General features: G+C 43.1%; 42 protein-coding genes (1 of these 42 running past the window's edge). 13 read left to right on the top strand and 29 right to left on the bottom strand.

The features are described from left to right. Positions 1-1,354: the 5' portion of a methyl-accepting chemotaxis protein gene (locus H5202_RS00210; protein WP_220493722.1), read on the bottom strand. 683 nt of this gene lie to the left of the window's left edge; 1,354 of the gene's 2,037 nt are visible here — the first part of the coding sequence; it begins with the start codon at positions 1,352-1,354; the stop codon falls past the left edge of the window. A gap of 373 nt (positions 1,355-1,727) precedes the next feature. Between H5202_RS00210 and H5202_RS00205 the strand changes: the two genes are divergently transcribed. Beyond that, positions 1,728-2,420, top strand: coding sequence for a fumarylacetoacetate hydrolase family protein (locus tag H5202_RS00205; RefSeq protein WP_182769961.1), 693 nt, complete (start codon positions 1,728-1,730; stop codon positions 2,418-2,420). Between the two features lie 97 nt (positions 2,421-2,517). Here H5202_RS00205 and H5202_RS00200 read toward each other — a convergent pair whose 3' ends face one another. The 6 genes from H5202_RS00200 to H5202_RS00175 all read right to left on the bottom strand — a co-directional run bounded on the left by H5202_RS00200 (position 2,518) and on the right by H5202_RS00175 (position 21,250). After that, entirely contained in the window at positions 2,518-2,775 is a 258-nt protein-coding gene (locus H5202_RS00200) for a hypothetical protein (protein WP_011636691.1), read from the bottom strand. 63 nt (positions 2,776-2,838) lie between these two features. Continuing rightward, positions 2,839-4,467, bottom strand: coding sequence for an eicosapentaenoate synthase subunit PfaD (gene pfaD / locus H5202_RS00195; protein ID WP_182769960.1), 1,629 nt, complete (start codon positions 4,465-4,467; stop codon positions 2,839-2,841). A 20-nt stretch (positions 4,468-4,487) separates the two neighbouring features. Next, the gene (locus H5202_RS00190) at positions 4,488-10,394 is read right to left on the bottom strand and encodes a hotdog fold thioesterase (protein ID WP_182769959.1); all 5,907 of its coding nucleotides are present in this window, start codon (positions 10,392-10,394) and stop codon (positions 4,488-4,490) included. Beyond that, the gene (locus H5202_RS00185; RefSeq protein ID WP_182769958.1) at positions 10,391-12,484 is read right to left on the bottom strand and encodes a PfaB family protein; all 2,094 of its coding nucleotides are present in this window, start codon (positions 12,482-12,484) and stop codon (positions 10,391-10,393) included. Before H5202_RS00185 ends, H5202_RS00190 begins: the two co-directional genes overlap by 4 nt. Continuing rightward, the gene (locus tag H5202_RS00180) at positions 12,481-20,385 is read right to left on the bottom strand and encodes a type I polyketide synthase (protein ID WP_182769957.1); all 7,905 of its coding nucleotides are present in this window, start codon (positions 20,383-20,385) and stop codon (positions 12,481-12,483) included. The genes H5202_RS00185 and H5202_RS00180 overlap by 4 nt, the downstream gene beginning before the upstream one ends. After that, positions 20,369-21,250: a helix-turn-helix domain-containing protein gene (locus tag H5202_RS00175; protein ID WP_182751392.1), complete on the bottom strand. Its 882-nt coding sequence runs from the start codon at positions 21,248-21,250 to the stop codon at positions 20,369-20,371. Before H5202_RS00175 ends, H5202_RS00180 begins: the two co-directional genes overlap by 17 nt. 398 nt (positions 21,251-21,648) lie before the next feature. On the opposite strand from H5202_RS00175, the gene H5202_RS00170 reads away from it, so the two are divergent. Further along, on the top strand, positions 21,649-22,665 hold the full coding sequence (locus H5202_RS00170) for a YHYH protein (RefSeq protein ID WP_182769956.1): 1,017 nt from the start codon (positions 21,649-21,651) through the stop codon (positions 22,663-22,665). Positions 22,666-22,835: 170 nt separating this feature from the next. Further along, positions 22,836-22,976 carry a hypothetical protein gene (locus H5202_RS00165; RefSeq protein WP_182769955.1) on the top strand — a complete coding sequence of 47 codons (141 nt, stop codon included), beginning with the start codon at positions 22,836-22,838 and terminating at the stop codon, positions 22,974-22,976. A 101-nt stretch (positions 22,977-23,077) separates the two neighbouring features. On the opposite strand, the gene H5202_RS00160 is transcribed toward H5202_RS00165, so the two are convergent. From H5202_RS00160 to H5202_RS00090, 15 genes are all read right to left on the bottom strand, one after another. After that, positions 23,078-24,082: an AgmX/PglI C-terminal domain-containing protein gene (locus tag H5202_RS00160; RefSeq protein ID WP_182769954.1), complete on the bottom strand. Its 1,005-nt coding sequence runs from the start codon at positions 24,080-24,082 to the stop codon at positions 23,078-23,080. Between the two features lies 1 nt (position 24,083). Further along, positions 24,084-24,617 (bottom strand): ExbD/TolR family protein, encoded by a 534-nt coding sequence (locus tag H5202_RS00155; protein ID WP_182769953.1) that lies wholly within the window; start codon positions 24,615-24,617, stop codon positions 24,084-24,086. Next, positions 24,614-25,186: a biopolymer transporter ExbD gene (locus tag H5202_RS00150; protein ID WP_259397139.1), complete on the bottom strand. Its 573-nt coding sequence runs from the start codon at positions 25,184-25,186 to the stop codon at positions 24,614-24,616. The genes H5202_RS00155 and H5202_RS00150 overlap by 4 nt, the downstream gene beginning before the upstream one ends. Further along, positions 25,186-25,839 carry a MotA/TolQ/ExbB proton channel family protein gene (locus H5202_RS00145; protein WP_182769952.1) on the bottom strand — a complete coding sequence of 218 codons (654 nt, stop codon included), beginning with the start codon at positions 25,837-25,839 and terminating at the stop codon, positions 25,186-25,188. Before H5202_RS00145 ends, H5202_RS00150 begins: the two co-directional genes overlap by 1 nt. 141 nt (positions 25,840-25,980) lie before the next feature. Beyond that, the gene (locus H5202_RS00140; RefSeq protein WP_182769951.1) at positions 25,981-26,334 is read right to left on the bottom strand and encodes a hypothetical protein; all 354 of its coding nucleotides are present in this window, start codon (positions 26,332-26,334) and stop codon (positions 25,981-25,983) included. A gap of 1 nt (position 26,335) precedes the next feature. Beyond that, complete coding sequence (locus tag H5202_RS00135) at positions 26,336-27,127, bottom strand: tetratricopeptide repeat protein (protein ID WP_182769950.1); 792 nt, start codon at positions 27,125-27,127, stop codon at positions 26,336-26,338. Further along, complete coding sequence (locus H5202_RS00130; RefSeq protein WP_182769949.1) at positions 27,114-30,197, bottom strand: tetratricopeptide repeat protein; 3,084 nt, start codon at positions 30,195-30,197, stop codon at positions 27,114-27,116. Before H5202_RS00130 ends, H5202_RS00135 begins: the two co-directional genes overlap by 14 nt. Beyond that, positions 30,197-32,446, bottom strand: a complete 2,250-nt coding sequence (locus H5202_RS00125; RefSeq protein ID WP_182769948.1) for a tetratricopeptide repeat protein — start codon at positions 32,444-32,446, stop codon at positions 30,197-30,199. The genes H5202_RS00130 and H5202_RS00125 overlap by 1 nt, the downstream gene beginning before the upstream one ends. 6 nt (positions 32,447-32,452) lie before the next feature. Further along, on the bottom strand, positions 32,453-33,013 hold the full coding sequence (locus tag H5202_RS00120) for an AraC family transcriptional regulator (RefSeq protein WP_182769947.1): 561 nt from the start codon (positions 33,011-33,013) through the stop codon (positions 32,453-32,455). A gap of 54 nt (positions 33,014-33,067) precedes the next feature. Then, the gene (locus tag H5202_RS00115) at positions 33,068-34,222 is read right to left on the bottom strand and encodes a DUF3570 domain-containing protein (RefSeq protein ID WP_336244768.1); all 1,155 of its coding nucleotides are present in this window, start codon (positions 34,220-34,222) and stop codon (positions 33,068-33,070) included. Then, on the bottom strand, positions 34,209-34,469 hold the full coding sequence (locus tag H5202_RS00110; protein WP_182769945.1) for a DUF4266 domain-containing protein: 261 nt from the start codon (positions 34,467-34,469) through the stop codon (positions 34,209-34,211). Before H5202_RS00110 ends, H5202_RS00115 begins: the two co-directional genes overlap by 14 nt. A 4-nt stretch (positions 34,470-34,473) precedes the next feature. Continuing rightward, positions 34,474-34,977 (bottom strand): TlpA family protein disulfide reductase, encoded by a 504-nt coding sequence (locus H5202_RS00105; RefSeq protein ID WP_182769944.1) that lies wholly within the window; start codon positions 34,975-34,977, stop codon positions 34,474-34,476. A 77-nt stretch (positions 34,978-35,054) separates the two neighbouring features. Further along, positions 35,055-35,714 carry an outer membrane beta-barrel domain-containing protein gene (locus H5202_RS00100; protein WP_259397138.1) on the bottom strand — a complete coding sequence of 220 codons (660 nt, stop codon included), beginning with the start codon at positions 35,712-35,714 and terminating at the stop codon, positions 35,055-35,057. Next, the gene (locus H5202_RS00095; RefSeq protein ID WP_182769943.1) at positions 35,684-36,424 is read right to left on the bottom strand and encodes an outer membrane beta-barrel protein; all 741 of its coding nucleotides are present in this window, start codon (positions 36,422-36,424) and stop codon (positions 35,684-35,686) included. Before H5202_RS00095 ends, H5202_RS00100 begins: the two co-directional genes overlap by 31 nt. 57 nt (positions 36,425-36,481) lie before the next feature. Continuing rightward, complete coding sequence (locus tag H5202_RS00090) at positions 36,482-39,139, bottom strand: PD40 domain-containing protein (protein WP_182769942.1); 2,658 nt, start codon at positions 39,137-39,139, stop codon at positions 36,482-36,484. 383 nt (positions 39,140-39,522) lie between these two features. Here H5202_RS00090 and H5202_RS00085 point away from each other — a divergent pair, with 383 nt between their 5' ends. The 3 genes from H5202_RS00085 to H5202_RS00075 all read left to right on the top strand — a co-directional run bounded on the left by H5202_RS00085 (position 39,523) and on the right by H5202_RS00075 (position 44,954). Next, the gene (locus H5202_RS00085) at positions 39,523-40,791 is read left to right on the top strand and encodes a hypothetical protein (RefSeq protein ID WP_182769941.1); all 1,269 of its coding nucleotides are present in this window, start codon (positions 39,523-39,525) and stop codon (positions 40,789-40,791) included. Between the two features lie 2 nt (positions 40,792-40,793). Beyond that, complete coding sequence (locus tag H5202_RS00080) at positions 40,794-43,232, top strand: LamG domain-containing protein (protein ID WP_336244767.1); 2,439 nt, start codon at positions 40,794-40,796, stop codon at positions 43,230-43,232. Positions 43,233-43,376: 144 nt separating this feature from the next. Next, on the top strand, positions 43,377-44,954 hold the full coding sequence (locus H5202_RS00075; RefSeq protein WP_182769940.1) for a general secretion pathway protein GspF: 1,578 nt from the start codon (positions 43,377-43,379) through the stop codon (positions 44,952-44,954). A 59-nt stretch (positions 44,955-45,013) separates the two neighbouring features. Here the strand turns inward: H5202_RS00075 and H5202_RS00070 are convergent, their stop codons facing one another. After that, on the bottom strand, positions 45,014-45,799 hold the full coding sequence (locus tag H5202_RS00070) for a hypothetical protein (RefSeq protein ID WP_182769939.1): 786 nt from the start codon (positions 45,797-45,799) through the stop codon (positions 45,014-45,016). Positions 45,800-45,895: 96 nt separating this feature from the next. Next, positions 45,896-46,879: an FAD:protein FMN transferase gene (locus tag H5202_RS00065; RefSeq protein WP_259397137.1), complete on the bottom strand. Its 984-nt coding sequence runs from the start codon at positions 46,877-46,879 to the stop codon at positions 45,896-45,898. 215 nt (positions 46,880-47,094) lie between these two features. Here H5202_RS00065 and H5202_RS00060 point away from each other — a divergent pair, with 215 nt between their 5' ends. Further along, the gene (locus H5202_RS00060; RefSeq protein WP_259397136.1) at positions 47,095-48,036 is read left to right on the top strand and encodes a 4'-phosphopantetheinyl transferase family protein; all 942 of its coding nucleotides are present in this window, start codon (positions 47,095-47,097) and stop codon (positions 48,034-48,036) included. Between the two features lie 121 nt (positions 48,037-48,157). Here the strand turns inward: H5202_RS00060 and H5202_RS00055 are convergent, their stop codons facing one another. Continuing rightward, on the bottom strand, positions 48,158-50,149 hold the full coding sequence (locus tag H5202_RS00055) for an alkyl/aryl-sulfatase (RefSeq protein WP_182769937.1): 1,992 nt from the start codon (positions 50,147-50,149) through the stop codon (positions 48,158-48,160). A gap of 139 nt (positions 50,150-50,288) precedes the next feature. Between H5202_RS00055 and H5202_RS00050 the strand changes: the two genes are divergently transcribed. Further along, positions 50,289-51,227 (top strand): LysR family transcriptional regulator, encoded by a 939-nt coding sequence (locus H5202_RS00050; RefSeq protein WP_182769936.1) that lies wholly within the window; start codon positions 50,289-50,291, stop codon positions 51,225-51,227. Positions 51,228-51,366: 139 nt separating this feature from the next. Here H5202_RS00050 and queF read toward each other — a convergent pair whose 3' ends face one another. Beyond that, complete coding sequence (gene queF, locus H5202_RS00045) at positions 51,367-52,224, bottom strand: NADPH-dependent 7-cyano-7-deazaguanine reductase QueF (RefSeq protein ID WP_182769935.1); 858 nt, start codon at positions 52,222-52,224, stop codon at positions 51,367-51,369. A gap of 54 nt (positions 52,225-52,278) precedes the next feature. Here queF and syd point away from each other — a divergent pair, with 54 nt between their 5' ends. Next, the gene (syd, locus tag H5202_RS00040; RefSeq protein ID WP_182769934.1) at positions 52,279-52,929 is read left to right on the top strand and encodes a SecY-interacting protein; all 651 of its coding nucleotides are present in this window, start codon (positions 52,279-52,281) and stop codon (positions 52,927-52,929) included. Positions 52,930-52,994: 65 nt separating this feature from the next. On the opposite strand, the gene H5202_RS00035 is transcribed toward syd, so the two are convergent. Then, the gene (locus tag H5202_RS00035) at positions 52,995-53,768 is read right to left on the bottom strand and encodes a Zn-ribbon-containing protein (RefSeq protein ID WP_182769933.1); all 774 of its coding nucleotides are present in this window, start codon (positions 53,766-53,768) and stop codon (positions 52,995-52,997) included. Further along, the gene (locus H5202_RS00030; protein WP_182769932.1) at positions 53,769-54,134 is read right to left on the bottom strand and encodes a hypothetical protein; all 366 of its coding nucleotides are present in this window, start codon (positions 54,132-54,134) and stop codon (positions 53,769-53,771) included. A gap of 159 nt (positions 54,135-54,293) precedes the next feature. Here H5202_RS00030 and H5202_RS00025 point away from each other — a divergent pair, with 159 nt between their 5' ends. Further along, the gene (locus H5202_RS00025; protein ID WP_182769931.1) at positions 54,294-54,677 is read left to right on the top strand and encodes a DUF3192 domain-containing protein; all 384 of its coding nucleotides are present in this window, start codon (positions 54,294-54,296) and stop codon (positions 54,675-54,677) included. Positions 54,678-54,725: 48 nt separating this feature from the next. On the opposite strand, the gene H5202_RS00020 is transcribed toward H5202_RS00025, so the two are convergent. After that, complete coding sequence (locus tag H5202_RS00020; protein WP_182769930.1) at positions 54,726-54,962, bottom strand: DUF2789 domain-containing protein; 237 nt, start codon at positions 54,960-54,962, stop codon at positions 54,726-54,728. Positions 54,963-55,134: 172 nt separating this feature from the next. Here H5202_RS00020 and H5202_RS00015 point away from each other — a divergent pair, with 172 nt between their 5' ends. From H5202_RS00015 to H5202_RS00005, 3 genes are all read left to right on the top strand, one after another. After that, positions 55,135-55,764 (top strand): GNAT family N-acetyltransferase, encoded by a 630-nt coding sequence (locus H5202_RS00015; RefSeq protein WP_182769929.1) that lies wholly within the window; start codon positions 55,135-55,137, stop codon positions 55,762-55,764. 99 nt (positions 55,765-55,863) lie between these two features. After that, positions 55,864-56,172, top strand: a complete 309-nt coding sequence (locus tag H5202_RS00010) for a DUF962 domain-containing protein (protein ID WP_182769928.1) — start codon at positions 55,864-55,866, stop codon at positions 56,170-56,172. Between the two features lie 1,196 nt (positions 56,173-57,368). Further along, on the top strand, positions 57,369-57,671 hold a 303-nt coding region (locus H5202_RS00005; RefSeq protein WP_182769927.1), incomplete at its 3' end, for a secondary thiamine-phosphate synthase enzyme YjbQ.

The following is a 57,671-nucleotide window of genomic DNA, read 5'->3' as shown; positions in this document are numbered from 1 at the left end:
CCTGATTTGAGCTTTGATGTATCTGCTCTGCAAGCTGTTTAGCTTGGCTAATGTTGTTGATTTGTGCGGAAGCTGAACGGGATATTGTCTCGCTTTGTGCTTGCGATCTAATCGCTGATTCATCAAGTAAGTGTGCATCACGACTAATGGCTTGCAATAAATTAGTTAGGTCGTCAGACAGTTTGTTGATGTTATCCATCAACTCGCCAAATTCATCATTATTTCGTTTGGTCAATCGTCGAGATAAATCGCCACTGGCAATACGTGATAATGCCCGATTAATAGCTTGCAGAGGGCCTAACATGGCTTTTGATGTGAAGTAATAGATAAAGATAGCCATTAACACAAACACCAACGCCATTGCGATAGCGAATGTTTGTGCGGTACTCACTTCATCTATTGCCACCATTTGTAACTGGTGGAATCTTTCATTGGCAAGTTTGACCAATTGATCTAACTGAGTGTTGGTGGCATCAAAAAAGGTGTTAGCTTGCTGGTTACTATTTTCAGCTAAGCGCTGCTGATTGACGACATTTTGTTGCGCGAGATACAAGCTACCGGGGTTATCGGTGAAGTTTTTAATTGCTTGCAAGTTGGTGTCAAAATCTACAAATAGCGCAGTTGCACCCAAAGGCTCTGCTTGTTGGGTTAAGTAGTTGCCATTAACCGTAATATTACCTAATAACATGGCCACATCTTGTTTATGAATATTAACGGCATCAACAGAGATTAATCGGCCAAGTTCTGTCATGGTATTGCCCAGAGTAAACAGCATGTCGTCGATGCGTACTCCGCCGCCAATGACTTCGTTTAACAACTGCTGCTCGCCTGAAGGGGCTTCTATCAGTTCTACATCAATCATATTATTACTGGCATTAATTCGAACATCATCAAATTGTTTTTTTAATGCAGTGAAGTTGTCGCGGTTTTGTCCAATTTCAAGTTTAGCGCCGAACATGATGTGCGATTGCTGTTCGTACTGCTGGTATGATTTTTGAGCTTGAGTTAATGACTGTAGCATTGTGGGCTGATCAGCTACTTTTTTTGATAATGTCGTCAATACCTCTCTGAACTCTAGTTGTAACTGCTTGAACTGCTTATAGCTGAGGTCAATATTGTTATTATCGATTTGTGAATAGGCTAAACTGCCGGTTTTAGCCATTTTTAATAAAGTAATTTGCAAGGCATTTGACTGATTTTGTACAGGTACTGCTAGCGTTTCTATATTAACATTGGCTGTTTGAATTTTACTCAAGGAATGATAGAAAAAGCTACTTCCAGCAAGCAGTAATAAGCCAATTGAGGCAAATCCTAATGCTATTTTTTGTTTGATTGTCAATTCGAATATTGTCATTTAGTCTCTCATATTGTTATTTTTCTGACGTCATTCTTACTGTATTAATACTTAATCAAGCATGATTTTTGTCCAATAGTGACAAACTCTAGAGTAGTTGGTTGTTAAAATAATGTAAATGGAATTGTGTGAAAATAGAAATATACCTTTGTTTTTAAAGTTATATTTTTCTTTTTTAATCTAAATAAGTATCGAGAATATATGCTGGTTGGATAAGACTAGTCGGCAATATCGTTCAGCTATTAACAATTTAATAGGCAAGCGATAATGCTTTGGCTATTATTTAAAAAGAGCAGTTGTTCTATTTTGACATATTTAGCTTTATCGTTAGAAGAGTTACGCTTATCACTGCTTTCAATTATTCGAGGTTAATGTGGGTCTACAATCAGTATCACTAACGCAGTCAGATGGCCAAGTAAGTAGCATAATCCCATCAAAAATTATTTGTATTGGACGTAATTATGCTGAGCATATTAACGAACTTGGTAATGAGATACCTGACGAGATGGTGGTATTTCTTAAGCCTAATTCAGCCATATCCATCACTTTACGTAGTCAGTTAGGTGAACCTTTGCATTATGAAGCAGAGTTGTGCTTCATGGTGAGTGATGGTCAGTTCAGTGCCGTTGGCGTTGGACTTGATATGACTAAGCGTGAGTTACAGACTAAGCTAAAAAAACAAGGTTTACCGTGGGAGCGTTCTAAAGCATTTGATGGGTCGGCTCTTTTCAGTGAATTTATTGCAATAACACCAGACATCAAAGATTGGTGCTTTCAATTAAGCATTGATAATGTCGTGACACAATTAGGTCATCAGCAATTAATGATGTACCAGCCACACGCTATTTTTAATGCTGTTAGTGAGTTTATGACCTTAAATGATGGTGACATTGTGATGACAGGCACACCCAAAGGCGTAGGCACAGTGTCAGCTAATACCCAATTTGAGCTTAGCTTATGGGCTAATGTGCCATTTACTGTATTTGAAGCTGCGTTGTTGGGAGATAAACCGATTGAACAGCTTTGTGGTAACCCAGAAATAGTTAAGCAATGGCAGGCAAAATAACGTTAGGCCGAGAAATAAAGAACACTCGAAAAAATGACCCTCTTATTAAAGAGGGTCATTTTTTATGAGGACATCAAATTTGCACGCTTAATTAATGCTATTTCATCAACGCAACGGCTTCCATGTCTAGCTCGATATCAGTGCAACCTTTAGCGCAATAAATCCCTGGGGCTTTAGCGCTTTTTGCTGCCTTTGGAGTGTTGGGAGGCAATTGCAGTGTCAACGGTTTATTGCAGTCATTGCAAGTGGCGCTATTGCCCTTTAGCATGCGTTTAATCAGATTCTTTTGCTGATTAAACGATGCCAATGTTGGGTCGTTAACTGCCGAAAAATCGAGTTTCTGTGTATCGCTCATGTCGGTTCCTATCTTTCTCGCTGATCTCGCAATAAAGCGAGATCAATCTATTCACTTGGTCGATCACTTTACTTGATCAACTGGGCGCCAGCGTTGTAATGCTACCGGAAGGCTAACACCTTGTGCTGTTAATAAATTAACTCGGGCCAAATAAGCTGCGCCATGCATTAAGTGTTTGGCTAAGTCTACTGCATGACGTTGGGTGTAGTCATCTAAATAACTGCCTTTGGCCCACGCATTAAACGCGCCCAGTGCCGGACCTGCCCAGATTTGATAATCCATTTCACGTCCAGTTTCGCCAGTGTTTGACCAACGGCTAGACAGACCTAAGTACCAACGAAAAATCAGCGCCATTTTACGTTTAGGATTATCTTTAGCGCGCTCTATTTGCTTTGGGTCGCGCTCATTAAAATGCGCTACCGTGCCAGCCCAAATATCATCAAGGCTTGAGCGGAATACTTGTTTTTCAAGCTTCTCGCGCTCGTCGCTTGGAATGGCTTCAATCGAATCATAACGGGTATAAATTTCGTATAACTTGTTGGCCCGCATTGGGAATAAAGTACCGCGCTTTACCACTTGCAGCTTAACACCCATTTCGAACATATCGGCGGCTGGCGCCATGGTCACATCGGCCATTTCTGTAGTGGCGAGCAATTTACGTGTATGCACGCTGGCTCCAGCTTCTACACAGGCTTGGTTAATTGAACCAGTAACAATGTAGGCTGCACCCATATGAAATGTCGCCAGTGCCGCGTCGGGCGTGCCAACACCGCCACCGGCACCAACCCGAATAGGGATTTTATAGTTGTATTGTGCTTGCACTTCATCTTTTAACGCTAAAATGGTCGGCAGTAAAGTGACTAATGGGCGATTGTCTGTGTGACCGCCTGAATCTGCTTCAGCGGTAATATCATCAGCCATGGGCACTAATTGAGCCAGCTCCATTTGTTCTGCGCTAATAAGTCCTTCATCAAACAACTGTTGCAGTATTTTAACTGGCGCGGGTTGCATAAACTTAATGGCGACTTCAGTACGGCTGATTTTTGCAATCACTTTATTGTCGATTTGAATTTCACCGTGTGCGTCACGGCTTAATCCCGCTGCGCGGTAATAGACAATTTGTGGTGTTAAGCCTAAAAAAGCAGAGGCCTCAACAGTGCGCACTTTGTGCTTTAAAAACAGCTCGACACTGCCACGCTCTAGCGCTGGTTCACTTGGGCTGTGGATTAAATTAAACGCATAAGGACCATTTGGCAGCGCGGCCTGAATGCGGTTTATCGCTTGTTCAACCCGTGACGGAATTAATCCTGCTGCGCCAAACGAGCATAAAATACCCGCCTGACCTAATGCAATAACCAGTTCTTCAGAAGAAATACCATTGGCCATCGCGCCAGCATAATAAGCAAATTTAACCCCGTGCACGCGGCGGAAATTACTGTCGCCTAAGCTTTGGGTGCCAAGGGCAGGTGCAAATGCGCTGACCGGCAGAGCATTTGCTGCTGTAATAGCATCGGTCACCACTTGAGCTTGCTGAGCAACCCCTAAGCCTTGTTGGGTGTCGTTAACCACATAACACGCTTGCGACAAATCTTTGAGCTTGTTGTTCATCCCTGCAGGGTCAAAACTGACATGTTGCTGGCTAACTTGCCATGGCCAAGGAGAAAGCTTTTCGTTATGCACTTGTGTTGTCATTATTATTATTCCTTTTTGACCTAAGCTTCTTCAATACAGATGGCGATATCTTTGACTTCGTAAATTCGCAGGCCATCTTTACTTAAATTAGCATCACCAATTATGATGCGTTTACCGTCTTCATCTTTTACTGCACTGATATGTACATCAAGTGACATTTGTTTGTTCAGTGGGTTAATTTGACCGCGATATTTCCATTTAATATCCGACAATATTTGGCCGAATTTTGGATTAGTGAAACCTTTACCTAAGTCTGTACTGATGGCGTAAGTTTGCATCAACTCGATCACGGCTTCAACACCTAATGAACCTGGCATAACTGGATCTTGATGGAAGTGGAATTGGAAGAACCAATCACTTGGATCAATAGTGCGTGACGCAGCAAGGTAACCCTTACCGTATTTTCCACCCGTTTCAACAATTTCTGCTTTGTCGATAAAGTTAAGCTGACCGCCCGCTAAACAATAATGCGGTTGACTCGTTGGCGGAGTAAACACCCGTGACTGCTTATCCAGTAAATTAACGCTAATGTCAGCCGCAACGTTATTATCAACATGCCATGGTTGAGTGATTTTACCGTTATCGATGCCGAGCTGATTTTTAAGCGCATCACCTTTAAAGTAACCAAATACTGCGCTACCCGTGTAAAACGGCTCATTATCGACACTTAACTCAAAAGTGAAGCTTTGAATAATGTTACTACCGGCGATTACGGTTGATAATAATTTTGAATCATTGACGATAGTTTTACCGCGTAAATCCACATGACGTAATAATTTACCGCCACCGTCTAAGTTACGGAAAAATAGCTCTTGCCCCGGGAAGCCTAAGGTGGTGCCCATGTAGCCAGAAATAAAGCCATTGGGTTGTAATGAAATTTCCATTAACACCGAATAAGGCATTACCGCTTGATGGCTATTTTTAGCAAAGTACCAAGCATCTGCCGGCACTTCGTATTCTGCGATACACGATGATGGTTTTTTCAGTTCGCCGCGCTTACCGTTAATTTCAACCACGCGAGTGGTTAACTGTAAGTCGCCACAAGGTGTGCGCGGTGGGATAAGTCCGCGGTAAATACTAAAGTCAGGCCCAAAGCATTTTTCGATATCGCCAGTAGCAAACTCAAACATATGGTATGGGGTAAATGGCACGGTATCAGGCACGCGATTAGCGTACTTTGAATCGGCGCTTACAATGGGCGCTTCAACGTGTTTTAGTGGAATAACGCCTTTGTTAGTCGGGGCGTTTAAATCTGGAATTTGCGCCATTAATGGCGCTTTGTTAGCAATCACTTTACTGCTAGCGTTTGAATCAACTGCAGGGCTAGCGTCTAACGAGATAAGCGGATAACGAGTACATTCGGCATCTTCTTTAATCATCACACCCAAGTTTTGGAAATCGACCACGACTTTACCATTGAGTAAAATATCAATATTGGCTTTAGCGTATGGGCGAGGGTGAATACCGATTTCAGTCACTTCCATGCGATAAGTCAGCTCAGCCGTTTGCGGTAATACTTGGCCACGACAGCGAACTTTTTGCGAAGCATTTTCCAATGGTTGGAATCGACCATTTTCTACTAGAGTATGCATGCCGATGTGGATCATGAAGAACTGTAATAGTTGGCCACAACCTTCAGCCATTAACGAGCCAGCCATCACTTGGTCGCCTTGGAAATGACAAGGGAAATACCAATGGTCAGGCGCAATGTGTTTATGACCTTCGAGTAAGCCTAAGCCCCACGCGCCACCTTGTGTTTGTAATTGACTCACACGTTCAATCATTAAGAATTTTTCTGAGGCAAAACAAAGCGATTTTTGCATCCCAGTTTGTAACTGGTGCGCGACATGTTCGCCACCAAAACAGCTGCCAATATCACCAGTCAGTAAATGATGAATCTGGCCATAATCAAAGGCAGTTTGACTGCAGTGTAGTAATGGGGTGAATGTCGGCTTATTTGGATTATTGATCACTTGTTGACGACGTTTAATTTCATCTTCAGTTTGAATAACCCCTTTACCATCGGCCAGTTCTTTGTCAGTAAAGAAGCCTGCACAACCGCCATCCATTTTTAGGATCATCTTGTCGCCTACGAAACATTCGTAAGAGAAAAAGAATAATAACGTGTCGCCATTGCTGGCAAAGTTATTGATTTTAATGTCGTAACGTAGAGTGTTGCCGCCACGAGGTAAATCTTCTAAGAAGGTCAATGTGCAATCTAATAAGCGATAAACCCGCTCGCCCTTGTTTTCAAAATCAATGCCTAAATAACTGATCAACATTAAGTCACATTGACCTGACTCTACTGCTACAGCCCAAGGAATTTGACCATCCACTAAATACGGCGCATCGACGGGGATGTCGTATTCTGTGGTCATTGAACAAGGTTTGTATTGATTCATGGTGGCATCGAGTTTAGTGACGCGTGATACCAATAAATAATCAGTAGTCGGTAGGCGAACTCGGCGCGAGTAACTGTCGATAATGGCGTAATCTGGGCCAAATACCTTGGCGATATCGCCTTCTGCATACTCAACTAAATCAGCATAATTCCAAATACACGGTTTATCCGCTGGAATAGGCGCAGTGTAGGCCGGCACACAAGCATGATTAGGTTGAATGAATGTTGCAGGGCTAATTGTTGCAGTATTCACTCCAGTATTAACCGCAGTCTGCATAGCAGTATTAACTGCATAAGGATTAGCGGCTGATGACGTGACTTGAGTCGCTGTTGGCTGATGGATCAAACCGGCTAATTGGGACCGTAATAAACTGTCTGCCACTTTCAAGCCTGCATCTCGGCTGGCTAAATAAGCTAAATGCGCTTGTTGTGCTAACCACTGATTTTGCTGAAAAGCAGTTAAATGTGCTGGTGGAATCGTATGGTTTGTCATACTGGCAACCATTGGCTGCTTTGGCGTTGTGTTTTCAGGTATATTTTCTGACATAAGAGGCTCGGCGATATTCTCGCTATTATTGACGCTAAGAAGGCTATTATCTCGAATAGTTTGCGGCTTACTATCAATGGTGTTGACCACCGTAGGGGCGATATCAGCACATTGATTAATAATACTGTCGAGCGCATCAAGGGGGCTGTCGATAATGTGTTGGTAGATATCGCGACCACCTAAACTGACTTGTTTAATTAAACTTAACTTACTGCCCGTAGCCAATTGTTGAGTTAAATTATGACCAAGTCGAGTGTGTAATGCGTGTTGTTGCGCCGCAGAAACAGATACGTCGACTTGTGAGTATTGATTATCGCTGCTGGTGAATACCCGGGCATTGATAGACGGTTTGTCGATGTGACGAGTTTGCACTAAACCGTGCAGCAAACTGGCCATCCCAGAAGCGGCAAATGTATGGCCGAGAATATCATGGGCTTTACTCAATAATGGTGCTGAACTGGCGGCTGTTGTTGCATTCGCTAATCCTTGGGCAAACTGCTTGCCTTGAGTCGATAATATACATTCTGGTGATTGGTTTAACTCAATAATATCAGCCGATAGTGTCGTTGGTAATTGTGTTGGTAATTGTGACAATGGCTTAAATTTGACACTGTCGATACTGGCGTAGCTGTGAAGCTGAGTGTGTGTAGCATTGGTTTGTTGTAATACTAGTGCGCCAGCCCCTTCACCCACTAACCAATCTGTGGAACGCAAGCCCTTGGCGTTAAGCTTTGCGGTATTAAGCTGCATATTTTCAATGCTGCCAGACAGGTCTACAGCGGCAATAATAATTGCATCTAATGGCTCTTGTAACGAGCCTAACGCAAATAAGTTTTGCGCAACATCAATACAGCGGTTAACTGACTGTTCGCCCGCAGAAATGGTAAATGCCGGGCCGTTGAAATCCCATAATGAGGCTATGCGCGACGCCATAATATTACCAATAAAGCTGGTGTACTGGTTAAGTTTAGCGGCGTCGAGCACACTGTCCATCGCAATGGTTTCAAGACTGTCATATTCCGCTGTAGATAATTGAATACCTTGAGCGTTAAGGCTTTGAGCTATTTGACTGTGTAAGTTAACTCGACCACGGAATTGATGAAGTTCAAGTTCGGTTTCCATGGCGACTAACACGGCGACTTTACTACCTGGTGTTAGCTTGGCATCGGCGATAGCTTCATCGGCGACTTTAATCAACAGTAGTTGTTGCGATATTAAGCGATCATCTTCATTGGGTGGCACTTTAAAGCGCAAGAAATCAAAATCGAACTGATCGATATACGCGCCTTGTGGTACTTCTGTGATGCCATATTGGGCTAATAGTTCAGGATGTTTGTCTAAACCTCTCCAGCGCTTACGGGGTAGCGGGCTAAAGATGGCTTGTTTGGCGATGATTTTACTCGCCAGTGCATCAATACTACTGCATTGACCAAAATGCGCAGCCATGCCGGTAATGTGCATCGGCGTTTCTGCATCAACTAACGTTGACTGACGAGTTCTAGTGCTATTATTCAGAGTGCTGTCAGTGACAGCTTTAGCTTGATATGACTCAATCAATAAATGAGCGTTACACCCGCCAAAACCAAATACTGATACGCCAGCATGGCGGGCTTTATTGCCGACTTTATCGGGCCACGGCAGCACATCATTTGGCAAAGTCGCTTGGCCAAATAAGCCGTTGGGCGAGGTAATAGGAGTACTAATATTAATACTCGGTGGCAACACGCCTTGGCGCATAGCAAAAATCATTTTCATGATCCCTGGCATGCCTGCAGCGGTGAGTAAATGGCCTAAATTGGATTTTGCTGAACCAATTAATGGTGTAGCGCTTCCTTGAAGTTTGTCTTCAAAAAAACGCTCCATCGAGGTTAATTCAACTTTGTCGCCTAATGGTGTCCCCGTAGCATGACATTCAATCACTTCAATGCTGGCTGGGGTGATACTTGGATCGATTGCTGCTGCATCGCGATAAGCGCGCTCGAATGCTTGCACTTGGCCTTTGCTGTTTGGGCTTAACACAAACTGGCCTTTACCATCGTTCGACAAGCCGATGCCACTGACTAAAGCGTAAATATGGTCGCCATCCCGCTCGGCATCTTCAAGGCGTTTGAGCACTAATACCCCAGCACCTTCACCAGCGAACAAACCTTTACTGTTACTATCAAATGGGGCGGAAATACCGTGGTCGGGATAGGCATGAAATATCGAAAAGCCCATATTGATAAAAAACGGATCGGCTCCCGACACTGCGCCAGCCAGCATCATGTCTGCTTTGCCGGTATGCAAGTAGTCGCAGGCCAATTTTAATGCGTAAACCGAACTTGCACAGGCGGCATCTAAACTCAGTTGCGTACCACCTAAACCTAATGCATCGGCAACGATTTTTGAGGCGTTATGGGCAATGGCACCATTTCGTAGGTTAACCGTTTTAGGCGCTACATTGTTATTGTCATTGGCAATAGTATTATTTTTCGACGTTTGATTAAACGATTGCAGATTAAAGTTTGGCTGTTGGAGTTTGGTCTGTAAGGCTTTTTCAACCGCGCGGTGATAAAGCGGTACAAATAGCTCGTTAGACTTGGCCGTTGGGAACGATAAAGTGCCCATGACAATACCAGTGCGTTGCAGCACGTTATTGTTAAGGTCTATACCCGCGTCAGTTAATGCATTTCTCGCGGTGTCGGTTGCCCATAAGAAACTGTCATCCAAACCATTAAATTCGTCGGGCTCAATTCGATAACCCTGAGGGTTAAATTGAAAGTCCTGAATATAGCCGCCTTTATCACAATAAAAACGGTCCGACTCACCTTGTACACCTAAGTAGTCGTTCGGTGAAGCATTGAGCTTACTGGCACTGATTTGGCTGCGCGAATCTTTTTTGTCTAATAAGTTTTGCCAAAATTTAGCGGGAGTATTCGCGTCGGGATATTGATTGGCTAAACCGACAATGGCAATTTTGGGGGTAGCTTGAGAACTCAATGAGGTTCTCCTTCTAGTAATGTTTCACTGGAATGAGCCAGTGGTGAGCCGCCGGCTATTGCCGTCTGCTGAGATAATAAATTAATCGCATCATCAAGGCTGCGAAAAAAGGGCGTTAATGACATCGGCACACGATGAGCCATTAATTGTCCCAGACACTTGAGTAAACTGCTGACATCGTCGCCGCCCTTGGCGTTAACTGCAATCGCCATTGCTGGGGATGTATTACTACTCTGAGCATTAATTTTGTCAATTAAGGTGGTTGCTTGTCTATCGGCTCCGACCTCAACAAATAATCGACAGCCTTGCTCTCGAGCATTGTGGATTAACTGAGTAAAATCCAACTGATGACAAAAAGTATCAGCAATCGATTTTGCTATAGCGTTTGAGTCTAGTGTGACAGGCGCTATTTGTGCAGCCGAGATAAACTGCAATTGCTTGGGCAAATTTTCCAGCAGCGGTTGCTGATAAAACTGACTTACCTGATCGATAATATTTAGCGCCGCTGGCGTATGCATTGCCGTAATTCGATTGGCTGCAATACCGCGTTTACCTGCTTGTTTTAACATCGCTTTACAACTGGATTCACAACCTGCGATAACACAGGTGTCGCCTTGAATGATGGCAACATAAGCGCGCGGGTAATCCGCTAAGTGAGGCGTGAGTTCGTCAATGCTGGCTCGAGTAACAAAGCTATTCCACACAATGGTTTCGTTATCGGCTAATTGCCATTGTTGACGAACGCAGCGAAGCTCACCTGAAATATCTTGGGTAAAGATACTGCTGTTTTGGGTTGCTTCAATCATAGTGTGCGGCGCTTGCCATACATCTAAACTCGCCCACATGGCAGCTTCACCCATGGAATAACCCAAGGCAAATTTAGGTTCAATAGCAAATTCTTGCTGCAACAGCTTGGTTAACACATAGCTGGCGCCAACACCGGCAATGGCTAATTGGCTCAAGCTCATCTGTGCGGCACGGTTTTTATCCGCCGCATAAATAAACTCTGTTTGTAACATCGATGGCATGTCACCTTGGCTTTCGAGTTCGGCGTACACACTGGGGAACACCAAGCCCATTTGACTGAGCATGTTTGGATACACAGTACCTACGCCGGGATAGACAAAACTCAAGCCATTATCACCCAGCGGAGCAGAATAGAAGCAACTGCCAGCAGGGGTTTTATATTCTATCGGCGGCTTATCGTTAACGTCTGGCTGAAGGTGAGTCGACATCATTGCCAACATCGCACTAACTTCTACGATTAATCCGCTACGATCCTGCGCCATCAACACTAAAGCTAGGGGCGAATCAGTTTGATAATCGGCCAATGTACTTTTGATAAGTGTAAGTAAGCTTAAATCGTCTGTCGCTGAATTTACCTGTGCAGAAAAAGCCATTAGCTTAGTGTGCAATTGTGCCAATGAAGTCGCTGAAAGTGGCAGCCATAAACGTTGGGGATTAACCAATTGCTTTGAGGCGACTAATGCACGTCCTTGGGTCAAGATCATTGCCTGAACATCGTCGCCAGTTTGGTAACATAAGGCTGCAACCCGACTTTGGTGAAGTGGGCTAAACCAATACTGACTGTTGACCTTATCTTGTGCTGGTATGTTACGACTGGCGATAGACTCTACTAGGGTAACCATTGCTGCTAATGCGGTTTGTGCATTGTTAGCCGTATTGTTTTTTGCATTGCTATCTAGCGCGACAATCTCTGGTTGAGTATGTAAACGTTTTGCATGGCTCAGCGCGAGTGTTATTGCTTCAGCCTGATTGCTACCAAGTGCAATACCATTGAGATAAGCATGCGCATGAACGCCATGTTTCGCGGCAAGTAACCCAGGCATTATCCACAACTGATCGGCAATATTGACCATTTCATCAAAAGTGGCTGATAGTCGCTCTATGCTGTGTAATAACGCCAGTTCAAAACCGTCGCTATGCTGAGTATCAATCGCAACCCTGTGCTCATTAACCGAGCCTATATTGGGTTTGCTGAGCAACAAAGCCAAGCGCATTGGCTTGGTTTGTTGCTGCAAAATACGCTCACTAATGGGTTTTAGCATCATGTTATCTGAGGCTGTCACACGGTGTCCTTGCTGTGGTGAGAAAGTTCAGCACAAGCTTGATGTGGAATAAATGCCCCATTCAAACTTTTACTAATGGTCACTTTAGCATTGAGCATTTGGCAACTCAGGCGGCCGTCTTGATGATATAAACTCACGTTAGCCACCAGCATTCTGCCGCTGTGCTTAACTACATCAAGTTGAATATAACCTTTATCACCATTTGCAAATGGCCAAGCAGTAACACACTCACCGGTTGTTGACGGTAAACTTGCAGCATCGTATTTCAGTCTTGCCCATACCAGCATGGCTTGTAGTAGCAAATCTTCAGCGAAAATTTGGCTACCACCTAATACCGACGACGGTATAAAACCTTGGCAGTCTGCGACATTAATCTGCGGCAATTGCACTCGGCACAGTAGCTGAGCATCATCAAATGCCAACACTTGAGCAATGCCTTGCAAACGTGGGCCATGAAATAAGGTTCCGTTTTGGTACAGTTCAGCGCCTGAATACAATGGCGTCATGTTGGCCCATTGAGCCAAACTGTTGTCGCCAATAATCGGTTTAGCAACTTCAGCTGCCAATATCGCCTTATTGATCTCCAATTGAGCTTGGTATTGCGGTTTCATGGTGGCGCTTGGATCGTTTAACAAACGAGAGGAGATCAGCGCGCTCATCCCTGCGTCAGTTTGCGTTAGTGCCAGTTGCAACAAATGTGGCTCATTGGTGTCAAAAATAACCCCTTTAAGCAATTTGTATTCAGCAATACTGACAGGCACATGACATAACGTTTCTGCCGCATCACGCATCCATTGCATGGCGCATACCGTCGGTAATACCGGATTACCAGCAATGCAATGGTCGCTAACAAAAGGCATTTCAGTCGGGGTTAATACTCGAGTCACCGTCTGACTGATATTATCAGTAGCCGATGTCTTAGTCGTAACTGCCTCAGTCGTAACTGCGTTAGCCGTAAATGCTTTAGTCACAAGTGTATTAGTAGCAAATGTCAGCGAACCCTTGGCCATAAGCAAAGCGTCCGCATTAAGCTTTTTTGCAGCATTATCCTGTTCTGATGAACCTTGCATATCAGAGCCAATGAGCAGTTGCGCCCCTTGTTGGCTTAATAAACTGTGAGCAAATAGCTCGGCACCCGCTTGTAGCGGAATAACGTAAACGCCACGTTCAACAAACATTTTCTTTAATGCTGAGCTGACCATTCCGCCATCCCAGGGGCCCCAATTAAAACTCATCACTTTAGCTTGCGGTAAAGTGTGCGCTAGTTTCAGTGCAGTTTTGTTGAGGATTTCATTCGACATAGCGTAATCACTCTGTCCGGTATTACCGTAAAAACCGGCTGCCGATGAAAACAGTGCAATCACCTTAATCTGCTGTGGGTCTAGTGCATTAATAATGCTAGCAAGGCCAGTCACTTTGGTGTGGTATACGCGGTTAAGTTCATCCAAGGTTTTATCTTGAATGTGCTTATCGGCTAACACGCCTGCACCGTGAATAACCCCATTAATGGTTAATGAGCCACCCTTGGCATTAGTCAGATTTTTAAGACTGGCAGCTACTGCTTGGGCGTCGCTGACATCCATCGAGACATACTGAGCACTGGCACCAACTTTACTGAAAGCGCTTAACGCAGCATCGATTTCTAGGCTACTGCTTATTGGCCACACTAGAGCATCAATCTGTTTTGGCGTTGGTTTATTGCCTTGAGATTGAATATAAGCGATGGCTGCGGCTTTTAATTCTGAAGCTTGTTTGCCTTGCGCCCAAACCGGTAAGTCGCTACCAAAATGTTGGCTACGACCTGCTAACACAAAATGTGATTGGCATTGTTTGGCTAAGGTGAGGGCGCATTCAAACGTTACGCCTTTTGCACCGCCGGTGACCAAAATAGTGTCATTTTTGTTTAGGCTTGCTGGTGCAAACTGTTCGCTAGCGTTGCCGGCAACTAAGGTTACTCGACCTTGGTTACTGATCCCCACTTCATTAATGCGATCTGCGCTAGCATTGGCACCATCGATATCAAATAACTCAGCAACGATGGCATCGGCAAAGCTTGTAGTATCAATATTGTTGGCAATGTCTAATGCGCGGCAAAACACCTGTGGCCATTCATGGCTTAGGGTTTTGCTCAGGCCAGATAAGGCTGCTTGATTAAGCTCTGCTGTTGCTAGCTGAGTATTATCAAGATAACCAAATCCGCCGTCTAAACGGCTCACGGTAAAGTAGCATAAGCGTGAATCTTGAGTCGGTTTAGCAAATTCAGCGTGAAGATGCTTAGCCCATAAAAATGCGTTGTCGACAGCGGCTTTTGCTGCAACAGTGCACGACATTAATTCGCTGCTGTTAGCGGTAGCTTGAGGCTGTAAATGAATAAAGCCTGCAATGGCATGTTCAGCGCCCAAATCGGCTTTAATATCGGCAATGACTTGTGCAATTTGGGCATCATCAATGCTGCTCAAGGTGTAGCTTTTAATATCACTGCTTAAGGGTGAATGTGCCACGCTAATGGTTTGTGGGTTACGAATAACGGCGACGGTTAATCCCTTTGCATTTAGCTTTTCAGCCAGTAAACCTGCATTGTGGCCATCGTCTGTGATGACAATACAAGAGTCTGTTGAAAAGCAATCTACGAGTTTATCCGCCGCTGGTAACTTTTTTAGCGCTACCTCGCTGTGTGGAGGTAATGCCGCGGTGTTAACGTCAACCTTGTTTGCAGTTGATGTTGGTGCGACCGCCGCAATAGTGGTTGCTGCAGGCAATTTGGTTTGCATGTAACTAACGATTTCACCTAGGGTGCGACATTCGGCTAAATCTTCTGGGTTCAGCTCAGGTAAGCCTGGAAGCTCATCTTGCACTGTACCTAAAATCTCTACGCGTTTGATTGAGTCGATACCAAGGTCTGCTTCCATGTCCATGCTCAGTTCAAGCATTTCAGCAGGGTAACCGGTTTTGTCGGCTACCACTGACATCATGGTGCTTAAAACTGTATCAGCACTTAAGCCCGTTGTTGCAGGTGCAGATGAAGATACAATTGATGCTGGAGCCACTGTGCTGGCCGCAGGTAATTTGGTTTGCATGTAGCTGACGATTTCGCCCAAGGTACGACACTCGGCTAAATCTTCTGGGTTCAGCTCAGGTAAACCGGGTAGTTCGTCTTGCACTGTGCCTAGAATTTCAACGCGTTTGATTGAGTCGATACCAAGGTCTGCTTCCATGTCCATGCTCAGTTCAAGCATTTCTGCAGGGTAACCGGTTTTGTCGGCTACTACTGACATCATGGTGCTTAATACTGTATCAGCACTCAAGCCCGTTGTTGGCGCTGCAGTTGCTACTGGAGCCGCAGTGCTGACTGCAGGCAGTTTAGTCTGCATGTAGCTGACGATTTCGCCCAAGGTACGACACTCGGCTAAATCTTCTGGATTGAGTTCAGGTAAACCTGGTAGCTCGTCTTGCACTGTACCTAAAATTTCGACGCGTTTGATTGAATCAATACCAAGGTCTGCTTCCATGTCCATGCCAAGTTCAAGCATTTCAGTTGGGTAACCGGTTTTGTCGGCAACTACAGCTAACATGGTGCGTTGGACGTTTTCAGCGGTTAAGCCCGTTGCTGCCGGTGCAGCAGCATTTGCCGATGTTGATCCCGTTGACGCTAAAGCAACCGAGTTGGCCGCTGGTAATTTGGTTTGCATGTAGCTAACGATTTCACCCAGGGTGCGACACTCAGCTAAATCTTCTGGGCTCAGTTCAGGTAAACCTGGAAGCTCATCTTGCACTGTGCCTAAAATCTCAACGCGCTTGATTGAATCGATACCTAAATCAGCTTCCATGTCCATGCCAAGTTCAAGCATTTCAGTTGGGTAACCGGTTTTGTCGGCAACCACAGCTAACATGGTGCGCTGAACATTTTCAGCGGTTAAGCCCGTTGAGGCTGGTGCTGCAGTAACTACCGATGTTGATCCTGTTGACGCTACAGTAGCCGTGTTTGCCGCAGGCAGTTTAGTTTGCATGTAGCTAACGATTTCACCCAGTGTGCGACACTCGGCTAAATCTTCTGGGCTCAGTTCAGGTAAGCCTGGAAGCTCATCTTGTACTGTGCCGAGAATTTCTACACGCTTGATTGAATCGATACCTAAATCGGCTTCCATGTCCATGCCAAGTTCAAGCATTTCTGTTGGGTAACCGGTTTTGTCTGCAACCACATTGAGCATAGTGTCTAACACTTGTTGCTGTGTTAGTCCGGCTGTTGGTGCAGAAACCACGGCAGAGCTAACTTGCTGAGCCACAGGAGCTTGAACAGGTTTACTGGCTGTCGGTTGAGACTGAACCGCTTGAGCCGTTTGAGGCATTTGAACTGGAGCCAGAGCCGGAGCAACAGGAGCGACGACAGGCGAAGCTATCATTGGGGCTTGAGCAACTTGGCTTTGCGGCACAAATGCAGGCTGTGCCGCAGCAGATACTGTTGCAGGCATTGGAGTTTGCCCTTGCAACATGGCTAATGCAGCATGACTTGTTTGTGCTTGCAGTGTTAAAAATTGCGTATGGCTTTGCAATGTTTGTGCTTGATGCTGGTGGAACAGCTCCATAGAACGTTGCAAGCTATCTGGAATGGCTAATCCCGATGACGCCATTTGTGCTTGGGCTGTCATCAAGTGAGCAAACGTATCGCCATATTGTTGTGGTATGGCTAAAAATTGCTGATGTAATTCAGCGGTTTGTTGCTGCGCAGCAAAAAATGCACCGATACTATCGGTCGACGCCGGTACATTTGAGCGAACTTGCTTAGCAACAGCTACAGGAGCTATTGCCGCTAAAGGTGTAACTGCTGCAGAGGCTGGTGCCTGAGCTGATGTTGCAGGCACTTCAATGTATTCAGTTTTAATCACTTCTTTTTCCACAATTCTTTCCACAACTTTCTCGACAGGCACTTCCACTGTTAGGCTGGTAACGGTGCCGGTTTGCAATGACTTTTGCATTTTGGCTTTAGTGGCCGGACTAATATAATTACTTGCGGTTAACTTGACGTTCATCGGTGATACTTTGGCAAGTTCAGCGATAGGCGCTTGATAAGGATCAACCTCGGTCAATGCCACCCCTAATACCGCAAGTTGACAGGCCGCTTGGCGTAGTTGAGTGTCACTATTGCCTTTAGGATTTGGGTTCAAGCTCACTACACTGACTGATTCGGCTTTATTGCCTAAGGTCGCTTCAACCAACTTGTGGAGGATATTCTTAGGACCAAACTCAACAAATACGCGAGCCCCAGCATCATACATGGCGTTTAACTGTTCGCTGAAACGAACCGATTGCAACATATGCTCACTAAATGCAGCTTGGATTGCTTTAGCATCATTAGGATGTGCTTTACCTGTGCCATTGGCATAAAGGCTTAGCTTCGGTTTAGCAAATTTAATCTTATTGATTGCCGCAGCAAACGGTTTCTGAGCATGCGCCACTAATGGAGTGTGGAACGCGCCAGAAACCGGCAGAGCGATTGCCTTAAAGCCAAGTTCAGTGGTAATTGCTTGTGCCGCTAAGGTACATGACGCTGTTGGGCCTGCAATAACCAGTTGGGTTGGTGCATTGTAATTAGCAACCTTGACGCCCTCAAATGCACTAATGCACTGTTCAAGCTTTTCAACACCGTGTTCAACAGATTGAGCGGGGACAATAATGGCGTACATTACACCAGCGTCTTGATCTTTAGGCGTAGCTGCCATTGCTTGGCCGCGAGCAAAGGCCAATTGGTAATAATCAGCTTGGCTAATGACCCCTGCCGCACATAATGCTGACAGTTCACCAAAACTATGGCCGGCAACCATATCGGCTTTAAAACCTGCTTGAGTCAATAATGCATATTGGCCCATGCTCACCGCTCCAATAGCGCTCTGGGCATTGGCGGTATTGGTTAATGCTGCCTGTTGCGCGGCAATCTCTTCGGCTTCAAAAGCAGGGTTTGGGTACATAATTTGCGACAATGGTGTTTGTTTATGTTGCGCAAACACCTTATCAGCTTGCATCAGTTGCTGACGCATTTCTGGATACAAACAGGCTAAATCGGCGCCCATGTTCAGATATTGTGCCCCTTGCCCAGCAAATAGTGCTGCCACTTTATGGCTTGCAGCTTCAGGATGAATCAATGCTGCTGCGCGATAACTGGTACCAGAAGGCAATTGCCAGCAGTCGGCAGTATTTGAGCTTAACTGCGCCAGCGCCTGAGTCAGCTGAATGGTTAAATCTGCTAATGAAGCAACTACTAAGCCTATACGTGCCGCATTAGGGGCGATGGTATTCAAGGCAAAACGTTTACCAAAATCGGCTAATACAATTTCTTGGCGATTTTGCTGTGTGGTATCAACAGCATTAATTTCAGTTTGCAGTGCGGTTAATTGAGCCTGTAATGCGGCTTTGTTTTCAGCATGGATCAATAGGCTTTGTGGCACTGAACGTTGACGATACTTATCGCCACGAACATGTTCTTGACGGTACTCCTCCAACACAATGTGGAAGTTAGTGCCACCAAAACCAAAGGCACTAATACCCGCTCGGCGTGGCGTATTGTCTGCTCTTGGCAACCATGGACGGGTTTCAGTGTTCAAGTAAAATGGCGAGTCTTGAATGTTTAATTTTGGATTTGGTTTACTGACGTTAATGGTCGGCGGCAACACTTTATGATGCAAAGCCAGCGCCGCTTTAATTACTCCAGCGGTTCCTGCGGTTGATTTAGTGTGACCAACTTGCGATTTAACTGACCCAAGGGCAATGTGCTGTTGAGTGTCATTACCGTCGGCAAACACCGATTTAAGGCCATTGAACTCCGCGACATCACCTGCTGCAGTACCAGTACCATGGGCCTCAATTAAGCCAACAGTGTGCGGTTCAAAACCAGCATCATCATAAGCGCGTCTTAATGCTTTAGCTTGGCCTTCTGGGCGTGGAGCATAAATACTTTTAAACTTACCATCAGATGATGAGCCAATACCTTTGATAACAGCATAAATTCGGTCACCATCACGCTCGGCATCATCAAGACGTTTAAGCGCCATCATGCCAATACCTTCACCAATCATCATGCCTTTAGAATCAATGTCAAAAGGTTGAATGGTGTCGTTGGTAGTAAATGCGGGGGTTTTTGAAAAGCTCATGTACATCGAAGGCGAGTTATCGGTACATACACCACCCGTGATCATCATGTCACTGCGGCCTTCAACTAATTCTGTAATCGCCATGCGCATTGCAGCTAAAGAACCTGCACAAGCCGCGTCAACCACGCAATTCATGCCGCCTAAATCAAAGCGGTTAGCAATACGCCCAGCGATAACATTGCCAAGCGAGCCTGGAAATGAGTTTTCTTCCCAGTGAATATATTGATCCTGAAACTTCTTGATCAACATCTCAGTGTCTGCATCACTTAGACCACTATTTTTAAATACTTTTTTGAGTATTGGGTACTGTAAGCGACCGCTAAGACTGTGATTGATTTTTTGACCACCGCCGACGCCTAATGTAATACCGATGCGATCGGTATCGTACTGTGCATCAATACCTGCATCGGCCAACACTTCTTTGGCAACCACTAACGATAAAAGTTGCGAGGTGTCTGTTAGTTCGAGGATATTAGGTGGCAAGCCAAATTCCATTGGATTGAAATCGACTTCAGGTAAAAAACCACCGCGTTTACAGTAAGTTTTATCGGCCATTGATTTATCAGAATTGTAGTAATCTTCAGTATTCCAATGGGTTTCTGGGACGTCGATAATCGCATCAATTTTTTCGCTAATTAAATCCCAAAATTTGTTTAGGTAACGTGAGTTAGCAAAAATACTCGCCATACCGACGATCGCGACAGGCATGTCTTTCAAGCGTTTGTTTAAACGCTTGTCTTTATTACTGGATTGGCTCATTTGAGTCTCCGTTTGATAACTGAGGTTCAGTTATCTGGTGTTGGGATCCAGCTGCATCAATGGTGCTGGTGGATACTGCGGCTGGTTGACTTACTCCAGGAAAACGAGCAAGAAAAGTGTGATAGTTTCGAACCAATAACTTTCGTAAATGAAATGGTCCTTGTTTTAAGACATGCGTTATATAGCGATTACTCGCTTGCGTATGGCTGTCTTGATAAATATCTAGGTAAACCCAGTCAGACTTAAAATCGACTCCAAGCAAAACAGAATAGGCTTGCTGTTTTGTTAATTGAGGCGGAATACTTAACGACACGACTTGCACTACGTTGTCCGGATCTGGACTTGGTAGGGCCAAGGTATCGGCTAAGGTCTGTGGGTTAACGGTATAGGTTTGAATATCTGCTCCCTGAGTAATAGGCAGCTGATTGAAGAATTTTTCTGGCACAAAAGGGCTGTCAAATTCGTCTAGTTTAGATACCCCAAAACGCTTTAAGCAGCGGGCAAGACCGGAGCGAGAAACATTAGGATTGATAAATTCCTGGGTGACTTTTAGCAGCCTATCTAAAGGCATTTTTAATTGATAACGCAAGCCGAGCATCACGTACTCTTCCATTGGGGATAGTGTCGTGTTGAGTTTGTGCGGGGTATTTGGGGTGTTATCGATTGAGTCACGTTTACGCCACTTACGTACTGTGGCTTCGCTGATATTGAGGATTTTAGATAATTGACTGACGCTGTAATCGGATTGCTGAATAAATTGACGCATTTCAGGCGTCGTAGTCGCATTACGGTGATGGACCGTTTTTTGGCGAGGTTTACCCTTGAATAGACCAGATTCTAAATGTGTAATTATCTTTTTTGTCATCTAGACAGGAATTCCAAATAATCTATTGGGACTTTAGCTCACTCAAACTCACTTAAGCTCGTTCAAATATCCATTTATACGTATTAAGAATAAGCAGATTACCTGAGGTTTCACTTCGATACAATCACCCGAGACTAAAAAGCGTGAGCAGTGTAATTAAAGAGGGTTATAACGCGATGTTGCTATGTGTGATTATGTGACGTTTTTTATGTTAGTTACGTTAATGTGAATAATTTAAATAGAGAATAAAGCATAACAAGGAATGTTAAAAAAGTAATTTAATTCAATGGTATGTTGAGGTTTCGTTAAAAATGCTTATTTTCTACACTGTTAGTGCACAGTTGTTTAGTAGAGTTATAACCAGTATTTATAAACATAAAAAATTGGGGTGTAGCACAATGCAAATAAAGTCAATTATCGGCTTAATGGTCTCTTGTTCATTGTTTTTAGCAGGTTGTGGTGGCAGTGATGACAGCACAGACAGTATAGCTGACGCGGTTATTGATACGGTAGAAACTGAAGTTGAAGATGTTATAGATAATATTGTTGCTGTCGACCCTTCTCTGTTTGCTCTAAATTCCCTTGAATCTATTGAAATGGTTGATTGTACTTTGTCTAATGGTGATGCAAGTATATGTTACTCGGTTACCGTAAATGGATTTCCAGCAGATCGAAATGAACTAGGTCCTTTTTGTCCAGAAAGCACAGAAACAACCGCAGAAGATGCTGGTAAATGGTTTGATGGTGGCGTGTTATATGATTTAACGGGCTCGTTCGTGTCAAACCTGAGTGTGTTTTACGGTGACAGCAAATGGCAGTTATACGACAAAGATACCGGTTTGGTTAATATTACTGACACCCAACTTGCTTGTGAGGCAGCAGCAAGACCTGATGTAGCTGCTGAATACAATAACTTTTGTGTGCAATGTGATATCAGCTATTACAACGAGGCTGCAGGTGAGGGCGTTTCTAGCACTTACTTAATTCCGGTAACGCCGGTGCTTCGAGATACCCCTGCAGATATTGAACATACCGATGTTGGGGTAGCATTTAACGGTGTCAATCTAGCCGCCGCTGCGCCAACACAAGCTATTTTAAGTGCATACACTATCGCTGCATTTGACGACTGCATTGGCCATGTTAATCCAGTTGCTGGTTATCATTATCATGGTGCCAATCATGGTGATGGTACTTGCCCTGCGATTGATTATGAAAACGATGGTCATGGCGGTGCTTTTGCTTATGCAATGGACGGTTTTGCAATTCATAGCATGCTTAACCAAAGTGGCGAAGAAGAAACTGATTTAGATGAATGCCGTGGGCATAGTGATGATAATCGTGGTTATCACTACCATGCAGCAGGTGCAGGCGAAAATACCTTTATTGGCTGCTTTGCCGGTGAGGTTGCAAGATGATAAAAGCTCACTTGAAATTACTCAATACGATAGCCGTGTTAGTAACATTGTGCTTAACTTGCTTGCCCGTATGAGCACATGAAGAACATGTTTTCAAAGCGCCTTGGGATGCCTGCGCTGATGCGGTTAAAACGCAACAATGTTCATACACCAATGTTAATGGTGATTTGTTGAAAGGTACTTGCAGAGTGTTTAACGAGGCATTGATGTGTGTGAGAAATCAACCCATCATTGCCGCTGAAAATGTAACACCTAAAGATGTTGCAGAAATAACGGTATCAGCAAGTCTCGATAAGCATGGCGGTCATTAGTCAGTTTATACACTTATGTCCGCAGAATAGATAAAAAGCAGGTAATGAGTTTTCTCATTACCTGCTTTTTTGATCTTTCTTCATTTAACTTGCAAAGTAAATCAACTCGGGAAGAAGTCGATAGCCCAGATAGTGGTCATTACCGCGACTTTCTCTGCTGGGAAGTTGATAGAGCGTAATACCAAGGTTAATTGACGCTCTAACTTGGCGTTATTTAGCTCGCTTGATTTAATCGTTACTTTGCTGATATTGCCATTGGGTTGAATGACAATTTCAAACATCACTTTGCCTTTTAAAAACGGATCTTTTCGAAGTGCACGATTGTACAACGAATAAAGCCGAGACTTATTGGCCTCCAATGTGCGCCTAAGTGCCGCTTCAGAACGCTGTCCACCTTTACTCGCTTGACTGGCTTTTTCTGCAGAGGCGCCCTGGCTGGCTAACACTTCTTCTTTTGCTAAACGTATTTGTTGAGTTTGGTTGCCACTTAACGATTCTGCTGCAACGGTTTGGCTTATGGTCGATTTGGCCAAACTGTCGGTTTGCTTATTCGCGGCGCCAGCCAACAAGTCGCGTTTAACTTTGACTTCTTGTGCAGTCGTTTGGTCAAGTTTTCGTTGTGCGGCAGGTTTAACATCAAATGCTTCACGCATCGAAAAAAGCTCATCTTTCATGGCGGCTAAGCCTGATGTGCTGGCTTTCTCTTTTGCTGAGTCACGTGTTATCGGCTGAACAACTTTGGGTTTTACAGCTTGTTCAACGGGCTTTTCTGGAGCCTTTTCTTCTGGTGGTACAGGCTCAGGCTTTGGCAGCGGTTCTGGCTCAGGCGGTTTCACCTCTGGCCTCTCTTCTGCTTTGGCCGGTGGCGGTAATTGCTTTTCTTGCAAGATGATTTTGGCTAATTGCGGTGGTACTTGCTCTTTCACTTCACGCGGAAGTTCAACTTGTTCAAGCATGGGCACTACGACCGCAAACACGAGATAAACTAACAGCAACAACCACAAAATCTGTTTAAACAGTTTATCTTGTTTACTGGGTTTAAATAAGTCGCCTAAATCATTAAAACTCTGATTGGTTTCATGATGGTGTAAGGTTGCTGTTGTCATATTAGCCCTCACCATTAGTTTGCTTTGCTTGTTGTTCAACCGCTAACGAAATATCCCGGTAACCGGTTGCCGCGCAAGCAGTCATAATTTGCTTAAGCACCACATAAGGTGTTGATGCATCGCCAATAATGGTTACTGCACGGCCATTTTGTTGCTCGGTTTCGCTAAGCTCGGTGCGTTTACTGGCTTGATAGGTCAACTCTGTTGTTAACGTGCTAATAAACTCTGGATTTTGTTGTTCAGTTAAGTCAATACCATCAGCACTTTTTTGCCAAATAGGGCGCTCTTGCACTAATACCGTGTCGGTAAACACAGTAATCACCAGGTTTTCAACTGGGAGCACATCTGCAACAGACACGGGCAAACTGATTTTTTCGATATTTTGCAATATGCGCACTTCAGATTGATTCACAATTAAGAAAAACACCAAAATGGTAAAAATATCCATTAACGCCACTAAGTTGAGTTTGCTACCGGCTTTTAAGCGTTTGTGGTGTTTAGCTAATCTGCGGCTTCTTGCCGATTGCTTCATCATGGCTTAGCTCCTACTGGTTTTCCAATAGTGGCTTGTATCGGCTGAGCAGCATCGGCATCATTAGCGGCCGGAGCATCACCTAATGAGATCATCGGAAACAGTTCGGCATCAACCAAATTGGCTGCGACTACGGCTTTAAATGATCGCACAGTGTCCATAGCAGACACGATGGTTTGATAGTCAACCGCAGGGTCGAGTAATAATACGATGTCATTCTTTTCTATACCCTGTTGCTGGAACGTCAGCTTCAAGTCTTGTAGATACACAGACAACGCGGCGAAATCATAACCTTTATCAGTCAGTTCAAACTGTTTAAGTGACATACCGGCTGGGTAGTTTAATGCTAAGCGAGCGGGGGTTATCACTAGTTCGAGTATTTTGGGCTCTTGATCATCTTGTGCTTGTTCAGCTTCTGACAATACCGGTAATTGCAGATTCAAAATACGCACTTGTGAGAACACCAAACTCAGCAGAAGTACTGGCACTAACACGATCATCAAATTCATGAATGAGGTGATATCCAGTTCTGCGTCTTGGGTATTGGGGCGACGACGGCGTCTCATACTCATTAGCCTCGGTTGTTATCCGTTTGCTTGTTAAATGACAATGAATTGAGCAGTTTAATGCCTGCCATTTCAATAGAGTCAACGATGGTTGCCGTTTTAGTTTGTAGGCTTGAATGAAATAAAATCAGCGGAATGGCGGTAATCAAACCAAATGCGGTGGTGTTCATCGCAACCGAAATACTAGAAGACAATAAGTTGGCTTTTTCAGCTGGATCGGCGCTAGCCACTGCCGAGAATGCTGCGATTAAGCCCATAATGGTACCTAATAGACCCAATAAGGTGGCGATGTTAGCGAGCGTTGCTATAAATGGCGTACGCTTTTCAAGGCGTAACATGTATTCCATCACGGTTTCTTCCATGGCGTATTCTACGTCTTCACGGCGACTTGCACTTGATATACGGGCAATACCAGACTGCAACACGTCAAACACAGGCGCTTTATGGTTTTGTGCATGCTGACTAATAGTATTGATGTCACCTGTTTTTATGGCATTTTTAATCAGCGCAAAAGCGTGCTGGTTACTACGATGTGCAGAGCTTAAATATAACCAGCGCTCAATGGTAATGGCCAAACCGACCACTAACACTAAGGCGATAGGGTAGATAAATGGGCCGCCATTTTGTAAAAACGCAATGATATGGTCGGTAAAACTCATGTGATGTTCCTTCTCTTATTGTCGTATTGAACACTGGCGTTAATGGCTACAGGTGTTCAATTGTTTTTGTTAGGTATTACTCAGTTTTTGGCTAGCATGTTGTTTATTTAATGGCTTATTTAAAAGCTTGTTACAGGGTGTTTATTGAGCTTTTTCTTGTGCGCTACTAGCAAAATCCCTGACTTGTTGTCGAAATACTTTTGGATTGATAGGCCTAAACTCAGGCAGCGTCAGTCGCATGCCTTCGTTGTTAATGTCTATCGGATTATTGATCCCTTGCCACGGCATAATATAAAGCACTTTGGGTTGCTCTTGTGAGCCTGTCACTTGGCTTTGGATCACCACAGGTTTGTTGCTTGTGGGTTTCACCGCTTGTTGCTTTTCAGTGTCATCATTGGCAGTAGCCTGAGCTGAGACACTCAGTAAACAAGTGGCTAAAAACAACGGCAATGCACCAAGACGACACGTTGCCTGAAATATTTTTTGCATGGTCATCTTAGCCTGCTCCATTAGCATTGTCGGGTAATGTTAATCCTGCGCGTTGAATTTTTATTTCTACGCCAGCGAGCCAACGTTTGGCTTGTTCATCATTTGGCTGGTTAGCCAAATACGCCAGGTAGTATTGGCGGGCTTGCAACAACTTACCTCGATATAACTCTAATAAGATCGCCAAATTTAATTGTGCTTGTGGGTATTGAGGCCACAGAGTTAGCGCCGTTAAATAACCTTGCTCAGCCTGAGCATACTGGCCTTGTACCCTTGCTATATTCGCTTTAATTTGGTGGGCATAAGGATTGCTGTTATTAACCGCAATCGCTTTTGCGAGCAGTGCATCGGCTTGATCTAATTGCTGCTGATTTATCGCTATGATGGCTTTATTGACATAGGCGCCCGACAATTGAGGCTCTGCAACAATCACTTTATCAAACAAACTATTCGCCGCTTGCCATTGCTGGTTTTTCATTTGGCTAATGGCTTGCTGATATTGATTTAATACCGATGTGGGCACATCGGCTAACCGCTGTGAGGCTTGTTCAAGATACACATTACGGTTATCTGTTGAGCCTGCACTGATACTGGTGCTGTTATTGACACTTTTTGTATTGAGGCTAACTAAGTCGACAATGTCTTTGTCCATGCCCTTTAGGCTTGGGTCCGTAGTGGTTTGCTTGTTGGCGTTAGTGCCGCTAGGTGACGTACTACAACCGGGTAACAGCATAAGGCTTACTAGCGCGAATAGTGCCAGTTTCGGTGTCGATGAGGTAAATAATGATTTAATGGATAGCATCGATGACCTCATGAGTTAACTCTTGTTTTTGATAAAGGGCAGGGGACATTTGTGCCAAGCGCTTAAAGCTTTTTTCTATCCATTGATCGTATATATCATCCCATGCTCTTTGGGTATTGCTGATGTGGATTTCGATGGCTTTCTCTTCAAATGGATAAGCCAGTTCTTCTAATAAAATCTCGTACTCTTCTAAAGCCAGTTCATCTAAGTCGCCTGGACGTTGTGAACTCATCATGTCGGCTGCAAGTTGGCGATACATTTCAGCGAGGTTGTATGTCGCATGGGGAACGAATTTAGCCAACTGAAAGTCGAGCACTTGTTGATAATAACCAATGGCTTTTTTCATCGCCTCTTGTTTGCGCTTTAAGCTTTTTTGCAAAGGTGCGTTGAGTTTAATTGCCGCAAAACTGCGTTGTTCAGCTTCACCCAAGGAAAATGCTGCGATAGAGGCGAGTTCAATTTGGCGAGCCTGAATAGCATTTGCATCTTGCTGTAATTGTTTGCGATCGAAGCTAAGTATTTGCTTAAACCAGTAATATTGCTTATTGGCTTCACCGTTTTGGCGATAAAACTCACTCATTTTAAAGCGAACCTCTTGTGCCACATCAAACGGTTGTGGATAGGTTTTAGCATAAGTTCTAAAGGTGCTGAGTGCGTTACTGTTATCGTCTGCTTTTAAATAATACTCTGCTGCCGTGTACAAGGCCTCACGCTTCAGCGCACCAGAATCTTCTTTGGCTACGATAATCAATAACTGCTCTGCGGCTAAATCCCACTGGGCAAGTGCTTCATAGGATTGAGCTAATTTTGCCGGAATAGCCGCACTAAACTGATGGTCGGGATTACGTTGTTGAAACGGCTTTAGTACGTCAACCGCTTCTTGCCAGCGTTGTTGTTCAAGCAACAGGTTTGCAGCGTCGAGTTCGGCATTAACCGCGTATTTTGATTCAGGCACTGCTTGAGCTACGCGTAATAACTGGCTTACGGCTAATTCTGGTTGTGTTTGTTTAACCGCTTGGGCCTGGAAGTAAATGCTAGAAGCTAACAGATTACGCATTTCAGACCATGAGTCTGTGCTCTTGTCTGTATATTGCAGCGCTAAAATGTAACCCTCTTCAGCCTGTGCGTATTGCTCTTGCTGATACAAGCTATTGGCATAAAGCTGGCTGACAAACTGCACTTGCTTACGGGCAGAGTCTGACAACGGCGTAACGGTTTGCACTGAGCTTGCCGCATTATTGATCGTGTGAATGCCGTGGGCTTGTAATACAAAATCAGTAAAGTCTTTAAGGTCAGTGTAGTTTTTAGCATCAAACGAATATTGGGCGGCGTTACTGGCGAGCTGTAAGGCACGCTCGTCAGATGGATACTGATTGATAAAGTCTTTATCTAGCTGATTACGTTGTGAAATGAATTTATTGTAATCATCAGTATTACTTTGACCACTTTGACCACTTTGACCACTTTGTTTTTGTTGGTTGTGACCTTGTTGGCTTTGATCATGTTGCGAAATGATTTCCCGTATGGTGACGGTTGTTGCGTAAGCCGATTGCTGTTGTATCTTGCTCAAGGCTGCCGACGTTGATGTGGTGTCATAGGCAATGGCGTAATAACTGGCAAGCGCTTGCTGATATTGTTTTGCTTCAAAATTGGCGTCGGCAAACAAGTACTCGTCATTAAGAATATCTTTAGTGAGTAACTTGCTGGCTTGAGGCAATTTGGCCAATTGTAAATAGGTGTTTAATGCGCTGGCAGCCTGTGCGAAAGCGCTAATTCGTTGTGCACCTTGCTGAGTTTGCGCATCGGCATACAAACGGCGGCTATGCTCGTCACTAAAGCTAAGCAGTTGTGGCAATAATTCGGCTTGCTGCGCTGTGCTGGCATTTAACCAAAAAGTGCTGCTAAGACCATATTGATTAACATAGTCATTTTTGAGCTTATGCATTGCTGCAAACTTGCCCTGACGTTGATAAAGGTCGAGTAAGCCTAGTGAGTAGCGGGCAGCCCAAATATTGTCTGGGGCTAAATCTATATATGCCTGATAAGTTAGCTCTGCATCATGGTCGAGTTTTTTATCGAGTAAAAATTGGGCCAAATTGGCAAACAATACATGCTGGTATAAGTTGATATACGGCAATGATTGATTGGCGTTGACCAAGGAGACTAACGATTGAGATTGAAGCTGCTGGCTTAATGAAATACTCAATACTCTTTGGGTATCAATAGCCAAATTTTGCGCGCGGCTGCCGAGCTTTTCAAAAGCAAAGTTGTCGGAAGTTAAATTTGCAACATCACTATTACTTTGCTGGCTGGCCACTAAGGCTTCAAACACTTGCAAGAATGCTTTGTCAGCATTGGCGAGTCGATTGAGTTTAAACTCAGACCAACCGAGCATATACAGACTGTTCAGTTGATATTTTTGATTATCATTAGCGGTTAATACTTGCTGATATGCTGAAATGGCTGCAGGGTAATTCTGTAAATTGTAATAGATCTCACCACGCCTAAAATTAAGTTCTGCAAGATAACCTGTTTGCGGATAGTGCCGAAGTAATGATTCTACCTCAGCCAAACTCGCATCTAACTTACCCTGTAAATCGAGCGCTTTAGCTAATTGATATTGTATGTGCTCATTTTCAGGACGCTGCGGATAACGCTGCAATAACTGCTGATATTCGTTGACTAGTTTTTGCAGTCCAGCATCGTTTTGAGTCAACTGAGCTAACACTAGGCTGTCAGATTGCGACTCGTCATCTAGGTCAGCATAAGACTGGGCTTCAAATGACTCGGTATTAATTTGCACTAAACGATATTCAACGTGCGTCCGGATTTCAGGATCGGGCTCAAGAGTCAGCAGTTGCTGATAAATATTAGCCAACTTGGCACTGCGTTGTGTTTGGGTCATTTCAACGCTGGCAACGGTTTCGTTGCTGCGTTTGTTGGCCAAGTCGCCTAGGCTAGTGCGTTTGGCTTGTTGAGTGTAATCAGCCTGACCGCTGCTAAAACAACCTGATAAGGCAATACCACTGATTAGGATTAATCCGGGTGATAAATAAGCCGATGCTGACATTAGCGCGCTCCTTGTGCAGTCGACTCATCTGCAGCGGAATCACTTTCAGTCGATTTGTTTACCGCCGATTCGCTAGCAGCCGATTCATTTACTGAGAAGGGACTGATTGGCGCAGTGACAGTTTGTGACATTTTCTCTAATACATCGGCCATTTGGTGGCGAGTAGTGAGCAACAGTTGCTGTAAAGTATATTGCTGTTGCTGGGTAAAAATGCTGATTTTGCCGCGAATATCTCGACCGGTTTTATCACGCAGTCCGGTAATATTAAGGTTCATGCTATCAATGTCGGTTTGTGTTTGTTGTTGACGTAATTCAAAGTCAGACAGCAAGCGTGTGTTACTCGACAATGCACTAAATCGACTCGCTTGTAGTTTAAGCTGGTCAAGTTGCTTGGTTAATTCTTTAAGGCTTTGTTTGTGCTGCCAAAGTCGTTGGGGCAATGTTTGCTGCAACTGCCACTGTAATACCCTTTTAACCCTATCAAGTCTTTGTTGTGCATCGTCGATATTACGTTGAGTTGCCAATTTAGTTAATGTAGCTTGGCTGGCATCAATGCGATTTAACCATTGCTGCTGGCTCTGGTCGGCAAAAACTTGTGGATTTTGTTCAGTTTCAGCTTGGTTAATAATTTTTTCAATACGCTGTTGTTGCTCGGTTAACGAATTAATCATCTCTGCATACGCGAGTTTTTTTTGCTGTTCAATGACGTTGGCTTGGCGTTGGGTGTTGAGGGCTAAGGTGTCTTTTAACCATTCACTATTGATCTGTTGTTTTTGCACATTGTCGCGAAGTAAATCAAGGCTTAATAAGGTCTGATAATCAGCCGCTAATTGCGGGTCATTTAAGGCTTTTTTTAACCAAGGCGAATCAGTGTTAAAACGTTCAGTAAGAATAAGTGCTAACACGTCAGATTTAGGTGCTAATGATGGGGTTTGTTGATCAAGCGTCTTACTGGCAAAATCGGTTACATCGTTAACGGTACTAAATGCTTCGGCAAACCCTTTAATCTCGGCAATTTTCTGTAAATACAGCTGCTCAGCTTGCTGATATAAGGTTAATCCTTGGGCTAAAGATTGTTGTTCGCTAACTTGTTTCGCGCTTAATAACGCTGCTTGCCAAGCTAAATTTGAATAGGGATATTGTTGCTGCAATAGCGTTAGCAACTTAAATGACATGTCATATTGCTGTTGTTGCTGGGCTGAGTAGGCAAATAAAAACAAAGCGGATTCGGCATAAGAACTCTGTTCTGGGAAGTCCAATAGTTCGTTATAGGCTAAATCGTATTGTTTATTGGCGACATACAACTGAGCTAACAATAACTTTGCATAATCATTAACGGCTTGCTGTTGCAGCAAAGCGTCTTTGACTTCCGGTAATAGCTCATCGTTTTCGTCAAAAATATCGGGCTCAGCAAAAGGGTTAAACAGTCGCTGCCAAAAATTAACCTTGGGTGGCTGCCATTGTTGGCTTTTAAGCTCGATCAATATAGGTTGTGCCGCAGTATATTGTTGTTGCCCCATATGCAACAACGCCTGGTTCAAAGCAATATAAGCTGCAGATGAACTCGAGGGTGTTTGGTCTTCTTCAGATGTTGCATGCTGTTGCACCTGCGCCGTTAACGGTGGCGTATCTGGCCAATAAGCTAATTGATTTAATACATGATATTGCTCGACATAATCAGGTAGCAATGTGGTTATTTTGCCTAGAGTGAGCTTGGCTGTGTCAATGTCGCCTTGTTCAATTTGCTGTTCACTGAGCTGCAGCAAAGCAATCAATAATAATTCGGTTGGCGATGTGGTTGATTTCGCCTCGCTGCTGCTTGTATTGGTCGACTTTTTTGTTGCTGTGTTGTCAGCAGTATTCGCTTGCTGTTGTTCAAATTGTGCCAAGGTTCGAGTTGCTTGATCATGTAAACCTATCGACACTTGTAGTCCGGCTTCGAACAATTTGCTGCGATCAGAATATATACCTTTACGTTGGCGGTTGAGGCTAATTTGTCTTAATGCCGCGCCATAATCACCTTCAAAATAAAAGTACAACGCTTGGCGGTAAAATTTATCTTCTAATGCTGTTTTGCTTACTGTTGGCGATGTGTCATCTGCTGCATGCGTGATTAAAGGGCCGCTGCATAAAAGAAGTATGGCTGCCGTTCGGCTTATGCCACGGTATAAATGGCGTAAAGATAGCGTGAACTTGGCAAGTCGTTTTGCAAATTCCACCAAGGATGAATGAATGAAGATTAAGGCCATTATCATCTACAGGGCCCATTGTTCGACTTTGATCTCAGCACGATAGCTTGATTCGCTGTCTTCGACTTTGAGTTCTATCATTACCGTTTCATCGGTTTTATCAAAATTATGAGTAATCGCTCGTTGCACTGTTCGATCTTCTGCATCTTTCCCCGTAAATATGGCTGTTAACAGGTGAGGTCCCATCTTAATATTACCCAAGTAAATACGCTGAATACCGCCTTGTTCAAGTGCTTTGCGTTGACGTTCGGTATATAAAAAACCGCTAACATTATTGTCGTCAATTTTTAACTCAACACTGTCGAGTTTGAGAAATCGGCCCACATCAACCGACACAAACACGGCGATTTGGGTGCTGGCAGGAAACAATAAATCTTCTTCTAAAATAAATAGATCGCGATTGAGTTTTAGCACTTGGCTTTTGATGTCTTCAAGCTCGCTGGCTAATACACCATTGCTCTGCTGAGTGTCTTCAGCTTGAACGGGTAATGCAAATAAGCCTGCAATAAGCATTGTTGTAGCAAATAACCGTGTTAAAAAAGTACACAATTTACGGTCTGTAGTCATAGTTATGGCCTTGGCAATTACGTTATTAAAAGTATCAATATTTAAGGCGAGCAATTAAAAATACACGCTGACAAAAGCACGAATAACATTGGCAGAAAACCCATAAAACGGTTCATTGCCCACTCCGCCATCTGCGTTAGGATCCCTAAAGTTATTGTATTGAAAGTCAATATAATCCCATTGTAGCGATGCTTCTGAGTGTGTATCGCCAAAAGACACCGAGGCGGGTAATTGATAGGTAATTCCTATTCCGTAAGTGATGTCGCTAAAGTCACTGAGTTCTTTGTCGCGCGCAAGGTAGTTTTGCGCGTCGCGATAAGGAAACAGGTCACTGTAAAATTCAGCTTGAGTTTGCTGGTAATAACGCACTTTAAATTCTAATTCGAGACTGTCGCCAAGGGGATGTCGATATCCAACTTCTACGTCGCTGGCGGTAATTTCCCAGCTGTCGTTAAAGTGGCGGTAATGAAAAAACAACGCTGCGCGATAAGGTAAAAAGTAACTGGCCGAGAACTTTGCTGCAAACGAGTTGCGGGTTTCTGGGTACACTTCTGCCTGATAAGCCACACCTGATGGAACGCTGTTATCTATGTATCTCACTGTGCGGTATGGGTTATTTAAATAGCCGCTGTCTGCTATAGCTTCAACGTTAACACTCGCAGTGAGGTTACGAGTTAACACTTGATTGATGCCAGCGCGAATCCGATATTGCTCGCTCTGCTCTTCAAACTGGTCGTCACCATTACGGCGAATCTCATTGTCGCCATAAGACAAACCCAGATTTAAATTAGTTAAATCACCAAAGGTGTCTTGTGACACATTGATACTAAATGATTGGGCTAAATAATCGTCTTCATCACTTTGACGCAGGTTAAAGGACATCAAGGTTTTGTCATGCAGATATTCAACCCCAAATTGCCCTTCGTTACGCTTTTCTGTGTAGGCACTGGCTGTGCTGATAACATCCACTGAGGCTGATGAAATACTGTCTAAATAATAATATGCCGTAAACGCGAGAGATTCTGAGGTCTTTTTTCTGAGTAATACAGACGGGCCATCAATGGTCATGCCGCCGCCTTCGTAGCTGTGATACAACACGTCGGCGCGATCAGGATCGAGTACCGCAGCCTGGGCAGACAGACACGTAATACTGATAAACAATACTGCAAATAGCTTAACGCTTTTATTGATCAAATTAGTTACAGCCACAACCACCCCCTCCAGTTCCTTCTGCGCCACGAGAAGATTCTCGACCTTCAAGTACGTGCGCCACATGCATACTGGCACTTGGGTGACGATTCATGCGCATAATCGGATCGGCTAAGTTTTGGCGCTCGTAAGGTTTAACCCAAGGCTCAATGCCCATACTCGTGCAGCCACTTAAACTAATTAAGCTTAATAGCGCAATGCACTTAAGCGATAAAGCAGTGATACGAGGAGATAAGGTGTTTATCATCAATTTACTCTCTAATCAGCTGTTTAATGGCTGCTGCATACTTTTTATCAAAGCCGTCTTGATAGCCTTGAAATATAAAGCGCACATTACCATCGCGATCAATAATAACTGTGGTTGGCATGGCTTCAACCTGATAAGTCTTAGACAAAGAGTTTGTTTGGTCGAAAAATATCGGAAAACGTAAATCAAGGTCGGCTAAAAAGTCTTTGCCTGCTTGGTTTTCTTGTTCAACATTAATGCCCCATACCTGTACGCCTAAGTCTTGATACTTGTCTTGTAATGTTTGCAAAACCGGCATTTCTTTACGGCATGGTCCGCACCAAGATGCCCAAAAGTTAATCAAGATAATGTCGCCACGTTGTTCGGCTAAATTAAGGTTAGTCCCTTGCTGGTTTTTTAGGGTGAAGTCAGGGGCTGCTTGGCCAGGCGTTAGCGCCTGAGCCTGCATAGACAACAGTAATGCACCCAAGGCAATAAGACATTTACCACTTAATCGACTGAACAACATTGTATTTCCTTATTGATTTTTCACTTCTACCACTTGAATTTTCGATGGTCTATTCTAACCACAGATATCAAGATGGATTAAAAATAGAACGACACACCCGTTGCAAAATTTAGGTTATGGGTTGTTTTAGATGCACCAGTGACCTCGGTATTAAACAGGTAATCACTCATGCTTAAATCCCATGCAATCCAGTCGGTTAAAAACACTCGGTAGTTTGCAGTCAGGTTGACGGTAAATTGCTCGTCACCGGCAAACTCGGTACTGCCACCGCCCAGCTCAACCGAAAAGACACTGTTAAACACGGTGTCTTTGCTAAAAAAGATTTCACCTGGTAGCAGGTTATAACCAATGTTTAAGCCGTAATAAGTTAATTCGCGCTCAGCGTCAGTTAATAATGGTGCTGCATTAGACAGTTTTTCAAAACTGGTTTCACCCGCTTTAGCTTGGGCATAACGCGCTTTGACATAAAAATGCTCACTAATGTGGTAACCCAAATGCGCACTTATCCAAGGGTTAGATTCAAAGTCTTCAATCGACAAAATACCGCCTTGAATACCCACTTCAAAATTTTCGGTGTCGAGCACATCGTCAAGCACCGTGCGCCGTTCTACATCGGCTTTTACTGTGTTTGGCGCATTGTCGGCGGCAAATGCTAAGCTTGGTGTTAATGCGGTCAGCGCTAAAGCACTAGCGCTGAACAAAGGCATTAAAAAAATACGCTGAATCCTATTTTCCATGTTTGGATCTCTTCATTTTCATCTCGGTCGGTTAAGGCTAACGAGAGTTTATATTCGGCCCGTAATAAAAAGTTACGTGCAAGGTGATATTTTATGCCAGCGGCTGCACTCATTAAGGTGCTACGACGCGATTCGGTGTCGGCTAACACACTATGAGGTTCGGTATTAATGATCCCCGCACCAACGCCAATGTATGGCACGACAATTAAATCGGGTAGAAGTTGGCTAAACAGCATTACTTCAAATACATCGCTGTCAGAAATGCTACCTAGTGCTTTACCTGCTGATATTTCAGCGCTAAATACTGGGGTAAATGCATAGCCAGCATAGATATTGTAAAAATTGGCACCTTCCAAATCGCCGTACATTACACCGGCTTCAATTTGGCGGTTGATGACGTCTTGTTCTGTTATCAAGTTCACGTTAATGGCTTGGCCATCTTGCGATAAACCCTTTAGGTTATCTTCATGAAACCAGCCTTCAACTCCACGTTTGTTTAGTACTTTTAACCAAGATGTTCGCATAAGCAACACCGTTACCATTTCGTTTTGCTCGATAACTGAAACCACTGGATAGCCATCACTTGGCCCTGAATGCAGCTCAATAAAGGGCACATCAATCCGCAAACTTGGGTTGTCGTCGGCCTGTAATACGGGGCTTAAACACAGTATTGTCAGTAGCAAAAAGGTGTTTCGTAAATATGTTTGCATAATTCCCTATCGCAAAGTCATGAAGCAAACCTATGGTTTTGCTTGTGGCATGCTTTGTTAGTCCTGTGAGTAAAATGGCGTGTTGTAATATTGCGCGCCAATGTCTAACCATTCGTTAAGTAATTTGAGCTCATCGGCCGACAGCATATTTTGATGGGTGGTGTTATTCATCACCTCAAAAAATGTGTTACTTGAACGCGCGCCATTAGTCGATAAAATTGCGGGCACATTGACTGTGGTTAACACCGGAATAGGGTTACCGTCAGCGTCAAGAATAAGCTCACCATTACTGTCTACTTGATAAACTACGTTGCCATCGGCATCGAGCACTTCAACTAATTTGTCGATTAAAATACCATCGACTTCTTCTTGCTCAACATCGTTAAAAAACAGTTCACGGTAAGAAGTTAAATGCGCAGCTTGATCGCTTGACGGCGAATTGATTAACGACAACTGTCCAGCAGGCACTTGCGCCGCGCCATCTGCATCGACAATATTATGGCAACTGATACAGGTGTTGTCGGCAACGAGCATTTGAGTAGTTGCGTCTATTACTGGTCGGGCTAAGTCCCACAGCGGCTGAATATGTTCAACATAATTGATTTGAATGCGGCAATAGGGAGTCCAATTGTCAAAGCACTCACTGCCATTTGGCGCAGGTGTGGCTAAATTACTGTAACTATATTCAATACTTGGGTTTGCCGCAGACAACACTGGATTTGTCCAAATATCTTGGTACTCAATGTTAGCGCTAAGCTCGGCAAGACCATTCACCATTTCATCGGCTTCAGCCATGGTTTGTCCTTGCTCTGGAATGATATTACTCGTGGCATTAGGGTAAGCTGAACCACCAACCGCGCCGACATTAATGCTGGCTGCTTGTGCGTCCAATCTACCATGAGGTAGCTGACTATTAGCGGTATGACAACCTGTACACTCCAAGGTTTCACCCGGCGTTAACGTTATCCATTGACGGTGACGTCCGCCAATACGCTGACCATTGATGTCTAATACACTGATGGCTAACGGGACATTGGCTGGCACTTTTATCTTAACTGAACCATCGGGTTGAATAGCGCTATAACCAACAATTTCGCGCATGAGTTGGTTATTACTGCGGCCAAAATCGGTATTAAGGATGTCTCTCACATCATCGGGAGGCATAGGCACTCCACGCACAATTCGCAAAAATCGAGCGGGTAAATTAGCCGCAGGTGTTTGTGAAGGATCACTTAAACGGCTAATACCACCCGCGTTAGCTGTGGTGTCGATGCCATCAAAGTCATATACGCTACGAATGTGGATAGCGCCAGCCAATTGTTGACTTAGCTGTGGGTCGAGTTCGTTGCCTACCACTTTGTCTGCGATAAAGGTTTTTGGTTGTGCGCTAGGTTGCATCACTACAGATTCAGTTAGCACTGTGCCTTGAGTTGTGGTGGCCACCAATTGTTGAGTATTGTTGGCATTATTGAGTAACCATAACTCGTATAATGGATCGGCTTGAATGAGGTTTTCGTCAGCAAGTTGCTCCGCGCTAAGTTGGCCGCAGGCACGGACGATGTCATTTACAACAACACGACACAAATCCCAACTCATTAAAAAGCGCTGGCTGTTATCGGGTAGTGGGTATAAATGATTGATTCTACCGTTTTCTGACAATGCGGCAGAAAATGAGAAGTTAAATTCTGATAATGCGGCGTCGGTAATCGCTTCACCTTGCGCGCCAGAATTGGCAGTGGCTTGCTGAGCGTCAACGTAGTCGTCAATATTAATTAGCACTGGACGTTTTTGAATCGCGCTGTCGTCTTGTGATGACAACAGCATTAATATTTCACCGCTAGGCAATTGTTGTGGCTTGATAAAATCAATCGATTCGGTTTGGCCGTCAAGGGGCAATTGATGCGAATGCCAACCAAATACTAATTCGTTGTCTGTTCCGTCCGGATTCATACGGTACAGGTTAATTCCGTGGTCGCCGCCCATTCGATCCCAGCGGCTGTATAAAATTTTGCCACTTTGTAGTACCAATGGGTAAAAGTCGTGGCTTAAATTAAACGTTAACTGCTGAATGGCGCTGCCGTCAGGGTCCATCACATGGATGTTAAAGGTTTCATTAGCACGGCTTTCATCTAATGCTGTGTATTGTGGTTTACCTTCATCCAGCAAAATGGCTCGAGATAAACGCTGTCTGGTTGAGGCAAATATAATTCTGCCGTCGGGCAAAAACGCCGGCATTAAGTCATCGCCTTGCTCTGCCGTGATATCACTCGTGATGATCCGTTCTAAAGTTTGGCTAGCCACGGTATAACGCCAGATGTTCCATTTAGGCTGTTCATCGTCGTCCACACCTTCGATTTCTGGCGCGCGAATGGCCATAAGCAGTTGTTGACCATCGTCTGATACTGACAAATCGCGAATATCAATCAGCTGCTCAGCGCCAAACAAGGTTGCTGTGAGATTGGTTGCAGGGGAGTCAGCAAATGCATTTTGTTTAATGAGTAACTGGGCACCAGGATTAAAAAGGGCCGGGTTGAGAGGTTCAAATTGTGCAGGGTTTTGATCGACCGCCGTTAGATTACGCTCAATATAAACTACAGGATATTCAACAAGAACAGGATCAGGCTGTTGATCTTTAATCGCTGTTTCGGTGTTACATCCTAATAACAATGTAATTACCGTAAACATCATAATGTTATAGCCCAAAGTCGGCCTCATTTGTTTTCCTTAACGATTTATTATTTTTGTGAGTATCATAGCAAAACCAGATGGCGCGTGACATTATTGCTTTCTAGGCTCTGTGTTTCAACACTTTTTATCAAATAGTTGGAATACTTTTTTTTGACGGTATAGGTCCATTTTTTGACGTCAAGTTATTGGCTGTAAGTGTCAAAAAAATTAACAAAATAAAAACTTTTATTGTGAGCCGTGGAATGATTTAATCAGCACCATTCGATGCATTTACTGTTCAACATTTGCTCCAAGATACAAAACAACAACATTGAGGTTAACAAAATCTGTATGTTGACAAAGTAAACGAGCAAATCAGTATATCAACGCAAGTTTAATGCGAGACAAACAAGTGCTAACAAGGAGACAGTATGAAGCAACGACTTCGTACGATAAAAAGCCTCAGCTTATTATCTTATAATGGAAAAAAGATGCATTCTAAGACGTTGATGAGTGTATTAGCACTTGGTGTGTTTAGCCTTTTCTCGGCCAACGTAGCAGCAGGCAGCTTAGAGCAAGCAAAACAATTGCATGACCGAATAGCCGGTGTCGCCGCATCTGAAACCACATTGCAAAATATGGCAGCATTACTGGATGACGGTAAACCCATCGAAGCTGCCTACCTAGCAATGGAAACGCCGGCATTTTACTCCACGACGTTGAAATTATTCGCCACGCCATGGACCAATATTGATCAAGACATTTTTGCGCCGTTAAATGACTATTCTGCCACGGTAATCGGTGCGGTTAGGGACGATGTTGATTTCAGAGATATTCTGCAAGCAGACATGGTGTATGTGGGTAAAAACAGTTTGAATTTACCCGGTTACAATCGTAATAATAATGACCATTATCAAGCGTTAGAAGACCAATTTATTGATTTAAAAGACGGCTTAGAGCGCACCACTCAATCGAGTGTGAATGGATTACCTGCTGACGCAACCGCTGGGGTGTTAACTAGCCGCGCCGCTGCGAAAGAGTTTTTCTATTTAGGCACTAATCGCGCCATGTTTCGTTTTACCTTAATGAACCATTTGTGTACCGATTTAGAGCCATTAAAAGACAACACCCGCCCAACCGATCGTATTCGCCAAGATGTCAGCCGCAGCCCTGGTGGTGACAGCCGTTTATTTATCAATAACTGCTCAAGTTGTCACAGTGGTATGGATCCACTGGCGCAAGCGTTTGCTTTTTATGAATATGAGTTTAACCGTGACCAAGATCCAACGGGTGAAGCTGGAGCAATAGCTTACAACACCAGCGGTCAAACCGACCCAGCCACTGGCACCCGAGTGCAAGGTAAGTATCATATCAATTCAACCAGTTTTCCTTTTGGCTATGCCACGCCAAACGATAGATGGAACAATTACTGGCGCGAAGGACCTAATCAGAAATTGGGTTGGGATAACAGTTTGTCAGGTCAAGGTAGTGGGGCTAAATCTTTAGGACAAGAGCTGGCAAACAGCAATGCCTTTGCCCAATGCCAAGTTAAAAAGGTGTTTAAAACGGTGTGTTTACGAGACGCAGAAAGTCAAGCGGATATTGCACAAATGAGTGCAACTACGACGTCTTTTAAACAGAACTCATATCAACTTAAGCGCGTGTTTGCTGAAGTTGGCAACTACTGTATGGGAGAATAACCGTGAAATATTTAATGTCTAAAGGCCTTGTTATTGCCTCATTAATCATCGGGCTTTCTGCTTGTGGTGGCGGGGATGTTGAAAAGAATCCGCCTGCGCAACAAATTCCGCAATCTGACGTATATACCGGCCCTGCAGCAGCAACGGCTGATATTCAAAAATACAAAGCATCGTTGTGGGATAATATCTCGACCCAAGACAAATGCGGTGCGTGCCATACCGAAGGTAATCAAGCGCCATATTTTGCCAGTCGTAATAACGTTAACGATGCTTATGCCGCCACCAATCCATTGGTAGATTTATCTGATCCTAAGGCGTCGCGTTTAGTCAATAAAGTGGCCGGTGGGCATAATTGCTGGTTAGCCAGTGATTCAGCATGTGGCGAAACCATGACTCAATGGGTCAAGTTATGGGCCGACGAGCGTGTTAGCAGTGCTAACACCATTGAACTTACCGCGCCAATTATCCGCGATCCTGGTTCAAGTAAAAACTTTCCTGACGACAGCAGCTTATTCAGTCAGCACGTTTATCCCATCGTGAATCAATATTGTGTGTCTTGCCATAATGAAGGTGCGCAATCTCCACAGTCGCCATTTTTTGCCAGCACCGATGTTACCCAAGCTTATGAAGCCGCCAAAGGAGTGATTAATTTAGACGACCCTGCTCAATCAAGGCTTGTGGTGCGTTTAGGTTCGGAGTTTCATAACTGCTGGAGCAATTGTGTAGACGACAGCATTGAAATGCGCGATGCCATTATGGCGCTCAGTGATGGCATTGAACTCGATGAGATTTCACCAGACATGGTGGTGTCAAAGTCATTACGTTTAACCGATGGCATTACCGCCTCAAGTGGTGGCCGTTTTGAAACTGACGTAATTGCTTTATATCAATTTAAAACAGGTGAGGGCAGCATTGCTTATGACACCTCAGGCATATCTCCAGCCGCTAATTTGACCTTAACTGGTGATGTAGATTGGTTGGGCAGTTGGGGCTTGTCGTTTACTAACGGTAAAGCGCAGGCGAGTACCGCTAACAGCAAAAAACTGCATGATTTAATTACCGCAACAGGTGAGTTTTCTGTTGAGGCTTGGGTGACACCTAATAATGTAACTCAAGAGGGTCCAGCCAGAATAGTGACCTATTCTGCGGGAGATAGCGCACGTAATTTTACCTTAGGCCAAACTCAATATAATTATGACTTTATGCTGCGCACTCAGGCATCTAGTACCAATGGCGAGCCAGCATTAAGTACACCAGATGCGGATGAGGTATTACAAGCCACATTGCAGCACGTCGTGATGACTTACAATGCCACCACTGGCCGCAGTATTTACGTTAATGGTCAATTGATTGATGTGGTCGATGAAGACATTGCGCCACTGGCTAATTGGGACGACAGCTTCGCGCTTATTTTGGGTAGAGAAGCGTCAAACCAGCATGTATGGCAAGGCGATATTCGCTTATTAGCCATTTATAATCGGGTACTAGCACCTGAGCAAGCACAGCAAAATTATAATGTTGGAGTCGGTGAAAAGTTCTTTTTATTGTTCTCGATTAGTCATTTAATTGATCTTCCCAATACCTACGTCATGTTTGAAGTCAGTCAGTTTGATAACTACAGCTATTTGTTTAGTAATGCTGCTATTGTCAACATTGACGGTACGCCAGTAGCAGACAGCTTTGCGTTAAAAGGCTTACGTATCGGTATTAACGGTAAAGAAAGTGCTCAAGGCCAGTCATACGCGAATCTCGATTTATCAGTATCGGCAGGGCAAGCGATTGCAGAGCCGTTTTCAATATCTTCGTTGGGTACTATTATCGCCCTTGAAAAAGGCGCTAATTTGGATGAGTTTTTCTTAACCTTTGAACAATTAGGCGATCACACCAATGTGGTGTTACCTGGGGTATTTGTTACCCCAGCCGAGTTGCCTGCAACCACTCAATCGGCTCAAGTCGGTGTGCGTAATTTTGCTGAAATCAATCACAGTATGAGTATGCTGACGGGCGTTGACCAGAAGTCGACTAAAGTATTTAACACCTATCAATTAGTTAAACGCCAATTACCGAGTCTTGAAAATATTGAAACCTTTATTTCAGCTCAGCAAATGGGCATTACCCAGCTTGCCATTGCCTATTGTGATACTGCGATTGAAGACAACACGATTCGCAGTAATTGGTTCCCAGATGTGGACTTTACTGCCGTACCTAGTGTGGCGTTAAATACCACTGAGCGCGCCAATTTATTGAACCCGTTAATTAACCAACTTATGCCGTTATCGCTAGCCAGTCAGCCAAGCCAAAGTGCAGTTTACAATGAGCTGGATAGCTTGGTTAGCAGTCTGTCGGTTTGTAGTGGCACTTGTACTGCCGAGCGCACCCGTACTATCGCTAAGTCTAGTTGCGCAGCCGTATTGGCTAGTGCCGTGATGCTAGTGCAATAGGAGGCGACAGTATGAAACGATATTTACAGCGATTGATACCATCAACCTTACAGCAGTCAAGGCAAACGGTTGCTGGATTGACGTTTTCACGATTAACTTATGCAACTGATATAGCCGTAATACGGGCACAAAAAGGATTCAACAATGACTAGAACTAAGCACCTTCATCCAGACAGTCCATTGTTGTTTGCTGATCACCGTAAGCCGATGACTAGGCGAGATTTTATTTCGACAGGCTTGTACAAAGGCGGCGCTGCAGTTGCTGGTTTGTCACTATTTAGCCTATTTGCTAACCCTAACAATGCCCATGCGGCGTTATCGCCCGATCTTGAAGCATTAAGAGACTCTTGTGGCATCAGCGTACAAGGGGCGGGCAAAATTCCGTTTATTAGTTTCGATTTAGCCGGTGGTGCCAATATTGCGGGCTCTAATGTGTTGGTTGGCGGCGCTGGCGGGCAGCAAGATTTCTTATCTACGGCTGGTTATAACAAACTGGGTTTACCAGGTGATATGGCTCCGTCTATTGCAAACCCTAATGCGGGGATGTCTGATTTTATTAATACTGATTTAGGGCTGGCGTTTCACTCTGACTCAGCATTTTTACGCGGGATTTTAGAGAAAGTATCATCTGATACCGCATCGCGTATCAACGGTGCTGTGATCCCCAATCGCTCAGACAATGACACGGGCAATAATCCACACAATCCTATGTATGCTATCGCGGCAGCAGGGGCGAACGGTTCGTTAATGCCGCTAGTGGGGTCGCGTAATTCTGACTCAGGCGGCAATTCAATGGCGCCCACCAACTTTATTGATTTAAGCAAACGGCCCACTAAAATTGACCGACCTTCAGACGTAACGGGTTTAGTGGATGTAGGTGATTTATTCAGTTTATTGTCGCAACGAGATGCTGTGGCCGTAATGGAAAGTATTCAACGTATTAGCGCTCAAAAAATGGCGGCAGTGAACACGCAAGTTACCCGCGGTGATGTGATTAAAGATTTGGTTAATTGTGGTTATGTTAAAAGTGCCGATCTTGCCGACCGTTTTGGCGACCCATCAACATTAAACCCATTGTTAGACCCTGATATTGTCGGTCCTGGCGGCATTTTTGGGATTAATGAATTTGACTCAGAGTCTGAGTTCCAAAAAACAGCGTCAATCATGAAGTTAGTGGTTAATGGCTTTTCAGGTGCGGGCACGGTCACCATGGGGGGGTTTGACTATCACACTGGCGAGCGCGCCACAGGTGAGTTAAGAGATTTACGAGCTGGTCGCTGCATGGGCGCGTGTTTAGAATATGCTTCACGTCGCAATATGCCGTTAATGTTATACGTGTTTAGTGATGGCTCAGTTGCTAGCAATGGCCGCATCGATGACTCCATGGAAGGGCGCGGTAAAGGCGAATGGACTGGCGATAACTCATCAACAGGCGCGTCATTCTTTTTGGTTTATAATCCGTCTGGCAAACCACTATTAATGGGTGGCAGCGCCGACCAAATGGCCAGAAAACAACAAATTGGTTTTATGCGCAGTGATGCATCCGTTGATACCGCGTCAGCCCCGTCGGCCAATAACGTTAACTTGTTGGTAGAAACCGTATTGCTAAATTATATGGCTCTACATGGCGAACAAAGCCAATTTACGTCAATTGCCCCAGGACAAGGATTAGGCAATGCAACCATGCTTGATTCGTTAACCGCGTTTCAACCGATAGTGTAGGGTTGTTAACGTTATATTGTTCCTAGGAATGAGTTGGCTTCTGGCCAGCTCATTTTTGTTTAATCGTTAAAATTTGGCAACCAATACGTACCTTCTGAATATCCTTGGAAAGGGCATGTTTGGTTTTCTAAATGATTTAATGCAGCAACGTTTAGCGCTTCTTTGCAAAGATTAATAAAGAAATTAACAGGGTAAACAAGCTCCCAACGATTCGTAAAATTAAATCCTTTATCTGTTAATGAATTAATGGTCGAAAGCTCCTGGTAAAAAGCATATTCGGGCACATACTGACCAAGTTCGAAACCTTGTCCTGGATTTCTATATTCATGGACTACAGAGTTTCTGTACAACCAAAGTAAGTTTTCATGCATTAACTGGTGTGGTTTTACTCCTCCAATTTTTATATGGGTACTATTTTGTTTCGGCCAAAGAGTTAGTATATCTTCAAGATTAATGTCCGAGCTTATAGGTACATGATTACTCGATAAATTATTAGATATTGGAAATAAACGATTGAATTTTTGTTGAGCTAGTTCGACGAGTTGGTTGGTATTTGGCGGAATATTTTTAGTGATTTCAAATAATCTTACCAAATGAAGTAAACTCACTTTTTTACTTTCTGGCCAGCTATCACAACGTCTTACAAGTGATATGTAACGTTCTCTATTAGAAGTGATTTCAGGAAAAACACTTTTTGAAATAGCATCAAAAATTGAACAACAAAGGATTTTGGAAGGGACATTCTGGTGAGTCAGGTTTTGTTCACATTCTGCTGTTGAGATTAGTTCCATATAATAGACTTTAAACCGATCAACTTTTTCTTCTAATGTTTCTTGAACATTCATTTCAGTCCCATCCTTAGATATATTTAACGGTGATTTATCCAGTCGTCTAGGCCTCGAATCTAATAATCAATATCAAATGATTAATTACCAAAAAACTTAGTCTTGTTGTAACCCCGTCGATACATATAACGTTTGTTGATTGTCTATTATGATCGCTTCGTATTCAGGTAACTCATTGATTAACGCCATGCCTTTTTGTAATCCCATGACAAAAATGGCGGTGGACAGGGCATCTACATAAGTTGGATTTTTACCGATAATTGACACGCTGACAACATTGCGTGCTGAGTCACCAGTTTTGGGATTAATAATATGATGATAGCGCAAGCCGTCTTCGATAAAGTAACGTTCGTAATCGCCCGATGTCGAAATTGACTCGTCACTTAATGGTAATTGCACTGCCGTTTTGTCGTCTGCGCGAGGGTGTTTTATACCAACAAACCAAGGGCGTCCGATGCGATCGCCCAGTAATGTCGTGTCGCCGCCAGCGCTGATAAGTGCATGTTCTATGCCTGCGTCTTTTAATATCGCAATGCAATTTTTAACCGCATGCCCTTTAGCTATTCCGCCTAAATCAATTTTGACATCGGTATTAGCAAAACGAACTGAAGAGGTGGGTTTGTCGAGCATTACTGCTTGGTAGTTAATTGCTTTTAATGCGGTGTTAATGGCCGCTTGGTCGGGCTTTTGGTGTTTACGATAATCGTATTGGTAACCTACTGAGGCGTAGGTGATATCAAACATGCCATCGGTTAATTTGGCAATATCTTGCGCGTCGGTGAGTAAATCAAATAGCTCTGGGCTGATTGTGACGGGTTTTGTGGCTGCATCGCGATTAATGATACTGAGTTCGCTGGTGGCGATGTAAGGACTCATGGTTTGATCAATGCGCTGCATTTCTTGCTCTACAGCGGCAATTAAGCCATCTGCCTTTGCTTGGGCTGCATCATCGTCTAGCCAAAATTCAACGTGGGCGAGGGTACCCATGACATCAAAACTCTTTTGATGCCATTGAGCAAACGCAGCGTTTGAGCTGAGTAGCGATAAAAATAGCATGATGACTAAACTGACTATGCGCATGAAGGTATAAGCTTTCGATGTTGTGATGATAGTGGTGATTGTTGATGAATTAACGTCAATCATCAACAGTAAAAGTGAAAATAACTTTTTTGATGCTAAACGTGCTTATTTGCACTATTCGCTATATGGGTTTTATTTGACAAAACTCTCGCGACATCGGTCTTATTACGGTAATTTAGCCGTATTATCGTTTAATAGAGTGTTATGTATTTTTAATGTCGGTCATGTCCTCAGCAACTCAATCAACGACACCATTAGCTGTTCAATCAGGCACTCGAACAACAGGGCTTTCTCAGCCCTATGTTTATTTTGTGCCGCTTAATGGGGCGCTATCACCTACTGATTATGAAGCGGGTTTAGCCTTAGATTGGTTAACTGATGACGAGGTCGCTAAGGTGAGCCGTTATAGGAGCGTGTCGGCACGCAATAATGGTTTACAAGTACGCTTAGGGCTTCGGGCTGTGTTATCACTGCATAGTGAACTAAAGCCCAATGAGTGGCGTTTTAGTTACGGTGCTAAAGGTAAACCGGCACTAACACCAGATTTGTTGGCGAAAACAGGGCTGCATTTTAATTTAAGTCACAGCGGTGAGTGGTTAATGATTGGGATAGTGATGGGCGGACATGCGTTAAAAGCTGATCATTACGCTGATGCTGACCTGTGTTTTGGGGTAGATATTGAGCGTGAACGTAGCAGTACAGATATTGTACCTATTCTTAATCACTACTTTACCCAAGCTGAAACCGACACTTTATTACAATTGCCGCCATCATTGCAGCGACAGCGATTTTTTGATTTATGGGCGGTAAAAGAGTCTTACATTAAAGCCCGTGGTTTAGGCTTGGCATTGTCACTTAAATCATTTTCTGTTGATTTTGGCTTAATAACGCAAGGGAATGTAAATGTGCAGCTCGCTGATAAATCACATAAAACCATTGAATTACAACAAGACGTTAAGCTTAATTTTACAGAGGCTGAAGACATCGCCACCACAATGGCGTGGCAAACAGTATTAGGCCGGCTTGATCAGCAATATCGTTTTGCAATAACCTTTGGCTTAACTAAGCAAGTAAATGAACAACATTCACTTAGAATAGAGCCCATTGATAATTCATTAAATATTTACCAATTATCGCTGGCAGAATTACTTTGTTAAAGCCAAAAACGACTTTCTAAAATCAGATGTTAAACAGAAAAATTAATTTTAGTCGGTACAAACAATTCAGCCGAAGCAAAGCTTCGGCTGAATTGTGTTTAGTTGAGCTAGCTTCCAATAATTAACGTAATGGAACGATTTCAAAATTTTCGTCAAATTGAACTAACGTTGAAGCTATTTTACTAAAGGCATCTTGGTCGCCAGTCATGGTGGCATTACCTTGCTCAAGTAACTGCTTTAGCGTTGTTTGACCTAATAAAATATCAACAACATCGGATTTTGCAATCGTTAAAGTTGCGTCAGCTGCTTTAGCTTTTTCGACAATAATATTGTTTAAGTTACCATTACTCAGCTCTACAAATACGGTGTTCGCTGGCTCGCCTTTGGCGGCTTTAGTTTCCACATTTAAACTAATATCCCCTAATTTATTTGCTGCAATACTGTCCACTTTAACGGCTAGAAAATCAAACAATGTTGTCATATCCATTTCGCTCAATACATCTGGTGACGCTGATTTTGGTGCGCCAGGCTGAATACCAATACGTAACTCTTGCGCTCCCGTAAGGTATATATTTCTCCATCCTGCACCTTCTGCTTGATAACCAAGTTGTTCATAAGTGTCAGCCAATAAGTCTCGGGCAGGTTGATTCTTTGGGTCGGCCATCACCACTTTGTTGAGTGCAGTAGCCACAAAGCGATAATCACCTTCGCTAAAGTCTGCTTTAGCCTTTTTCACGATATTATTAGCTCCACCCATATATTCGACAAATTTACTTGCCTCTTGTTGAGTAGGTAGTGGATTTAAGTTGGCTGGATTCATGTCAAAGTAACCCAAATACATGTTGTAAACCGCTTTGGCGTTGTGGCTGTATGTGCCGTGATAACCATTGGTGTACCAGGTGTCTTTGACCTGTTGCGGAATAGTGTCCATGATTGCATCGCCAATATCTTGTATCACAACGCCTTGGTTGGCTAATCGTAATGATTGGTTATGCACTAAACCATAATTGTCACGTTGCATTTTAAGATATTGATTAATTTCACCATTACCCCATACCGGTGCTGAATGTGATGCAAATAATACTTCAACATCTTGACCAAATGCATTGACCATTTGGTTGATGTCTTTTGACCACTTTAAGGCATCACGTACTTTGGCACCGCGTAAAGTATAAATGTTATGCATACCGTCATAGGTGAGTTCACCTGTCCATAACGCTTTCATAGACGGAATATAAGTCACCATTTCACTGGCAGCTTCAGTGCCTGATGCATCCATAAATACCATTTCAAGCCCGTCAATCGTTAACGTTTCCCATTTGTCTTGTTGGTTGAGTTCATAGTCTGGTTTCACATAAGTAACTTCACCTTTTGATAAGCCTTTTGCCAAGGCTGCATCAACAATACCATGATCGTGTTTACCCAATGTGGCGCCATATTGATAACTTGCTCGGCGGCTCATCGCGTTACCAGCAAGTACATTTTCATCTACAACTTCTGTGGTAATATTATTTGAACCGTACACTTTCACGTCAGGATATAAGTTTTGAACCCCGCGCGCGCCACCAAAGTGATCTGCATGACTGTGGGAATAAATCATTGCTACAATGGGTAAGTTGTTGCCTTCTGGTAAGTGTTCAAAAGCAAATTTTAGTGATTGCTCTGCGGCTTCTTTTGTTAACAGTACATCATAAACAATCCAACCTGTTTCACCACGAATCAAGGTCATATTAGATAAGTCAGTGCCACGAATTTGGTAGATACCGTCAGTCACTTTATATAAACCGTTTGGCACCATATTGAGTTGTGCCTGGCGATAAAGTGATGGATTAACCGAGTCAGGAAATTGTTCACTGATAAAGCTAAATTCTGCACGTAAAATGTCAGCGGTTGCTTGGTCGAACTCAGCAATTTGGTTTTTACTAAAACGCTCAAAAGCGACTTTGTCATCAAAATTAAGGCTTTTTGCTAAGGCAGCATTATGAGTAATAGTTGCAGGTGTTGCCGCTTTACCGTGATAGTCGACCGTTAAATGATCGTGCTCGTGTTGTGCTGCAAATGCATTCAGCGAAAGTGTTGTTATCATTGAAAGTGCGATGATTGATTTGTTCATAGTGGTATTCCTCGTTAAATTAAAATATAGGTTTTAAACTTGATGAACCTATCTTAAGGAATAAACACCAAAAGATAACTATGGCTAAATGGTTATAATATATTCACAATGTAAATGTATTGGTGATAAAGGTAAGCACATGAATGATGAATTGAGCCATAAATTATCAACTTTAGATTTAAATTTATTACGGGTGTTTTGCGTGGTTTGTCAGCAATCGTCGATTACTCGTGCTGCTGAACAGCTAGCATTAACCCAGTCTTCGGTGAGTAATGCGATAAATCGTCTTAAAATCGCATTAGATTGTGAGTTATTTATTCGAATTGGTCGTGGTATTGAACCTACAGCGACAGGGTTACATATCTTTAATTCGGTGCAACCTATGCTTGATGCTATTGAACAAACATTGATGGGGATCAGCGAGTTTGATCCTTATACCTCTTCACGAGTATTTACCCTATATGCTAATGAAGCTGTTATTGATTTAATACAACCTCATCTAGATAGAGCTTTAGCTAATTTGTCCGTAAGGGTCGTGTTACGTAATTCACCAGTGTTCGAGGCGGAGCAGTTTCAAGACTTACAAATGCAAAAAGTGGATTTATTACTGGATATTATGCCGCCAAAATTAAAAATGTTTAGTTTTAAAAAGGTCGCCCAGGAGCGGATTGTTTGTGTGGTACGTCAACATCATCCAGTGATAAAAAACCATGTTAGCCACGACGATTTTTTTTCCGCCGAGCACGTAATGTATCGTCTACATCGCGATAATATGCGTGTTGCAGATATCATTTCAAATGACCCATTACCGCAGCGAACGTTATACAGTGAGCAGTCGTCTGTATTGAGCATGTTGTCGTTAATCAGTAAGTCGAATGCCATAGGCATAGCGCCTTATACTTTTGCCCAAAGCTATGCGGAACTGTTTAAACTAACCTTGGTTGAGTTACCTTTTGAGACACGACCAATAGATTTATACAGCATTTGGCCGACAAAACACGCATTAGATAAGTCGTGTATTTGGTTAAGGGAAATGATTGAAAAACTGATGCATGATGCATATGTTCCCTCCTCATAATATTTGATTATGTAAATATTTATAAGAAAGTCGCAGAATAATATGAACAACAAAAAAGCCAACCTAGTTAAGATTGGCTTTTTGTTATTATCCTAGAGACTTACGACTCGTAATGATTAAACATCTTAATCAATCGCTATTATTGTCTCGCTAGGCGGTTTGATTCTGGCGGGTTTTCAAAGTCACTGCGGTACGGGTTGATGTCTAAGCCACCACGACGAGTATAACGTGCGTAAACGGTTAACTTAGTACATTGGCAGTATTTTTTTAAATCGACAAAAATACGCTCAACGCACTGTTCGTGAAATTCATTATGCTGACGGAAAGAGATTAAATAGCGCAGCAGTTTTTCACGATCAATCTTAGGACCCTGATAACGGATCATCACGCTGCCCCAGTCAGGTTGCGAGGTGATTAAACAATTAGATTTCAATAAATTTGAATTCAATGTTTCAGCCACGTTTTTGTCAGGATCGGTACCACCGATTAAATGATCTGGATTAAATTCATACTCGGTCACCTCAATGTCTAAATCATCAATGCAGGTGCCTGGTAAGTCGACAATGCGTTCAAGGTTAAAGTGTTTAGGTTCGATAACCTTCACTGTCACTTCGCCTTCAGCACAAGCCGCTAAATCACGGCTTAATGTATCTTGAACATCTTCAACACTGTCAAACTTAGTTTGGTTAAAGCTGTTTAAGTACAATTTAAAGGATTTAGACTCAATCAAATTTGTGCTGTTGAGATCCAGTTGAACTTCTAACAAGGCAACAATAGGCTTGCCTTTAGCATTCAGCCAAGACAATTCATAGCCTGTCCAAATGTCAGTGCCATGGAATGGGAGATCACCACTTAATTCAATTGCATCTCGATTAAGTTTACGTGGAACCCCTTGCAGCAGTGACGCGTCATACTCAGCTTTATAAGCAGTTGCTTGACCTAATGTTAGGCCTTTTAATGCAGCAGCATCACTATAAGGGTCGTGATTGTGTGTCATCTAATCGGTTTCCGTGTCAAAATATGGTTTTATTATAAACTACGAGTGGCTTAAGTGTCTTGTTCATCTGCATTAGATTGCTTCATAAAAAATTATCTTAAATCTTATCAAGATACTCTATCTGAATTTCCGCGCTATTATCCTTTGGGCGAAGACTCAATATGTATTCAAGGTACATTTAATGCGGACGCTGATGATACCGTATTTTGGCAACCGGTTAAACGTGACAATGTTGCTGATTTTAGTAACGTGGAGCATGCATTAAATATTCAATTACACCAAGATATTCATGCATTCTATGGCCAATATTTTTCAGCGCCATTGCCGTTTACAGCATCATTTGGCGACGGTGAATTACTCCAATCATGGAATCAAGATGACTTTGAAAATTTGCAACAAAATGTAATTGGTCATTTGATGATGAAGAAAAAGCTTAAACAACCAGCAACATGGTTTATTGGTGTGTTAGGTGATGGCGACGAAATGCTCACCGTAAACAACGACGATGGCAGTGTGTGGATTGAAATTCCGGGTGAAAAACAGAACACAAAATTAGCCGAATCATTAACGGCGTTTTTAGAAAGCCTATCGCCGATGATCAAACCGCCATCAAAGCCAGTCGAGGAATTACCTCGTACGGTAGATCATCCAGGCATTTGGCAACGCATTAATACCATGTGGAACTCGTTACGCGGTAATAAATAATAATGCCGTTGAAATCTCAGTGAACCACATCTCTCAATGCCATTTGAGTGATGTGGTTAGTGGAATTATTGATGGTCCCAAGACAAGTTAGACACAATACGGCATGGCTCACAGCGAAAATGAAACATATCTAAAAGCGGTTGTTCTAACTTCCAGTCATGTGATCCGCAGCGAGGGCAGGGGCGAGTTAGCTCTGCTTGCAATGATTCACCACCCACACGGTATAAGTAATAATAAGTGGGGATGTGAGTTAAATATTCTATCCGGCCACGTAAATCCCAACCGCGTCTAAATAGGTCACTGTCTGTCTGAGTTATCTCATCTAAAGCAGCAAACTCTGCTTTAGTTGCTGCGGCCATTTGCAGTTCATCGCATGCTTGCCATTCTGTTTGCCATTTTATGATGCGCTTATGATCGCCATTGAAAGTAGCAGGCAGTTGATAAAGAGGGATCGGTAATAGATTGTCACCATTACGCAGTGGCGAACACATGTGCACATAACTGGTATACAGCAGTTGCCATGAAGGCGTGTCAGTATTACTGGCTTCTGAATTAATGTCTTGGCCGATAAACTTTTCTCTAGGGGCCAATAGTTTGGCTGCGGTTAAGCCTGCTAAAGTCACTTTTACCCATGGGCTACTGTGACGGTTTGCTAAGCTGGTTTTTTCAGGTAACAGCAGACGAATTCTAAATTCACCATCATTAAATGCTACCGCAAATTCACGTCCTAAAATTTGTCCATTAGCTCGTAAGGCTTCAAGAAAAGCGTTAATTGCTTTCTCAACCGTCTCAATTGTCGTATCGGCAAAACATTCAAAGCGTAATTCGGTGACAAACATCTATTGGTCAGCCTTATTATTGATTATGTTGCTTTGAGCCATATGATTTTGTAATTGGTGTTCTAGCTCAGTAACTCGTTGAGTTAGTCGACTAATGTGTTGTTGTAGAGTGACAACTTGTTGGATCACTTGAGCAAGGTCGGGTTGTTCATGTGATGGGACGTCGGCTATTGATGGAATGTCTGCTAATTCCGGTAAATGTTGCCACTCAGATTTAGGCAATGCCTTAAATTGTTGTAAACCTTGGATAAGGGTAGGCATTGGGATGCTATTGCCTAAACGGCTTTTTATCAGGGCCAAGCTGGGCGAATGCCCATTGTTAGCAATCGTTTTTGCTGCGGCAAGCAATTGTTCAATTGGACTCATTGTTGGTTTAATTCCTTAATTCCATATAGTGAGATTAACTAATTCTTGTTGAGTTAAAACATAAAGCTATATAAATCAGTGCATTATTTTATGGCACGATTTTGGCTTAAAGGATCTATAAATACAATGCGGATTATATTTTAACAAAAAGGATGCAACATGAAATTAAAACTTATCGCAGCGGCATTAATTGGCGCGACATCACTAGGATTAAGTGGTTGTGTTATCAGTGTCGGTGACCATGAATCGGGTAAAAGTGCTGATTATTGGCAAGTGCAACAAGATAAAAATCGTGATTTGTTGAGCAAACTGTCTATGGGAATGAGCAGTGATCAAGTGACAACTTTAATGGGAACTGCTGATTTTAGTGAAGCTTATACTAAGTCGACTCAAAATAATGCAGAACAATCCATCAAAGTGTTGTTTTATCGTACCCAATGGGCAGAAGGAGATGGTAAAACAAGCAAAGAGGAATGCACGCCAATTGTGTTCAGAGATGACGTTTTAGTGGGCTGGGGTGACACCGCCTATAGACAACACTAATTGCCGAATGACGTTAACCAACATTATTTACAGGCTCTTAAGCGATAATTAAAGCTTAGCTCGCATCATCACGTCAAATTGGTCAATGACTTCTGACCATTGGGCGTCTTCTAATAATGCCTCTTTTAAAAATGCTTTTTGACCTGAATTCCAGCAATCGGCATCAATAATTAATGTATGTTTTTCCAGTTTGTTTTGGAGAACAAAGTCATCGATTCCTTCTTGATCGTGAGGCAAGCCTAACTGCTTAAATAAGTGACTTAGATCATTTGATGTTGTGTCCATTTGCGTATTCCTTGTGATGATTAGAGAAACAATTTTAGTATCAGTCTTGATGAGATAAAATGCAAACAACTGAGACTCACAATCGCTAACAGGCAAAATGTGTAAACAAAACTTGTAGAATGTTTCAAACTTGTTAAGTTAAGTTTAGCGAGTTAATTAACAAGGAATAATAATGGACAATAACACCTTGGACACTTTACGTGCAGTATATTTGACGGCGGAAGACATACGAGTCGCGGCCTCTATTCTTTATAATGCTTATCATGATGACCCCTATTTTATTGAAGTACTTGGTCAGCATGATAATCAACAATATGAACAGAAACTTCGAGCCGCGATTCGTGAAGAGTTAAACGAGTTATGGCAACAAGAGCAACCGTTAATTGGCTTATTTGACGGCGACCGTTTAATTGGAATTGCATGTGTGATTACGCAACAAGTGCCTTTAGGGGAGGGGCGCTATTGGCATTGGCGGTTTAAAATGATGTTGGGTACCGGATGGAAATCAACTCAAGGATTAATGCAAAAAGAAACCTGTATTTTAGAACATCTACCCTCGCAAAAATGTGGCGTTTTACAGTTTATTGCGGTATCTCCCAATGAACAACACAAAGGCTATGGTGCCAGGTTAATTCAAGCGGTATTGAGTTGGTGTGATGAACAACCTGGGCTTGATGGTATTGGGGTATTTGTGAGTAATCCTTTGCACCATCAAGCGTTTGTGAAACAAGAATTTACCAGCATTGCCACAGTGAGCATTGGTAATGTTGACGGTGAGATATTGTTCTACAGTAAGGTTTAATCTAACTTTTTAAGAATCTAGAACTACAATAATCAACAACTACAATATCTAATTCTAACAGGGTATATCATTAACGAGTTGTTAATAAAGGAGTGAGTAATGGAACCAAAGCGTTATTCTACGTTTGCAGAGTTTTATCCATTTTATCTGTCGCAACATCAAAATCCCATTTGTCGAAGACTGCATTATATTGGCAGTAGTATTATTTTAGTGATTATTGTTAGCACTCTGATTAACCAGCATTGGTGGCAATTATTGTGGTTACCGGTAGTCGGTTATGGTTTTGCATGGTTAGGACATTTTATATTTGAAAAAAATCGTCCTGCTACATTCACTTACCCGCTATACAGCTTGTGGGCTGATTGGGTCATGTTTGGCCAAATGATCACGCGTTTATGGCGAAAATAAGCCCGAAAGTATTAACTTGCTCACACTTTTGTAAGCAATATCCTACAAGTGTGTAAGGGATCTTATCTTAAGTTGTCAGTGTTTAACGTTATAAATTCTTATTAATATTTTAAAATCATATAATTACATTGTTTTAACTGTTTTGTGACATGTGGGAAATTTATTTTAATGGTATTGAGAGACTTTTCTCAATCCTTATTTTAGTTAGAATGTTGTTATCGAAAGCGGGTCGTCAGTTGGTTTTCTTAGGATGAGAAATAAGACTAATGATGCTTAAGAATATTAAGGATGATACTAGGACACGCTCACGGATTAGGGCATAAGCTCGGCAAATGGATAGCCGAATCAAGGATGGGTGAAGACAGTAAATAGTCGACACAAGGATAAAAGGGACTAGGCTGCAGGATGCAGCAAGGATAATTCAAAGGATTGAATAGATTTACCGCTCAGTCAATGGATAGGCTGTTCAAAGGATTGACACTCATGAGTCTGTTTGAGTTATATAAATAGACAAGGAAATGAGAACAGGGAAATGGACTGCAGGAAGCATGTTTACATGGATGGTGCAGGGAGCAAACTTTCAGCCGGATGCTGACAAAAGTGTTAATGGGCACAACCTTATAACTTAAGGTTGTGCCTTTTTGCTTTGTGGCGAACAATTAACCTGCCTTAAAATTCAATACCCGTTGCGATAATGGATACCTCATTCTCTCTCGGCGCTCCTACGAATGTTGGTTTTAAAGTGATTAGGTGACAATTTATAATGATTGCCTGCTTAGTCTGCATTAATCATAAATTTATATACTTTAGAACGTTTAAGACTTTATATACCTAAGCCTTTCTTATCTGTATTTTGTTATCAATCAGAACGTGAAATAAAACTAAAAATCACTTATGCTATTGTTTATAAATCAATAATTTCCAGGCCTAATACAGTTTGTTCTGATATTCTAATACCGCTACCTGTGTAACAACGTTCTGGGCTGTAAAATTGATATTAATGGTTAATGGTTAATTGTTCGGTATTTGTTTAGTCGTTATTCGGTGATTGTTCAGTAAATGGTGAGTAAATTATGTAACCATAACCTAAAGTCATTTCAGTATTAACACTGCTCTGATGTATGCTTTGTATTTAGTTTTGCATGGCGTTACTTAATGGTTTGCCTGCGAATGTTGTTTAAAGAAGGATTACTTTGATGTGGTTACAACGAGAGATGATTCTTAACCCTCAACCACGTGGATTTCACTTAATTACCGATGAAGTGATAGCGCAGCTGCCTGAGCTAAGAGGTATCAATGTTGGCTTATTACATGTGTTTATCCAGCATACTTCTGCATCACTGGCGATAAACGAAAATGCGGATCCTACGGTCCGTGGTGATTTGGAACGGCATTTTAATATACTCGCACCCGAAGGTGCACCATACTTCCAGCATACCTATGAAGGTGCAGATGATATGCCTGCTCATATCAAGTCGACGTTGATTGGTTCTAGTCAG

The sequence above is a fragment of the Shewanella sp. SG41-4 genome, from assembly GCF_014164505.1.
Classification (GTDB): domain Bacteria; phylum Pseudomonadota; class Gammaproteobacteria; order Enterobacterales; family Shewanellaceae; genus Shewanella.
Note: the sequence above shows the minus strand (reverse complement) of the source record. Positions and strands in the feature narration are given on the sequence as shown.

Bases quoted from the DNA above. Each gene is read 5' to 3' on its own strand.
- H5202_RS00200 (WP_011636691.1), bottom strand. From the start codon at position 2,775: ATGAGCGATACACAGAAACTCGATTTTTCGGCAGTTAACGACCCAACA.
- pfaD (WP_182769960.1), bottom strand. From the start codon at position 4,467: ATGACAACACAAGTGCATAACGAAAAGCTTTCTCCTTGGCCATGGCAA.
- H5202_RS00180 (WP_182769957.1), bottom strand. From the start codon at position 20,385: ATGAGCCAATCCAGTAATAAAGACAAGCGTTTAAACAAACGCTTGAAA.
- H5202_RS00175 (WP_182751392.1), bottom strand. From the start codon at position 21,250: ATGACAAAAAAGATAATTACACATTTAGAATCTGGTCTATTCAAGGGT.
- H5202_RS00170 (WP_182769956.1), top strand. From the start codon at position 21,649: ATGCAAATAAAGTCAATTATCGGCTTAATGGTCTCTTGTTCATTGTTT.
- H5202_RS00160 (WP_182769954.1), bottom strand. From the start codon at position 24,082: ATGACAACAGCAACCTTACACCATCATGAAACCAATCAGAGTTTTAAT.
- H5202_RS00155 (WP_182769953.1), bottom strand. From the start codon at position 24,617: ATGATGAAGCAATCGGCAAGAAGCCGCAGATTAGCTAAACACCACAAA.
- H5202_RS00150 (WP_259397139.1), bottom strand. From the start codon at position 25,186: ATGAGTATGAGACGCCGTCGTCGCCCCAATACCCAAGACGCAGAACTG.
- H5202_RS00145 (WP_182769952.1), bottom strand. From the start codon at position 25,839: ATGAGTTTTACCGACCATATCATTGCGTTTTTACAAAATGGCGGCCCA.
- H5202_RS00140 (WP_182769951.1), bottom strand. From the start codon at position 26,334: ATGACCATGCAAAAAATATTTCAGGCAACGTGTCGTCTTGGTGCATTG.
- H5202_RS00135 (WP_182769950.1), bottom strand. From the start codon at position 27,127: ATGCTATCCATTAAATCATTATTTACCTCATCGACACCGAAACTGGCA.
- H5202_RS00130 (WP_182769949.1), bottom strand. From the start codon at position 30,197: ATGTCAGCATCGGCTTATTTATCACCCGGATTAATCCTAATCAGTGGT.
- H5202_RS00125 (WP_182769948.1), bottom strand. From the start codon at position 32,446: ATGGCCTTAATCTTCATTCATTCATCCTTGGTGGAATTTGCAAAACGA.
- H5202_RS00120 (WP_182769947.1), bottom strand. From the start codon at position 33,013: ATGACTACAGACCGTAAATTGTGTACTTTTTTAACACGGTTATTTGCT.
- H5202_RS00110 (WP_182769945.1), bottom strand. From the start codon at position 34,469: ATGATAAACACCTTATCTCCTCGTATCACTGCTTTATCGCTTAAGTGC.
- H5202_RS00105 (WP_182769944.1), bottom strand. From the start codon at position 34,977: ATGTTGTTCAGTCGATTAAGTGGTAAATGTCTTATTGCCTTGGGTGCA.
- H5202_RS00100 (WP_259397138.1), bottom strand. From the start codon at position 35,714: ATGGAAAATAGGATTCAGCGTATTTTTTTAATGCCTTTGTTCAGCGCT.
- H5202_RS00095 (WP_182769943.1), bottom strand. From the start codon at position 36,424: ATGCAAACATATTTACGAAACACCTTTTTGCTACTGACAATACTGTGT.
- H5202_RS00090 (WP_182769942.1), bottom strand. From the start codon at position 39,139: ATGAGGCCGACTTTGGGCTATAACATTATGATGTTTACGGTAATTACA.
- H5202_RS00085 (WP_182769941.1), top strand. From the start codon at position 39,523: ATGAAGCAACGACTTCGTACGATAAAAAGCCTCAGCTTATTATCTTAT.
- H5202_RS00075 (WP_182769940.1), top strand. From the start codon at position 43,377: ATGACTAGAACTAAGCACCTTCATCCAGACAGTCCATTGTTGTTTGCT.
- H5202_RS00070 (WP_182769939.1), bottom strand. From the start codon at position 45,799: ATGAATGTTCAAGAAACATTAGAAGAAAAAGTTGATCGGTTTAAAGTC.
- H5202_RS00065 (WP_259397137.1), bottom strand. From the start codon at position 46,879: ATGCGCATAGTCAGTTTAGTCATCATGCTATTTTTATCGCTACTCAGC.
- H5202_RS00060 (WP_259397136.1), top strand. From the start codon at position 47,095: ATGTCGGTCATGTCCTCAGCAACTCAATCAACGACACCATTAGCTGTT.
- H5202_RS00055 (WP_182769937.1), bottom strand. From the start codon at position 50,149: ATGAACAAATCAATCATCGCACTTTCAATGATAACAACACTTTCGCTG.
- H5202_RS00050 (WP_182769936.1), top strand. From the start codon at position 50,289: ATGAATGATGAATTGAGCCATAAATTATCAACTTTAGATTTAAATTTA.
- queF (WP_182769935.1), bottom strand. From the start codon at position 52,224: ATGACACACAATCACGACCCTTATAGTGATGCTGCTGCATTAAAAGGC.
- H5202_RS00035 (WP_182769933.1), bottom strand. From the start codon at position 53,768: ATGTTTGTCACCGAATTACGCTTTGAATGTTTTGCCGATACGACAATT.
- H5202_RS00030 (WP_182769932.1), bottom strand. From the start codon at position 54,134: ATGAGTCCAATTGAACAATTGCTTGCCGCAGCAAAAACGATTGCTAAC.
- H5202_RS00025 (WP_182769931.1), top strand. From the start codon at position 54,294: ATGAAATTAAAACTTATCGCAGCGGCATTAATTGGCGCGACATCACTA.
- H5202_RS00020 (WP_182769930.1), bottom strand. From the start codon at position 54,962: ATGGACACAACATCAAATGATCTAAGTCACTTATTTAAGCAGTTAGGC.
- H5202_RS00015 (WP_182769929.1), top strand. From the start codon at position 55,135: ATGGACAATAACACCTTGGACACTTTACGTGCAGTATATTTGACGGCG.
- H5202_RS00010 (WP_182769928.1), top strand. From the start codon at position 55,864: ATGGAACCAAAGCGTTATTCTACGTTTGCAGAGTTTTATCCATTTTAT.